At 71.9% G+C, this 42,407-nt stretch carries 42 protein-coding genes and 2 pseudogenes; 19 read left to right on the forward strand and 25 right to left on the reverse strand.

The genetic code is table 11. The features are described from left to right. From P3L51_RS14915 to P3L51_RS14925, 3 genes are all read left to right on the forward strand, one after another. The coding region (locus P3L51_RS14915; RefSeq protein ID WP_354605685.1) for a tripartite tricarboxylate transporter TctB family protein at positions 1-490 on the forward strand (490 nt) is incomplete at its 5' end. Between the two features lie 3 nt (positions 491-493). After that, positions 494-2,008, forward strand: a complete 1,515-nt coding sequence (locus P3L51_RS14920) for a tripartite tricarboxylate transporter permease (RefSeq protein WP_354605686.1) — start codon at positions 494-496, stop codon at positions 2,006-2,008. Between the two features lie 145 nt (positions 2,009-2,153). Further along, positions 2,154-3,290: a methyltransferase domain-containing protein gene (locus P3L51_RS14925; RefSeq protein ID WP_354605687.1), complete on the forward strand. Its 1,137-nt coding sequence runs from the start codon at positions 2,154-2,156 to the stop codon at positions 3,288-3,290. Here P3L51_RS14925 and P3L51_RS14930 read toward each other — a convergent pair. Together P3L51_RS14930 and P3L51_RS14935 are read right to left on the reverse strand one after the other, a co-directional pair. Beyond that, the gene (locus P3L51_RS14930) at positions 3,256-3,810 is read right to left on the reverse strand and encodes a ribonuclease FAU-1 family protein (protein WP_354605688.1); all 555 of its coding nucleotides are present in this window, start codon (positions 3,808-3,810) and stop codon (positions 3,256-3,258) included. The genes P3L51_RS14925 and P3L51_RS14930 overlap by 35 nt on opposite strands. After that, positions 3,791-4,714: a GNAT family N-acetyltransferase gene (locus P3L51_RS14935; RefSeq protein WP_354605689.1), complete on the reverse strand. Its 924-nt coding sequence runs from the start codon at positions 4,712-4,714 to the stop codon at positions 3,791-3,793. The genes P3L51_RS14930 and P3L51_RS14935 overlap by 20 nt, the downstream gene beginning before the upstream one ends. A 111-nt stretch (positions 4,715-4,825) precedes the next feature. Here P3L51_RS14935 and P3L51_RS14940 point away from each other — a divergent pair, with 111 nt between their 5' ends. Beyond that, positions 4,826-5,200, forward strand: coding sequence for a GntR family transcriptional regulator (locus tag P3L51_RS14940; RefSeq protein ID WP_354605690.1), 375 nt, complete (start codon positions 4,826-4,828; stop codon positions 5,198-5,200). 25 nt (positions 5,201-5,225) lie between these two features. On the opposite strand, the gene P3L51_RS14945 is transcribed toward P3L51_RS14940, so the two are convergent. From P3L51_RS14945 to P3L51_RS14975, 7 genes are all read right to left on the reverse strand, one after another. After that, on the reverse strand, positions 5,226-6,086 hold the full coding sequence (locus P3L51_RS14945; protein WP_354605691.1) for an ABC transporter permease: 861 nt from the start codon (positions 6,084-6,086) through the stop codon (positions 5,226-5,228). Further along, positions 6,046-6,993, reverse strand: coding sequence for an ABC transporter ATP-binding protein (locus P3L51_RS14950; RefSeq protein WP_354605692.1), 948 nt, complete (start codon positions 6,991-6,993; stop codon positions 6,046-6,048). Before P3L51_RS14950 ends, P3L51_RS14945 begins: the two co-directional genes overlap by 41 nt. Continuing rightward, positions 6,990-7,457 carry a MarR family winged helix-turn-helix transcriptional regulator gene (locus tag P3L51_RS14955; RefSeq protein WP_354605693.1) on the reverse strand — a complete coding sequence of 156 codons (468 nt, stop codon included), beginning with the start codon at positions 7,455-7,457 and terminating at the stop codon, positions 6,990-6,992. Before P3L51_RS14955 ends, P3L51_RS14950 begins: the two co-directional genes overlap by 4 nt. A 60-nt stretch (positions 7,458-7,517) precedes the next feature. Next, a complete protein-coding gene (locus P3L51_RS14960; protein WP_354605694.1) occupies positions 7,518-8,627 on the reverse strand; it encodes a DUF5925 domain-containing protein in 1,110 nt (369 codons plus the stop codon). A gap of 87 nt (positions 8,628-8,714) precedes the next feature. Beyond that, complete coding sequence (locus P3L51_RS14965) at positions 8,715-9,518, reverse strand: polysaccharide deacetylase family protein (RefSeq protein WP_354605695.1); 804 nt, start codon at positions 9,516-9,518, stop codon at positions 8,715-8,717. Next, entirely contained in the window at positions 9,515-10,534 is a 1,020-nt protein-coding gene (locus P3L51_RS14970) for a glycosyltransferase family 2 protein (RefSeq protein WP_354605696.1), read from the reverse strand. Before P3L51_RS14970 ends, P3L51_RS14965 begins: the two co-directional genes overlap by 4 nt. After that, positions 10,531-11,424: a glycosyltransferase family 2 protein gene (locus P3L51_RS14975; protein ID WP_435594449.1), complete on the reverse strand. Its 894-nt coding sequence runs from the start codon at positions 11,422-11,424 to the stop codon at positions 10,531-10,533. The genes P3L51_RS14970 and P3L51_RS14975 overlap by 4 nt, the downstream gene beginning before the upstream one ends. A gap of 652 nt (positions 11,425-12,076) precedes the next feature. Here P3L51_RS14975 and P3L51_RS14980 point away from each other — a divergent pair. Both P3L51_RS14980 and P3L51_RS14985 read left to right on the forward strand, forming a co-directional pair. Beyond that, positions 12,077-12,880 (forward strand): SGNH/GDSL hydrolase family protein, encoded by an 804-nt coding sequence (locus tag P3L51_RS14980; RefSeq protein ID WP_354605698.1) that lies wholly within the window; start codon positions 12,077-12,079, stop codon positions 12,878-12,880. A 267-nt stretch (positions 12,881-13,147) separates the two neighbouring features. Further along, positions 13,148-13,411 (forward strand): hypothetical protein, encoded by a 264-nt coding sequence (locus P3L51_RS14985; RefSeq protein WP_354605699.1) that lies wholly within the window; start codon positions 13,148-13,150, stop codon positions 13,409-13,411. A gap of 214 nt (positions 13,412-13,625) precedes the next feature. On the opposite strand, the pseudogene P3L51_RS14995 reads toward P3L51_RS14985, so the two are convergent. From P3L51_RS14995 to hmgA, 4 genes and pseudogenes are all read right to left on the reverse strand, one after another. Further along, positions 13,626-13,924, reverse strand: a pseudogene (locus P3L51_RS14995) (ABC transporter permease); the annotation flags it as partial. 3 nt (positions 13,925-13,927) lie between these two features. Continuing rightward, positions 13,928-15,133: a type ISP restriction/modification enzyme gene (locus P3L51_RS15000; protein ID WP_354605700.1), complete on the reverse strand. Its 1,206-nt coding sequence runs from the start codon at positions 15,131-15,133 to the stop codon at positions 13,928-13,930. Positions 15,134-15,220: 87 nt separating this feature from the next. After that, positions 15,221-15,970, reverse strand: a complete 750-nt coding sequence (locus tag P3L51_RS15005; protein WP_354605701.1) for a GntR family transcriptional regulator — start codon at positions 15,968-15,970, stop codon at positions 15,221-15,223. A gap of 13 nt (positions 15,971-15,983) precedes the next feature. Beyond that, on the reverse strand, positions 15,984-17,333 hold the full coding sequence (hmgA, locus tag P3L51_RS15010) for a homogentisate 1,2-dioxygenase (RefSeq protein WP_354605702.1): 1,350 nt from the start codon (positions 17,331-17,333) through the stop codon (positions 15,984-15,986). 260 nt (positions 17,334-17,593) lie between these two features. Here hmgA and P3L51_RS15015 point away from each other — a divergent pair, with 260 nt between their 5' ends. The 7 genes from P3L51_RS15015 (at position 17,594) to P3L51_RS15045 (ending at position 27,873) form a co-directional block, all read left to right on the forward strand. Beyond that, positions 17,594-18,253: a TetR/AcrR family transcriptional regulator gene (locus P3L51_RS15015; protein ID WP_354605703.1), complete on the forward strand. Its 660-nt coding sequence runs from the start codon at positions 17,594-17,596 to the stop codon at positions 18,251-18,253. 241 nt (positions 18,254-18,494) lie between these two features. Further along, a complete protein-coding gene (locus P3L51_RS15020) occupies positions 18,495-20,738 on the forward strand; it encodes a molybdopterin oxidoreductase family protein (RefSeq protein WP_354605704.1) in 2,244 nt (747 codons plus the stop codon). 137 nt (positions 20,739-20,875) lie between these two features. Beyond that, positions 20,876-22,303: a CitMHS family transporter gene (locus tag P3L51_RS15025; RefSeq protein WP_354605705.1), complete on the forward strand. Its 1,428-nt coding sequence runs from the start codon at positions 20,876-20,878 to the stop codon at positions 22,301-22,303. Then, complete coding sequence (locus P3L51_RS15030; RefSeq protein ID WP_354605706.1) at positions 22,303-23,682, forward strand: MFS transporter; 1,380 nt, start codon at positions 22,303-22,305, stop codon at positions 23,680-23,682. The genes P3L51_RS15025 and P3L51_RS15030 overlap by 1 nt, the downstream gene beginning before the upstream one ends. A 191-nt stretch (positions 23,683-23,873) precedes the next feature. Beyond that, the gene (locus tag P3L51_RS15035; RefSeq protein ID WP_354605707.1) at positions 23,874-25,238 is read left to right on the forward strand and encodes an ABC transporter ATP-binding protein; all 1,365 of its coding nucleotides are present in this window, start codon (positions 23,874-23,876) and stop codon (positions 25,236-25,238) included. A gap of 123 nt (positions 25,239-25,361) precedes the next feature. Next, positions 25,362-26,774, forward strand: a complete 1,413-nt coding sequence (locus tag P3L51_RS15040; protein ID WP_354605708.1) for an aldehyde dehydrogenase family protein — start codon at positions 25,362-25,364, stop codon at positions 26,772-26,774. A gap of 19 nt (positions 26,775-26,793) precedes the next feature. After that, entirely contained in the window at positions 26,794-27,873 is a 1,080-nt protein-coding gene (locus P3L51_RS15045; protein ID WP_354605709.1) for a Zn-dependent alcohol dehydrogenase, read from the forward strand. Positions 27,874-27,885: 12 nt separating this feature from the next. Here P3L51_RS15045 and P3L51_RS15050 read toward each other — a convergent pair whose 3' ends face one another. From P3L51_RS15050 to P3L51_RS15060, 3 genes are read right to left on the reverse strand one after another with little or no spacing between them, the layout of a single operon-like run. Beyond that, positions 27,886-28,863, reverse strand: a complete 978-nt coding sequence (locus P3L51_RS15050; protein ID WP_354605710.1) for a DMT family transporter — start codon at positions 28,861-28,863, stop codon at positions 27,886-27,888. A 33-nt stretch (positions 28,864-28,896) separates the two neighbouring features. Further along, positions 28,897-29,661 (reverse strand): ArsR/SmtB family transcription factor, encoded by a 765-nt coding sequence (locus P3L51_RS15055; RefSeq protein WP_354605711.1) that lies wholly within the window; start codon positions 29,659-29,661, stop codon positions 28,897-28,899. 14 nt (positions 29,662-29,675) lie between these two features. Next, positions 29,676-30,332 (reverse strand): TetR/AcrR family transcriptional regulator, encoded by a 657-nt coding sequence (locus P3L51_RS15060; RefSeq protein ID WP_354605712.1) that lies wholly within the window; start codon positions 30,330-30,332, stop codon positions 29,676-29,678. 152 nt (positions 30,333-30,484) lie between these two features. On the opposite strand from P3L51_RS15060, the gene P3L51_RS15065 reads away from it, so the two are divergent. Next, positions 30,485-31,108 (forward strand): TetR/AcrR family transcriptional regulator, encoded by a 624-nt coding sequence (locus tag P3L51_RS15065; protein WP_354605713.1) that lies wholly within the window; start codon positions 30,485-30,487, stop codon positions 31,106-31,108. 73 nt (positions 31,109-31,181) lie between these two features. Here the strand turns inward: P3L51_RS15065 and P3L51_RS15070 are convergent, their stop codons facing one another. Further along, a complete protein-coding gene (locus tag P3L51_RS15070) occupies positions 31,182-31,643 on the reverse strand; it encodes a MaoC family dehydratase (RefSeq protein WP_354605714.1) in 462 nt (153 codons plus the stop codon). 153 nt (positions 31,644-31,796) lie between these two features. On the opposite strand from P3L51_RS15070, the gene soxR reads away from it, so the two are divergent. Further along, entirely contained in the window at positions 31,797-32,267 is a 471-nt protein-coding gene (gene soxR, locus P3L51_RS15075; RefSeq protein WP_354605715.1) for a redox-sensitive transcriptional activator SoxR, read from the forward strand. A gap of 149 nt (positions 32,268-32,416) precedes the next feature. Here the strand turns inward: soxR and P3L51_RS15080 are convergent, their stop codons facing one another. Then, entirely contained in the window at positions 32,417-33,028 is a 612-nt protein-coding gene (locus tag P3L51_RS15080; protein ID WP_354605716.1) for a hypothetical protein, read from the reverse strand. Positions 33,029-33,159: 131 nt separating this feature from the next. After that, positions 33,160-34,437, reverse strand: coding sequence for an exo-beta-N-acetylmuramidase NamZ family protein (locus tag P3L51_RS15085; RefSeq protein WP_354605717.1), 1,278 nt, complete (start codon positions 34,435-34,437; stop codon positions 33,160-33,162). 189 nt (positions 34,438-34,626) lie between these two features. Here P3L51_RS15085 and P3L51_RS15090 point away from each other — a divergent pair, with 189 nt between their 5' ends. The 3 genes and pseudogenes from P3L51_RS15090 to P3L51_RS15100 all read left to right on the forward strand — a co-directional run bounded on the left by P3L51_RS15090 (position 34,627) and on the right by P3L51_RS15100 (position 36,581). Continuing rightward, on the forward strand, positions 34,627-35,394 hold the full coding sequence (locus P3L51_RS15090) for an SDR family oxidoreductase (RefSeq protein ID WP_354605718.1): 768 nt from the start codon (positions 34,627-34,629) through the stop codon (positions 35,392-35,394). Between the two features lie 59 nt (positions 35,395-35,453). Then, positions 35,454-35,967 (forward strand): annotated as a pseudogene (locus P3L51_RS15095) (AMP-binding enzyme); the annotation flags it as partial. Positions 35,968-35,987: 20 nt separating this feature from the next. Then, on the forward strand, positions 35,988-36,581 hold the full coding sequence (locus P3L51_RS15100; RefSeq protein WP_329032471.1) for a TetR/AcrR family transcriptional regulator: 594 nt from the start codon (positions 35,988-35,990) through the stop codon (positions 36,579-36,581). Between the two features lie 60 nt (positions 36,582-36,641). On the opposite strand, the gene P3L51_RS15105 is transcribed toward P3L51_RS15100, so the two are convergent. From P3L51_RS15105 to P3L51_RS15130, 6 genes are all read right to left on the reverse strand, one after another. Beyond that, complete coding sequence (locus P3L51_RS15105; protein ID WP_354605719.1) at positions 36,642-37,856, reverse strand: acyl-CoA dehydrogenase family protein; 1,215 nt, start codon at positions 37,854-37,856, stop codon at positions 36,642-36,644. A 9-nt stretch (positions 37,857-37,865) separates the two neighbouring features. Beyond that, the gene (locus tag P3L51_RS15110; RefSeq protein ID WP_354605720.1) at positions 37,866-38,888 is read right to left on the reverse strand and encodes a phosphotransferase family protein; all 1,023 of its coding nucleotides are present in this window, start codon (positions 38,886-38,888) and stop codon (positions 37,866-37,868) included. Between the two features lie 224 nt (positions 38,889-39,112). After that, entirely contained in the window at positions 39,113-39,409 is a 297-nt protein-coding gene (locus P3L51_RS15115) for a hypothetical protein (RefSeq protein WP_354605721.1), read from the reverse strand. 113 nt (positions 39,410-39,522) lie between these two features. After that, positions 39,523-39,846, reverse strand: a complete 324-nt coding sequence (locus P3L51_RS15120) for a DUF202 domain-containing protein (RefSeq protein ID WP_354605722.1) — start codon at positions 39,844-39,846, stop codon at positions 39,523-39,525. Next, complete coding sequence (locus P3L51_RS15125) at positions 39,846-40,238, reverse strand: YidH family protein (protein WP_354605723.1); 393 nt, start codon at positions 40,236-40,238, stop codon at positions 39,846-39,848. The genes P3L51_RS15120 and P3L51_RS15125 overlap by 1 nt, the downstream gene beginning before the upstream one ends. A gap of 10 nt (positions 40,239-40,248) precedes the next feature. After that, a complete protein-coding gene (locus P3L51_RS15130) occupies positions 40,249-40,788 on the reverse strand; it encodes an NUDIX domain-containing protein (RefSeq protein WP_354605724.1) in 540 nt (179 codons plus the stop codon). A gap of 92 nt (positions 40,789-40,880) precedes the next feature. Here P3L51_RS15130 and P3L51_RS15135 point away from each other — a divergent pair. Further along, the coding region (locus P3L51_RS15135) for an FAD-binding dehydrogenase (RefSeq protein WP_354605725.1) at positions 40,881-42,407 on the forward strand (1,527 nt) is incomplete at its 3' end.

The raw sequence follows: 42,407 nt of genomic DNA on the forward strand, positions 1-42,407 counted from the left end.
CTCCTGGCTGCGCGAGCACTCCGAACTCGGCGTCGGCCTCATGCTCCTCATCCTCGGGGTCCTCGTCCTCACCGACGCCCTGACCATGGACGTCGACATCACCCAGCGCGGCCCGGTCGGCCCCAAGACCGTGCCGATCGTCGTCGGCATCGGTCTGCTCGTCGTCGCCGTCCTGCTCAGCCTCGACGTCCTGCGCGGCGGCCGGGGCGAGGCGGAGGGCGGCGAGGACATCGACCTGACCGAACCGAGCGACTGGCGCACCGTGCTGCTGCTCGCCGGTGTCTTCCTCGGCAACGCCGTACTCATCGGCCCCCTCGGCTTCCCCATATCCGGGGCGCTGCTCTTCTGGGGCTCCGCGTACGCGCTCGGCAGCCGCCATCTCCACCGTGACCCGCTCATCGCCGCGGGCCTCTCCCTCTTCACCTACTTCATCTTCAACAACCTGCTCGGCGTCCCCCTCCCCGGTGGCCCGCTGATGGGAGTGATCTAGACCATGGACTCCCTCAACTCCCTGATCGACGGCTTCGGTACGGCGCTCACGCCGATCAATCTGCTCTGGGCCGCGATCGGCGTGCTGCTCGGCACCGCGATCGGCGTGCTGCCCGGCATCGGCCCGGCCATGGCCGTCGCCCTGCTGCTGCCCGTCACCTACGGCCTGGAGCCCACCGGCGCGTTCATCATGTTCGCCGGCATCTACTACGGCGCGATGTTCGGCGGCTCCACCACCTCGATCCTGCTCAACACCCCCGGTGAGAGCGCGGCGGTGGTCGCCGCCATCGAGGGCAACCCGATGGCCAAGGCCGGACGCGGCGCGCAAGCGCTCGCCGCGGCGGCGGGCGGTCACTTCGTCGGCGGCATGATCGGCACGATCCTGCTGGTCCTCCTCGCCCCGACCGTCGCCTCGCTCGCCGTCGACATCGGCGCGCCGGACTACTTCGCGATCATGGTGCTGGCGTTCATCGCCGTCACCTCGGTCCTCGGCTCGTCCCGCATCCGCGGACTCGCCTCGCTGCTCATCGGCCTCACCATCGGCCTCGTCGGCCTGGACCAGATGACCGGCCAGCAGCGCCTCACCTTCGGCACGCTCCAGCTCGCGGACGGCATCGACGTCGTGATCGTCGCCGTCGGTCTCTTCGCGATCGGCGAGGCCCTGTGGGTCGCCGCGCACCTGCGGCGCTCCTCGGGCGAGCCGGTCCCGGTCGGCCGCCCGTGGCTGGGCAAGGACGACGTACGGCGCACCTGGAAGCCGTGGCTGCGCGGCCCGCTCATCGGCTTCCCCTTCGGCGCGATCCCGGCCGGCGGCGCGGAGATCCCGACGTTCCTCAGTTACGTCACCGAGAAGCGACTGTCCAAGCACAAGAAGGAGTTCGGCAAGGGCGCCATCGAGGGCGTCGCCGGACCGGAGTCGGCCGCGTCCGCGTCGGCCGCCGGAACGCTCGTGTCGATGCTGACCCTCGGACTGCCGACCACCGCGGTCGCCGCCGTGATGCTGGCCGCGTTCCAGCAGTACGGCATCCAGCCCGGACCGCTGCTGTTCGAGCGGGAGTCGGAGCTGGTGTGGGGCCTGATCGCCTCGCTGTTCGTCGGCATGGTGCTGCTGCTGGCACTGAATCTGCCGCTCGCTCCCGTGTGGGTGAAGCTGCTGCGCATCCCGCGCCCCTACCTCTACGCGGGCATCCTCTTCTTCGCGGCCGTCGGCGCGTACGCGGTCGGCGGAGAGGCGCTCGACCTGGTGATCCTGCTGATCATCGGCCTGATCGGGTTCGGCATGCGGCGCTACGGACTGCCGGTGCTGCCGGCCGTCATCGGTGTCATCCTCGGCCCGGCCGCCGAACAGCAGATGCGCAGGGCGCTCCAGATCAGCGACGGAAGCGTCTCCGGCCTGGTCGACACGCCCTTCTCGGTGACCGTCTACGCCGTGATCGTGCTGATCGTCTGCTGGCCGCTGGTGCGCAAGCTGGTGCTGGGCCGCCGGAAGCAGGACGAGGAGCCCAAGGTCTCGGTGTAGTACGCCTGTCGGGCCGCGTCCGTCCCCTCCTCCCCCGGGGAACGGCCGCGGCCCTTCCGGCGATCGGGGACGAACCGGCACCTCCCCGCCCGTGACCGAGCGCCCGCCCCAGCCCACTGTCAGTGGTGGATGGGACGATCCTCGTATGACCTCGATCGACTGGGACGACGCCGCAGACTCCTTCGACGAGGAGCCCGACCACGGGCTGCTCGATCCGTCCGTGCGCAAGGCGTGGGCCGCCAGGCTCGCCGGCTGGCTGCCACCCGAGCCGTCCAGGGTGCTGGACCTCGGCTGCGGCACCGGCAGCCTCGCCCTGCTCGCCACCGAGCAGGGCCATCGCGTCACCGCCGTCGACCTCTCGCCGCGCATGGTCGGACTCGCCAGGGCCAAGCTGTCGGGCACGGACACGGAGGTGCTGGTCGGCGACGCGGCCAGACCGCCCGTGGGGGAGCGGACGTTCGACGTGATCATGGCCCGTCATGTGCTCTGGCTGCTGCCCGATCCGGACCGGGCCCTGACCCACTGGCTGTCGCTGCTGCGACCCGGCGGGCGCCTGCTGCTGATCGAGGGCGTCTGGGCCGGCGCCGGACTCCCGGCCACCCGCGTCACGATGTCCGTCGCCCCGCTCGTCGAGCGCGTCCGGCACGAACGCCTCTCGGCCGACGCCGCGCTCTGGGGCCGCGCCGTCGACGACGAGCGGTACGCGTTGATCGCCCACGCCGCCCGCAGCCGCCGCCACACCGAAGTGGTCGACGTCCATCTGATCCTGCGCAGGGGCGACGAGGTGCTGCTCGCCCGCCGGTCCGGCACGGGTTACGGGGACGACCTGCTGAACGCGCCGGCGGGCCATGTCGAGGACGGCGAGGACGTCCGCGCCGCGATGATCCGCGAGGCGGCCGAGGAGATCGGCGCCGCACTGGACCCCGAGGACCTGCGTACGGCTCTGGTCATGCACCACCGCGGCCCCGGCGGACGCCCGCGCACAGGCTGGTTCTTCGAGGTGCGCCACGACGTGGAGCAGGCGTCCTGGGAGCCGTACAACCGGGAGCCGGAGAAGTGCTCGGGCCTCTCCTGGCACCCGCTCTCCGCGCTGCCGGACGACATGGTCGCGTACTGCCGCGCGGGCCTGGAGGCGTACCGGGCGGGGGAGCGCTTCGTCGTCCACTGGCACGAGGACGCCGACCCGATCGCCCACGACCCGCACGGCGTATCGCGCGCGGTCCCGCTGGCCAGGACCGAGCGGGGCGCTACGACGGGCCGGGCCGACCCAGCAGGGTCGTGAACGCGCCGCCGCGCACGAGGAGTTCGAGCTCGTCCAGCGCGCGGCGCGCCGCGTCGGCCGCCACCGGGTCCCGGTCGGCGAGGCCGCTCTCCTCGAACTCGTCCTCGTCGAGCCGCAGGACCGTCCCGCCGTCGGCCGACGCCCAGAGGTCGAGGTCCAGGTCCTCGACCAGCAGCTCGTACCGGAGTTCGCCCGGCCCGCGGCCGTGCACGACCGCCGGCCGGGTCACGTCGCAGTACCAGCCCTTGAGCGTGCCGTCGCCCGTACGGACCTCCTTCACCGCGTACCACCGGTCGCGCCAGTAGTGCTCGGTGAAGACGTCGCCGGGCTCGAAGCGCACGAAGCCGAAGTCCCGTACGCCGGGGGCCGCCCAGGGCGCGCGCACCACCAGGTGTGAGCCGTCGTCGGCGACCAGGGTGGCGGGGTAACGGATCTTCGTACGGCCCGCCTTGACGAGACGCACCTCCACCTGGACCCCGCCGGCGGTGCCCGGCCCGGCGTCAGGTGAGCTCGCGGACATGGCGTACCTCCGAGGCGCAGATCTCGTAGCCGAACCAGGTGTTGACCGCCAGCATCGGCTCGTTGCGCGCGTCGTTGTTGGTGAACGCGTCCCGGTAGCCGGCGGCGCGGGCGCGGCGCAGGGAGTCGACCTTGGCGGCCTTGGCCAGACCCCGGCCGCGGTGCTCGCGCAGCGTGCCCGTCATGGCCGACAGATAGGTGGTGGCTCCGTCCGTGTGCGCCGCGGCGAAGGCCGCGATCCGGCCGTCGGGTGCCACCACGAGGGTGCTGAGGCCGTGGTCGAGGCAGGGATGGCGCCAGGTGTGATTCAGCCAGTCCTCGTAGTCGTCGAAGTCCGTGCCGATGTCGCTCGGTTCGTCCGACGTGGCCTCGGCGTCGGCCTCGAACACGGACCGGGGGTTGTCGGCGAAGTCCGCCGCGGTCGCCGCCGTGAAACCGGCGGGCAGCTCCGGGGGCTCGGGCAGCGCCGCACCCGTCAGATCGAGCCGCTGGAAGTGCGCGGTACGCAGCGGCGAGTAGCCCCGGCGCTCGGCGAAGGCGCGGCCCGCCGGGACATCGCTGACCCAGGTGAAGAGGGTGGTCGCGCCCTCGGCGGCCAGATGCTCCTCGGCGGTCCGCAGGATCGCCGATCCGACGCCCTTGCCCGTGTGGTCGGGGTGCACATGGGGGTTGACCCGGGCGACACCCGGTTCGGAGCTGTCGTGCACGAGCCCGACATGCGAGGTGCCGACGACCTCCCCGTCGTACTCGGCGACCAGCATCCGGTACTTCGACGCCGGGTTGGCGCTCCGCACGGCGAAGTGCAGGGCCGCCTCGGTCGTCACCGCGTACGGCTCGGTGGCACGCCGGATACGGACGACGGCGGCGGCGTCATCGGGGCGGAAGTCACGAACGATCACTGTCATGAGGCGGCACGCTACGCGGGCCCGCGGCCCGAACGCCTCTCATTTTCCCGTCCCGGGACGCGGGGTGCGCGCACGGGGGCCGAACGCGGGAGATGGGGGACAATCAGCGGTGTGACCTTGAGAATCGCCATCGACGACGACGCGGCCGCCGCCCCGTACGAGCAGCTGCGCACCCAGATCTCCGAACTGGCGCGCTCGGGCGCGCTGCCCGTGGGGCACAAGCTCCCGACGGTACGGGGCTTCGCCGAGGAACTCGGCCTGGCGGCGAACACCGTGGCCAAGGCCTATCGCGCGCTGGAGTCGGACGGGGTGATCGAGACGCGCGGCAGGAACGGCACGTTCGTCGCGGCGGCGGGTGACGCGGCCGACCGCAAGGCGGCGGCCGCGGCCCAGGAGTACGCGGAGCAGGCGAGGCGGCTCGGCCTGGCTCGCGCGCGGGCGCTGTCGCTGGCCGAGGACGCGGTGCGGGCGGCGTACTCGCGCTGAGGTGCCACCGACCCGGCGCGCGCGATCATCTCGCCAGCCGGCCCAGCAGCGACGACGCCGCGGTGATGCCCACGAGCGCCGCGAAGACCAGCACCCCGAAATCCAGCAGGAGATGGGACGGGGTGCCGAGCAGCAGTCCGCGCAACGCGTCCACCTGGTAGCTGAGTGGGTTGAGCTTGCTGACCACTTGGAGCCAGCCGGGCATGATCGCCACCGGATAGAGCGCGTTCGAGGCGAAGAAGAGCGGCATGGTGATGGCCTGGCCGATGCCCATCAGCCGGTCCCGGGTCAGGACGATGCCCGCGATCGTGATCGACAGGCACGAGAAGAAGGCCGAGCCGAGGATCACCACGACCGCGACTCCGAGCAGTTTCAGCGGATTCCAGGTCAGCCCCACCCCCAGGGCGGCGGCGATGACGATCACGACGACGGCCTGGATCAGCGCCTTCACCCCGGAGGCGAAGGCCTTGCCGCTGATCAGCGCGGATCTGGGGGTCGGGGTGACCAGGAGTTTGGTCAGAATGCCCGCGTCCCGCTCCCAGATGATCATGATGCCGTAGAAGATCGCGATGAACATCGCGGACTGGGCGATGATCCCGGGCGCGAGGAAGTCGATGTACGGGATGCCGCCGGTGGGGATGGCCTTGATGTGAGTGAAGGTCTCGCCGAAGATCAGCAGCCAGAGGGCGGGCTGGATGGCCCGGGTGTACAGCTCGGTGCGGTCGTGGCGCAGCTTCTGGAGTTCGACCACGCACATGGCGAGGACTCGGGCGGGCAGTACCCGCCGGCCCGTTCGCGGCGCCGGTGGTACGAGCAGCAGATCGAACCGGTCCGGAACGACGGCCTCAACCGAGTCGGGACGCCGTCCTGCGGGTGCTCCTGACATCGCTGTAGTCACCTCCTTCGTCGTCCAGGCCCGTGCCGACCACCTCGCGGAAGACGTCCTCCAGGGTCGGCGTGCCGTTCCCGATCGCCTCGCCGGACTCGGCGGCGGCGGTCCGGCGGCGGTCGCGCAGCTCCGTCCGCAGTTCGTCGGGGGTGCCGAGCGCGTGGATCCGGCCGCGGTGCATCAGCCCGACCCGGTCGCAGTACTGCTCGGCCTCGTCCATGTAGTGCGTGGTCACCAGCACGGTCATGCCCGTGGCCCGCCGCACGGCGTTGATGTGGTCCCAGACGCTGCTCCGGGCGATCGGGTCGAGACCGATCGTCGGCTCGTCCAGCATCAGCAGCCGGGGCGCGCTGACCAGTGCCTGCGCGAGTTCCAGGCGGCGGATCATGCCGCCGGAGTAGGTCTTGGCCATCCGGTCGGCGGCGCCGGTGAGATCGACGACGTCCAGGGCCTGGGCGACACGGGCGGCACGCTCGCGGCGCGGGACGTCGAAGACGCGGGCGAACAGGGTCACGTTCTCGCGGCCCGTCAGCGTGGCGTCGGCGGACAACTGCTGCGGTACGTACCCGAGCAGGCGCCGTACCGCCATCTTCTCCTTGGCGGCGTCGTGCCCGAACACCTTCACCATGTCCGCGGGGACCGGCAGCAGCGTCGTGACGCAGCGGATCGCGGTCGTCTTGCCGGCGCCGTTGGGACCCAGCAGTCCGAAGATCTCGCCGGTGCGGACGGACAGGTCGAGGCTGTCGACTGCCTTGGTGTCACCGAAGGAGTAGTCCAGCCCGCGGCAGCTGACGGCCTCGGCGGCGGGCTCGTCAGCGGGTGCGGCGGCGGCCTCGGTGGTCGGCTCGTCGGTGCCGTCGGTGCCGTCGGTGCCGTCGGTCGAGGGGGCGGGTCCGTCCGTCATGCGCCCTCCACCTCCTCGTGCAGATTCCGGGCGAGCCTGCGCAGCGCCGGAAGGGCCCCGGCCAGGGCCGAGCGTTCCTCGTCGGTCAGCCGGGCCACCTGTTCGCGCACCAGCGCGGAGCGCCGTGCCTCCCAGTCGGCCAGCCGCGAGATGGCCGCGGGGGTCGGCATCAACAGGACGGCCCTGCCGTCTGCGGGATCGGTGCCGCGACGCAGATATCCGGCGCGGCTGAGCTGATTGACGAGGGTGGAGACCGAGTTCCCGGCGAGATACAGCTCCCTCGCCGCCCCCGACACCCGGATTCCCGGGTGGGCCGCGACCAGCCGCAGCAGATCGACCTGCGCGCCCCGCAGCGGTGGGACCGTCAGACCGGCCCGCAGGCGCCGCCGGATCGTGCGCTGCACTCCTGCCAGCACATCGGCGAGGGAGTCGGGGAGTGAATCGGGGAACTCGACCGAAGTCATGCCCCCATTTTAGCTCTGACTGGGAGGAATCCACCAAAAGGGATGTTCGGGGCGGGTCGCCTACAGGTACAGCCCCGCGTCCGCGCCCTTCGACTGGCCCGGGACCGACGTCGGGCCGCTGCCCCGGCGCAGCGCGAACAGCTCGGCCAGCGTCGCGCCCTCACGGCCCACCGCGCCCTCCCAGTCGCCCTCCTCCCGGCTCAGCCAGCTCTCCGCCTCCGGGCGGGTCAGCGAGCCGACCTCGATACGGGCCAGACAGCGGCCGGGCCGGACGACCGCCGGGTGCAGCCGCTCCAGGTCCTCGTTGGTCGTCACGCCCACCAGGACGTTCCGGCCCTGGCCGAGCAGCCCGTCGGTCAGGTTCAGCAGCCGGGAGAGCGCCTGGCCGGCCGTGTGCTTGGCCTCGCCGCGGATCAGTTCGTCGCAGTCCTCCAGGAGCAGCAGCCGCCAGCGGCCCTTCGCCGAGCCCTCGTCCTCGCCGATCGCGATGTCCATCAGATAGCCGACGTCGTTGAACAGCCGCTCCGGGTCCAGGACGCAGTCGACCTGACACCAGTCACGCCAGGACCGGGCCAGCGTCCGCAGCGCCGACGTCTTCCCGGTGCCGGGCGGGCCGTGCAACAGGAGCAGCCGCCCCGCGATGTCGTCCGGTGTCACCTTCATCAGCCGGTCCATCGCGTCGGCCACCGGCGCCGTGTAGTTGGCCCTGACCTCGTCCCAGGTGCCGGCCGCGATCTGCCGGGTCGTCCGGTGCGGGCCGCGGCGCGGTGACACGTACCAGAACCCCATGGTGACGTTCTCCGGGACGGGCTCGGGCTCGTCCTGCGCGCCGTCGGTCGCCTGGGCGTGCACCTTCTCGGCGAGATCGGAGGTGGTCGCGGTCACCGTGACGTCCGCGCCCCGGTTCCAGCGGGAGATCAGCAGCGTCCAGCCGTCGCCCTCGGCCAGCGTGGCGCTGCGGTCGTCGTCCCGGGCCGAGCGCAGCACCGTGGCGCCCGGCGGCAGCAGGGAGACACCGGACTTGACGCGGTCGATGGACGAACTGTGCGAGTGCGGCTGCTCGCCCGTCGCGAAACGGCCGAGGAAAAGCGCGTCGACCACATCCGACGGCGAGTCGCTGTCGTCGACGTTGAGCCGAATCGGCAGGGCGTCCTGAGGGTTGGCAGACATGCGGCCCATGATCCGGCACGGGCGTCCCCGACGCACGGTGTTTTGCCCGGGGACGCCCCACTCGCGCGCCTCGGCGCCCGCCGTTCCTCACCCCTCGCCGATCCTCCGCGCGGCCCGGCGTGCGCCCCGCACCAGCGCGTACGCCTTCGTCAGCGCACGGTCGGCGGCGAAGACACGGCCGAGGGAACGGCCGTCGAGCAGGCGCTCGAACTCGTCGATGTCCGTGGAGCGCCGCACCGTGAGCCGTCTCAGTGCGTACGGGCCCTGGGCCCGGCGGGCCGGGGTGTTGCCCACGGCCAGTGACTGCGTGAAACCGGCCGCCCGGACCGCGCGGCGTACGCGGCGGGTGGAGTAGCCGTACGGGTACGCGAACGAGACCGGAGCCGCGCCCAGTTCGGCGGTGACGATCTCCCGGCAGCGTGCCGCCTCGTAGCGCAGCCGGCCGTCGTCCACCTGGTCCAGCTGCGGGTGCGTATGGCTGTGGCCGCCGATCTCCACGCCCGCGGCGGCCAGTTGGCGCACCTGGTCCCAGTCGAGCATCGTGTCGAGGGCGCCGCCCTCGTCGTACGGGCCGCGCAGCCACCCCGTGGAGACGAACAGGGTGGCCGCGAAGCCGTGTCGGGCCAACGCCGGCAGGGCGTACCGGTGCACGCCCTCGTAACCGTCGTCGAACGTGATCAGCACCGGCCGCGCCGGCAGCCGCCCCGCGCCCCGCCAGACGGCGGCCAGCGCCGCCGTCGTCAGCGGCGTGAACCCCCGCTCGCCCAGCAGCGCCAGCTGCTGGGCGAACGCGTCGGGCGACACGGACAGGGCGCGCACCGACGGGGCCGGCCGGTGCGCGAGCGCGTGGTACATCAGGATCGGTACGGGCTCCCGCGCGCCCGTACTCATGCCGACACCGACGTGGCGGGCGTGATCGGGCCGGACGAGAACGTCGGCGCGCCCCGGCGCGCGCGGGCGCTGCCCACCAGATAACCGGCCGTCGTCGTCAGCACCCCGGCCACGATCGCACCGGCCCGCCCGGCGCCGCCGCGCCCGCGCACCGCGTCGCGCAGCCCGCGCGCCACCCCCGCGGGCAGCACCCGCGTGGCGTAGCGCCGCTCGGACTCAAGTCCCTTGCCCGTGCCGACACTTCGCGCCACCAGGGCCTTCGAGAGCCCTTCGGCGTAGGCGCGGGTGCGGAAATACCCGAACCGCGTACGCGCCGGGGGCACCTTGTGGTGGATCACCGCGCGGTCGTCGATCAGCAGCACCGCGTGCGGCAGCGCGTTGCTGAGTCTGATGCACAGCTCCGTCTCCTCGCAGCCCAGCGGACGCTTGTCGCCGTCCCGGCCGATGCCGGTCGCGAAGCCCCCGGCGGAGTCGAACGCGGTACGGCGGAAGGAGGCGTTGCCGCCCAGGACGTTGCGGACCCGCACCTTGCCGGGCGGCAGCCCCCGGTACGTACAGCCGACGACCCAGTCGAACTCCTCCGGGAACCAGGCCGGCCGGCCCCCGGACGACCACGCGGGCAGCGTCCTGCCGCCGACGGCCATCACCCGGGGATCGCCGTAACCCGCCGCGAGGTACCGCAGCCAGTCGCGCTCGGCGACGGCGTCGTCGTCCAGGAAGGCCACGAACTCCCCGCGTGCGGCGGCGATTCCGGTGTTGCGGCCGGCCGAGAGCCCGCGGGGGCCCGCGTTGGCGAGCACCCGCACCTCCCCGCCGTCCGCCGGTGACAGGGAGGCGTACCGCGCGCGGAGCCGGTCCAGCAGCGCCTCGTTGTGGTCGACCACGAGCAGCGTCTCCGTGGCCGGCATCGACTGACCGCGTACGGAGTCGACGGCGGCGAGGATGTCCTCCCAGCGCTCCTCCGTGTAGGCGCAGACGACCACGGAGAACGAGCGGTGGAGGTGACGGTCGATCAAGACACCTCTCCCTGGCTCGCGACGGTCCCCGCGAGGCCCGTCCGGACGGTGAGCGGGAGCGGGAGCGGCCGGGGGAGCGCCGGCCGGACGCCGCGCGGCCGGCGCCGCGCCGCCCTCGGGACGCCCTTCTCCTTGAGGATGACCCTCAGGACCCGCAGTCCGTCGCGTACGGCCCGGAGATTGCTCACGCCATGGATCCGGTCGTACTCGTGGCTCGGGATCTCCTGCACCTTCAGACCGGCCTTGACGACCCTGATGTTCATCAGGGTCTCGACCTCGAACCCGGTGCAGTCGAGCGTGATCCGGTCCAGGCAGTGCCGCCAGAAGGCGTTGTAGCCGTAGCAGAGGTCGGTGTAGCGGGCGCCGAACTTGGCGTTCACGACCGAGCAGAGCACATGGTTGCCGAGCTTGCGGATCGGCGTCATGTCGTCCGTACCGCCGCCGTTGGCGAACCGCGACCCCTTGGCGAAGTCGGCGCCCGAGACGAGGGCCGACACGTAACTGACGATCTCGTGGCCGTCGGCCGAGCCGTCCGCGTCGATCATCACGATGATGTCGCCGGTGCAGGCGGCGAAGCCGCTGATCAGGGCGTCGCCCTTGCCCTTGCCGCGCTGTTCCACGACCTTGACGTCCGGCCACAGCTCCCGCGCGACACGGACCGTGCCGTCGGTGGAGTTCCCGTCCACCAGGACGACTTCATGGATCCAGTCGGGCAGTGTCTTGAAGACGTACGGCAGATTCTCCGCCTCGTTCATCGCCGGGATCACGACGCTCACCGGCGGCGCGATCGCGAGATGAGAGGAGACCGGCCGATAGCGGCCGGCGGTGTGCCGGTCGTCGAGCCTCTGGTCGTCGAGTGTTCGGTCATCGAGTAGGTGGTCTTCGAGCAGTCGGTCGCCGAGCTTCTGGCCGTCCAGCCCTTTGTCGTCGAGCAGTTGGCCGTCGAGCAGTTGGCCGTCGAGAACGTCGGCGGAAAACGACACGCCTAACGGATCTTCGCCCGGGGTCGCCGGGCGCAGGAATGAGCTCACGAGATCTTTCCCTCTCCACCGGTGGACCGCCCGCCCCCGGGCGGTCCGGATGATGTGCCGGTTCGAAAGGGGGGTTCTCACCCTGTACGTGACAGGTGGATCTCCTTGCCTGTCAGGTGAGTTGACGAGTTGCGAGCGCCGCGCGGCACCCCCCTACCGCGCCCCGCGCCGGGAGCCGTCGCGACGTCCGAGCCCTCCCCTGAAGTCGCTCTCCATGACGGACCGATGCGGGTGGATGTCCGAAGGTATTGATACTTACGACTGTATGGCAAGGGCTGAGACATGACCGTGCCTATTTGCTATTTGGCCTTACTTCGACGGTGGTTTCCGGAACCTCCGTGTTCGGATTTACTCGATCCGTTACACGACGCGTCCCCGTTCGGACCAGTTCGAGCGGTATACGCGCGTCCATCAGCAAGTTGTCACCGGATCTACTTGGCATGCGCACTTCCAGTGAAGTGCTGTGCCTGGTACGAACGTTGAGGCAGAGATCCTGCTCAATGGAGGTTCCATGAAGCTGTCCAGATTCGCCGCGTTCTCGTCCACGCTCCTGCTCGGCGCCGTCCTCGCGTTCACCGGCGCGGGCCAGGCCCAGGCGGCCGAGGCCGCGGCACTCGACTACGTCGCTCTCGGCGACTCCTACTCCTCCGGTCTGGGAGCCGGGCCGTACGACAGCGCCAGCGGCAACTGCAAGCGCAGCAGCAAGGCCTACCCGTCCCTCTGGGCCGCCGCCAACTCACCCTCGTCGTTCGCCTTCGCCGCCTGCTCGGGCGCTCGTACGGGTGATGTGACCGGAAGTCAGCTCGGCCCGGTGAACTCCGGGACCGACCTCGTCAGCCTCACCGTCGGCGGCAACGACGCCGGCTTCGCCGACGTCATGACCACCTGTGTCCTCCAGTCCGAGGCCAGCTGTGTGGCGCGCGTGAACACCGCGCGCGCCTACGTCGACAACACGCTGCCCGGTCAACTGGACACCGTCTACAACGCGATCAGCGCCAAGGCACCGGCGGCCGAGGTCGTCATCATCGGCTACCCCCGCTTCTACCAGCTCAACGGCACGTGCGTGGTGGGCCTGACCGAGGTCGAGCGCAGGGCCATCAACGGTGCCGCCGACCACCTCAACACCCTGCTCGCCAAGCGCGCCGCCGACCACGGCTACCGCTTCGCGGACGTCACCGGCCCCTTCACCGGTCACGAGATCTGCTCGCCGTCGACCTGGCTGCACAGCGTCACCTTCCCGATCGGTGAGTCCTACCACCCCACGGCCCAGGGCCAGTCGGGTGGTTATCTGCCGGCCTTCTCTTCGGCCGTCTGACCCAATCGCGGATCGTACGAACTGACCGCCTGACAGGCGCCCGTCCGTCCGTCCTCCGGGGCGGGCGGGCGGGAATCGACGTTCGACCCCAGTGAACTTGTCGGTGCTCGATTGTCCAACTCGCCCTGGAATGCCATGGATTCACCGGGCCGACTGCCATCCCCCGACGGGTGCTGTCAACCCCAGAGGCGGGATACACGTGTGTCCCATGGGGGCGATAGGGTTAACCTGCCCGAGCCGGGTGCCCTCGTACGGGTGGGGAGTGACATGGAACAGATAACGATGCACAGCAGGGCGCGAGTCCCTGCCATCACATGTGGGAGCAGCGCGACCAGTTCACGGCTGGACCGTCATCTGTCGGTGCTGGGCGGCCCCGCCGTCCCGCAGCGCGAGACGGCCGAGGCCACGATGCTGATGCGGGAGTTGACCTCGCGGGACGAGGTACGGACCCGCAAGAGCAAGAGCGCGCGTGTCTCCCTGTTCGCACCGCTGCGGCGGTTGCGACGGTCCCTCTTCGGCAGCCGCCGCTGACCTGAGCCGGTCGGCGGTTCGCCGGCCCCCGGACAGCGCTCGGACGATCACACCGTCCCGACGCAGCGCCGCTCTCCGCTCGCCCGTCACTCCCAGGGCTCGCGGCGGTGCGTCGGTGTGCTCGCCGAGTGCCGGGACTGTCCCCCAGCGGTGCCCCGTCTCACCACCCGGCAAGGTGAACCGGCGGCAAACGGCAACGGACAGTGGCGATCGGCGGCCCGTGGCCGCACAGCTCGCGTACGGCGGCGGCGACCGCGCCCGATCGGATTCCACTCGGTGACCGCCCGGAGCGGGCCCGGCAGTCCCTCCGTGGGGCTGTACGCGTTCGAGAGCAGCGGCCGGACGAAGGCGCCGAGCGCGCCCGGCGCAGCTCCCTCGATCCGCCGGCACCACCGCCGGACCCGCCGGCACCAGCGGCACCATGCCGACCGCCGTGGTGAGCAGGTCCGCCACTGTCCGGCCCAGCGGTACGGCGACCCGGCTCATCGGCATCGTGCGGAACCGGTCCGCCACGGCTCAGATCAGGGCGAACTGGCCGTCCGGGCCCTCCTCGTGGTGGTCGAGCACGGAGGCGGGCCGGCGGGCCCCGTGCGGTACCGGCAGCACACCGGCGGCCCGCAGCTCGTCGGCGCCGATCACCGGCCCGTCGTCCAGCGCCTCGCGCAACTCCCGCTGCCGGGGCCGCACTCCGGCGAGCAGCGCGAGCACGGTGATCAGCTCCAGCAGCTCCGAGGTCCACTCCTGCGGCCAGGCGCGCGGGCCGATCGCCTCCAGGGTGCCCGGCTCCGGGAGCGCGGCGCGCCGCTCGAACCAGAGCTCGATCATCCGGACGCCGCCGACCTGGAAGTCCCACGCCCCGGCCGGCACGGGTGAGATCCGGCCGTCACCTATGTGGAGCGTCTCGTCCGCGGAGTCGTAAACGATCGTCGTGGGCCGGGCGGGGACCGCGGCGCGTACGTACGGGCGCCGGCCACCCGGCAGCCGATGGCGCTCCCCGCCCCGCGCGCCGCGCAGTTGGACGCCGGTCAGCAGGGCGCCGAGGGCCAACCCGGTGGCCCACAGGTCCGGGTCGGCGGTCAGCGGCACCACGCAGCCGCGCGGCGAGGGCCGGGCCGCCGCGACCGCCCAGTCGAGCAACTGGCGCGGGGTGACCTCGCGTCCGAGGCGCGCGGTGAGCGATTCCATGAGGCCGGGCGTCACATTCGGTTCCGCGCCGCCCGGCCGCCGGAAGAGGGGCCGGATCCGGCCGGGCCGTCCGGCGGGGGAGCGGCCGTCCGGCAGCAGGGCGCTCACCAGCAGCGCCGGACCCTCGGCGCCGGGGACGAACCCCTGCTCCACGGCGAAGAGCTGACGCTCGTCGGCGACCCGCCACAGCTCCGGCCTGGCCGCGTCGATCAGCCGGTGGTCGGGGATCAGATACCGCTCGTCGAACGGGCCGTGCCCCACCCGCAGCGGCGTCGGGCACCGTCCGGACTCCCGCGCGAACCTTCCCGTGCCGGTGAGCTGCCCCGGCAGCGCGGCGACCGCGCTCAGCGGCGTACGGGAGCGGGTCGGCCGGAACAGCGACTCGCGCTCGGCTCCCGTGGCCCGTATCAGCGTGTCCCAGCGCGCGGTGAGCGAGGCGGCGTCGGGGGCCAGGATCCAGCCGCGTCCGAGCCGCAGCGGCGCCACCGACCAGGGCATGAGGTCGCTCAGCAGCGGGGCCGACATCGGGGCCGTCATACGGGCACACCCCTCCCGGTCCGTCGCGTGCCGTCGGCGAAAGCGTACCGACCGGGCCCGTCGGCCGGTCCCTCAGCCCGTGTCGCGTCAGTCCGTCTCCATCGTGACCGAGAAGGAGAAGCGGTCGCCCCGATAGCGGATCCTGGCCACGTCCACGACCTGGCCGTCCGCGTCGTAGGTGACACCCGTGTAGTGCAGGATCGGGCTGAGCAGCGGCACTTGGAGCAGGTCGGCCGTGGCCGGGTCGGCGAGCGTGGCCTCCACCGTGTCAGTGATCCGGCCGATCTTCACCCCCAGCACGTCGCGCAGCACCTTGGTCATCGGCCAGCGCTCCAGATCGCCCGGATCGAGACGGTCCGCGACCTCCGTGCGCAGGGCGTTCTCGGCCCAGTTGGTCGGCTCACCGCTCTCGCCGTCGCGGCGCAGCCGTCGGTAGAGGGCCACCTCGTCGACGGCCGGGAAGTACTCGGCCAGTTCGCCGGGCACCGGCGCCCGGCCGTGGCCGATCACCGTCGTCCGCTCGCCCGACTGCTGGGCCACCACGGCGTCGACGGAGCCGAGCAGCCGGCGGGGCGCCCCGCGCCGCGCGCCCGGTTCGATGAATGTGCCGCGCCGCCGGTGCCTGCTGATCAGGCCCTCCTGCTCCAGCTCCTTCAGAGCCTGACGCATCGTCAGAACGCTGACGCCGTAGTGCCCCGCCAACTGCTCCTCCGTAGGAAGGCGAAGCGGATCGTGCGGGCGCCGGCCGAGTATGGAGGCACGCAGCGACTGCGAGACCTGGTACCAGAGCGGCAGCTTGCGGTTGAGGACCAGCGAATCGGGTGCGAATGCGGTCACGGCGGGCTCCGGGTCAGGGTCTGTCGGTGGGGGCCGCTCCGGAACTGGGCCTGAAGTGGCGCTCCAGACCCTGCCACACGCCGTCGTAGCCCGTCTGGAGGTGCCCGGCCGTCGCCGCCTGGGTGGTGGCGGTCACCGGCCAGCGCGTCTCGAACATGAACGCCAGACCGTCGTCGATCCGCTGCGGCCTCAGCTCGGCGGCACTGGCCCGGTCGAATGTCTGCCGGTCGGGGCCGTGCGCCGACATCATGTTGTGCAGCGAACCGCCGCCGGGCACGAAGCCTTCCGCCTTCGCGTCGTACGCGCCCTCGATCAGACCCATGTACTCGCTCATCACGTTGCGGTGGAAGTACGGCGGCCGGAAGGTGTTCTCGCCGACCAGCCAGCGCGGCGCGAAGACGACGAAGTCGACCCCCGCCAGGCCCGGGGTGTCGGACGGCGAGGTCAGCACCGTGAAGATCGACGGATCGGGGTGGTCGTAGCTGATGGTGCCGATCACATTGAACCGGCGCAGGTCGTAGACGTACGGCAGATGATTGCCGTGCCAGGCGACGACATCGAGCGGGGAGTGGTCGTACGTCGCGGTCCACAGATTCCCGCAGAACTTGTTGACCACCTCGGTCGGGCGCTCGACGTCCTCGTACGCGGCGACGGGAGCGAGGAAGTCCCGCGCGTTCGCCAGCCCGTTGGCGCCGATCGGGCCGAGGTCGGGGAGGACGAAGGGGCGGCCGTAGTTCTCGCAGACGTATCCGCGCGCCGTCTCGTCCAGCGGCTCGACCCGGAAGCGCACGCCGCGCGGGATCAGCGCGATCTCGCCGGGACGCGCGGCGAGCAGGCCGAACTCCGTGACGAGCAGCAGCCCGCCCCGCTCGGGGACGATCAGCAGCTCACCGTCGGAGTCGCTGAACACCCGGTCGGTCATGGGGGAGTTGGCGTGGTAGAGGTGCACGGCCATGCCGGTGCGCTGCGCGGCGTCGCCGTTGCCCCCGAGCGTCCAGAGGCCGGCCAGGAAGTCCGTGCCGGGCGCGGGGGCCGGCAGCGGGTTCCAGCGCAACCGGTTGGGGTCGGGCACGGCCTCGGTGAACGGCGCGCCGCGCAGGGTGCCGTTGCCGGTCCGGGTGAACGGCGGGTGCGCCGCCGACGGGCGGATCCGGTAGAGCCAGGAACGGCGGTTGTGCGCGCGGGGCTCGGTGAAGGCGCTGCCGCTCAACTGCTCCGCGTACAGGCCGAGCGGGGCTCTCTGCGGCGAGTTGCGCCCCACGGGCAGGGCGCCGGGCACGGCCTCCGAGCTGTGCTCGTTGCCGAAGCCGGTGGCGTACGCCAGGCCCTCGGCGGTCTTCCTGGCCCGCTCGATACCGCTCATCGTCGCTCCCCGTGTCGCCGGACCTGTCGCCGGACATGCCGCAGGTCCTGTCGCTGTGCTGCCGATCGGTGAATCCTATGCTCCACCGTAGGATTCCAGCGGTGGCGCGTCAACGGGGACAGGCACGCGGGATCACGTTGTCCGAAAGAGACGCCTGTACGAACAGAAGTACGGTCGCGCGGTCTCGAAGAGCGGCCCGCCGCGAGGGAGACTCGAAGGGCCGCAACCACCGCACATCTCGCCGAAGGGTGGGTCAGCCCGTGTACGGAGTCAGCGCCGGCACCCACGACGGCCTCCGCAGGGTCCCCGTGCAGCGGCGCAGCGCGGCACGCCTCGCCCGGATCCTCGACGCGTGCGCCGAACTCCTCGACGAGACCGGCTACGAGGAGCTGTCCACCCGCGCCGTCGCCACCAGGGCGGGCGTGCCCATCGGCTCGGTCTACCGCTTCTTCGGCAACAAGCGCGCCATGGCCGACGCGCTCGCCCGGCGCAATCTGGACAGCTACGCCGGACGCGTCGAGCGCCGGCTCGCCGCGATCCCGGCCGCCGACTGGCGGGCGGCGATCGACGCGGTGCTGGACGAGTACCTCGCCATGAAGCGCACCGTGCCCGGCTTCGGTCCGGTCGACTTCGGCGCCAGGATCCCGGTGGGCCCGCCCGGTCCGGTCCTGGCCCCGACCGCCGACGGTGCGCCGGTGCCCGATGCCAACCACCGTGTCGCGGACCGCCTCACCGCGCTGCTCGCCGCGCATCTGCGCCGCGCCCCGGACCAGGTGCTGTGCCGGATGGTCCTGGTCGCGGTCGAGGCGGCGGACGCGCTGTTCCAGCTCGCCTTCCGTACGAATGCGTCGGGCGATCCGGACATCATCGCCGAGACGCGGGAACTGGTCCGCGCGTATCTGGCGCGGACCCTGGACTGACGGCCGGTCACGGGCGTACGGCCTCCGGACGTGAGACTTCCCGGCGTACGGCGTATGGCGTACGGCCTCCGGACGCGGGAACTCCGGCATGCGGCCCCCGGACGTGAGACCTCCGGCGTACGGCCTCCGGACGTACGGCCGCCCGGCGTACGGAATCGGCCGGCCCCTTCCCTCATCCGTACCGGTCGGTATGCTCGGCGTGAGCCCGTGCGTCATCGCCGCCGCAGTCCCTGGAGGACCCATGCCGCCCACCGGCCCCGCCCGCACCGCCCTGCGCGTCTGCCCCCTCTGCGAGGCCACCTGCGGACTGACCCTCACCATCGAGGGAACCACGGTCACCGGCGCGCGCGGCGACCGCGACGATGTGTTCAGCAAGGGCTTCATCTGCCCCAAGGGAGCCTCCTTCGGAGAGCTGGACGCCGACCCCGACCGGCTGCGCACTCCCCTGATCCGGGTGAACGGCGAGCTGAGGGAGGGGAGTTGGGACGAGGCGTTCGATCTGATCGCCGCCCGGCTGCGCCCGCTGATCGAGGAGCACGGACCGCGGTCCGTCGGCGTCGTCCTCGGCAACCCCAACGTCCACACCATGGCCGGCGCCCTCTACCCGCCCGTCCTGCTGGGCATCCTCCGCACCCGCAACCTCTTCACCGCCTCCACCCTCGACCAGATGCCCAAACACGTCTCGTCAGGTCTGCTCTTCGGCGACGCCCTCGCGATCCCCGTGCCCGACCTGGACCGCACCGACCATCTGCTGCTCCTGGGCGCCAACCCGCTGGACTCCAACGGCAGTCTCTGCACCGCGCCCGACTTCCCCGGCAAGCTCAAAGCCCTGCGCCGGCGCGGCGGCACCCTCACGGTCGTCGACCCGCGCCGTACCCGCACCGCGCGCCTCGCCGACCGGCACCTCGCCATCCGGCCGGGCACCGACGCCCTGCTGCTCGCCGCCCTCGTCCATGTCCTGTTCGAGGAGCGCCTCACCGACCCCGGCGCCCTCACCGGCCACCTCGAAGGAGTCGACGAACTTTCATCGGCGGTAAAGGAGTTCACGCCCGACGCCGTCGCGGCGGCCTGCGACCTGGACGCCGAGGAGATCCGTACCCTCGCGCGCGAACTCGCCGCGGCGCCCACCGCCGCCGTCTACGGACGCATCGGAAGCTGCACCGTCGAGTACGGCACGCTCGCCAGCTGGCTCATCGACGTCCTGAACGCCCTCACCGGGAATCTCGACCGGCCGGGCGGCGCCCTCTTCCCGCTCTCCGCCACCGACCGCGCGCCCCGTCCCGCGGCCCCCGGCAAGGGATTCACCCTCGGCCGCTGGGCCAGCAGGGTCGGCGGCCACCCGGAGGCCAAGGGCGAACTGCCCATCGCTGTCCTCGCCGAGGAGATCGAGACGCCCGGCGACGGGCGGATCCGCGCGGTGATCGCCCTCGCGGCCAACCCGGTGCTCTCCGCGCCCGACGGCAGCCGGCTCGACCGGGCGCTGGACGCCCTGGACTTCATGGTCAGCGTCGACCCGTACCTCAACGAGACGTCGCGGCACGCGGACGTCGTACTGCCCCCGCCGCCGCCCTCCCAAAGCGCCCACTTCGACTTCGCCTTCAACGGCTTCGCCGTACGCAACCAGGTCCGTTACAGCCCGCCCGCCGTCCCCCTGGCGGCGGGGCTGATGGACGAGTGCGAGATCCTGGCGCGGCTGGTGCTGGTGCTGGCGGTGGGCGGGACGCACGGGGCGGATCCGTCGGCCGTGGACGACCAGGTGATCGACCGCACGCTCGGCCAGGCGGTCGCCGACCCGCTGTCGCCCGTGCACGGACGCGACGTGAAAGAGCTGGCCGCCGCGCTCACCGGGGCCGGCGGCCCCGAGCGGCGGCTCGACCTGATGCTGCGCCTGGGCCCGTACGGCGACGGCTTCGGCGCCGACCCGGCGGGCCTCACCCTCGCCAGGCTCGCCGACCGGCCGCACGGTATCGACCTCGGACCGCTGACGCCCCGGATCCCCGGACTGCTCAAGACCCGCAGCGGGCGCGTCGAACTGCTCCCCGCGCCGATCGCCGCCGACCTGCCCCGGCTGCGCGCGGCGCTCACCGACGTCCCCGCGTCCCTGGTGCTCGTCGGGCGCCGCCATCTGCGCTCCAACAACAGCTGGATGCACAACGTGCCGACGCTCAACGGCGGTTCGAACCGCTGCACGGTCCAGGTCCATCCCACCGACGCCGCGCGGCTCGGCCTCGCGGACGGCGGCGCGGCGCGTATCACCACGGAGGCGGGCGAGATCACGATCCCCGTGGAGATCACCGACACCGTCCGGGCGGGGGTCGTGAGCGTGCCGCACGGCTGGGGGCACGACCGTCCCGGCACGCGGATGGCGGTGGCCCACGCGCGGCCGGGCGTCAACGTCAACCAACTGCTCGACGGAAGCCGGCGCGACCCGCTGTCGGGGACGTCCGTCCTCAACGGTTTTCCGGTCGAGCTGGCCCCCGCCTGATCAGCCCCCTTCGTGACCTGGGGTTTTGCGCGTATTGCTCGCGTGTCAACATCTTGTTAACGCGAGCGAACGGCACCTAACGTCATCCGCACCGCCGATCCGGGTGGGAGTTCAACGGTGAACGTGAGGTACCCCACATGCTGACAATCCTCGGATTCGTCATGATCGCCACATTCCTGGTGCTGATCATGACGAAGAAGATGTCCCCGATCGCGGCGCTCGTGCTGATCCCCGCGCTGTTCTGCGTCCTGGTCGGCCAGGGCGCGAACCTGGGGGACTACGTCATCGAGGGAGTCGGCGAACTGGCGCCGACCGCTGCGATGCTGATGTTCGCCATCGTCTACTTCGGCGTGATGATCGACGTCGGTCTCTTCGACCCGATCGTGCGGGGCATCCTGCGCTTCTGCCAGGCCGACCCGATGCGCATCGTGGTCGGTACGGCCCTGCTGGCGGCGATCGTCTCGCTGGACGGCGACGGCTCGACCACCTTCATGATCACCGTCTCGGCGATGTATCCGCTCTACAAGCGGCTGAAGATGAGCCTGGTCATACTGACCGGTGTCGCCGCCACGGCCAACGGCGTCATGAACACCCTTCCCTGGGGCGGGCCCACCGCGCGGGCGGCCACCGCGCTGAAGGTGGACGCCACCGACATCTTCGTCCCGATGATCCCCGCGCTCGCCGTCGGACTGCTCGCCGTCTTCGTACTGGCCTACGTCCTGGGGCTGCGCGAGCGCAAGCGTCTGGGCATGCTCACGCTGGACGAGGTGCTGGAGCCGGCGACCGAGACGGTGCTGGTCGAGGCCGGAGGCGGCAGCGGCGGCAAGGAAGCCGGGCGGACCCGCACCGGCGGCGGCGCCGACGGAGCCGGTACCTCGGGTGACAAGGGCCCCGACGCCCAAGAGGCCGCGGACGACGACGACTTCCAGGGCCTGGACCCCAACCGCTCGACCCTGCGCCCCCGTCTCTACTGGTTCAACGCCGGACTCACCCTCGTCCTGCTCACCGCGATGATCCTGCAGATCATGCCCATCCCGGTCCTCTTCCTGCTCGGCGCCGCACTCGCCCTCACCGTCAACTTCCCCTCCATGACCGACCAGCGGGCCCGGATCGCCGCCCACGCCGACAACGTGCTGAACGTCGCCGGCATGGTCTTCGCGGCAGCCGTCTTCACCGGCGTCCTGACCGGCACCGGTATGGTCGAGCACATGGCTGACTGGCTGGTGGGCGCCGTTCCCGAGGGCATGGGCCCCCACATGGGAATCGTCGCCGGCGTGCTGAGCCTGCCCCTCACGTACTTCATGTCGAACGACGGCTTCTACTTCGGTGTCCTGCCCGTCCTCGCCGAGGCCGGCGCCGCGCACGGCGTCTCCCCGCTGGAGGTGGCCCGCGCCTCGATCGTCGGCCAGCCGCTGCACATGTCGAGCCCGCTCGTCCCCGCCGTGTACGTCCTCGTCGGCATGGCCAAGGTCGAATTCGGCGACCACACCAGGTTCACCGTCAAGTGGGCCGTGCTCACCTCGCTCGTCGTCCTCGCCGCCGCGATCCTCTTCGGCACCATCTGATGCCGGCGGGGGACCGACGCTGGCTGCTCCGCCTCGTCATCGCCTTCGCCTTCTCCCAGGCCGCCGTGTCGATGGCACGGCCCGCCGTCTCCTACCGGGCCCTCGCGCTCGGCGCCGACGAGCGGGCGGTCGGCGTCATCGCCGGTGTGTACGCGCTGCTGCCGCTGTTCGCCGCCGTACCGCTGGGGCGCAGGACCGACCGGGGGCGCTGCGTTCCGCTCCTCGCCGTCGGCGCCGTGCTCATCGGCGTGGGCTGCGGCCTCAGCGGTACGGCCGGGTCCCTGGCCGCGCTCGCCGCCTGGAGCGGAGTGATGGGCCTCGGCCATCTCTGCTTCGTCATCGGCGCGCAGTCCATCGTCGCCCGCCGCAGCCCACCGGCCGAACAGGACCGTAACTTCGGGCACTTCACCATCGGCGCGTCGCTCGGCCAGCTCGTCGGACCGGTCGCCGCCGGACTGCTGGTCTCCGGCCACGACGGGGCCATGGGGCGTACAAGCGCGCTGGCCCTGGTCGTCTCGGCCGGGGTCGCGGCCGTCTCCCTCACCTGCCTGCGGCGGATCGAGGCGCCGACCGCGCCGGTCGCCGGGCCGGACGGGAAGGCCGGGCCGGACGGGAAGGCCGGGCCGGACGGGAAGGGCGGGCCGAGCGGGAAGGCCAAGCGGAGCGGGAAGGCCGCGCGGAGCGCGAGAGTCGGGCCGGCCAGGCCCGGCAAGGTGTCCGTGTGGCGCATCCTGCGCACCCGTGGCGTCCCCAGCGGCATCGTCGTCAGCCTCGCCGTGCTCTCGACGACGGACATCCTCATCGCCTACCTGCCGGTCATCGGCGAGGACCGCGGCATCTCCCCGACGACGATCGGTGTGCTGCTGAGCCTGCGGGCCGCCGCCGCCATCGCCTGCCGCCTGGTGATGACGCCGATGATCCAGCGGGTGGGGCGTACGGTCCTGCTCACCGTCTCCTGTCTGCTCGGCGGGCTGCTGTGCGCGGGGATCGCGCTGCCCGTGCCGGTGTGGGGGCTGGCCCTGATGCTCGTCGCGCTCGGTTTCTGCCTCGGCGTCGGCCAGCCGCTGTCGATGACGACCGTCGTCCGGGCGGCGCCCGAGGAAGCCCGCTCCACCGCCCTCGCGCTCAGGCTCACCGGCAACCGCCTCGGACAGGTCGCCGCTCCCGCGTCCGCCGGGCTCGTCGCCGGAGTCGCGGGCACGGGCGCGCCGTTCATGATGCTCGGGGTGCTGCTGCTGGGCGCGGCGGGCCTCGGTGCCCGGAGCACTCCGCGCGATCCGGCACCGGCCCCACCGGCTTCCGTGACCCCGGCTCCCGCTGTGGCGAGGGTCGCTGAGGAACCGCCCGTATCCGCCCAGGAGCGCCGCGACCACCGCTGAGCCCGAATCGGCCCCCGAACGACAGGTCCTACGACTCCTGTCCGGACCCCGCCCCCCGCATCTGCCGTACGCCTCCGCCGTGTATCGCCCCAGGTGCCACCTCTGACGCCGCAAGTCATTCCCTGACCCCGCTCAGTCGGCTAACTTCAGGCTCCGCAGGTGCTCAACCTCACCTTCCGGGCGGAATCCTCATGACTCGCGCCATCTCTCTGCACAGTGTCAGCAAGGTGTACGGACGGACCACACGCGCCGTCGACCGGCTGTCCCTGGACATCGACCCCGGTGAATTCGTCGTGCTGCTCGGTCCCTCGGGCTGCGGCAAGTCCACCGTGCTGCGCATGATCGCCGGTCTGGAGGACGTCACCGAGGGGGAGTTGCTGCTCGACAGCGTGCGCTCCAACCTGATGCCGCCCCGCGAGCGCGGCATGGCGATGGTCTTCCAGAACTTCGCGCTCTACCCGAGCATGACCAACCGCGACAACATCGGTTTCCCCCTGCGCCTGGAGAAGCCCCGGCAGGACAGCTCCGAACGCATCGAGGCCACCGCCCGGATGCTCGGCATCGAGAACGTCCTGGACCGCTACCCCAGCCAGCTCTCCGGCGGCGAGCGGCAGCGTGTCGCGATGGGCCGCGCCATCTCGCGGCGCCCCTCGGCGTTCCTCATGGACGAGCCGCTGTCGAACCTGGACGCCAAGCTCCGCAACCATCTGCGGGCCGAAATAGCCCAGCTGACGGCCGAGTTGGGCGTCACGACCGTCTATGTGACCCACGATCAGGCGGAGGCGATGTCACTCGGCGACCGCGTCGCCGTGATGCGCGGCGGCGTGCTCCAGCAGGTCAGTTCGCCACGCGAGGTGTACGGGCTGCCGCGGAACGTCTTCGTCGCCGCCTTCATCGGCACCCCGCGCATCAATCTGCTCCAGGCCGTCGTCTACGCGCCCCTCGAAGGCCGGATGTCGATCGACCTCGGCCGCCAGCGCCTGCCGCTGCCCGAACCGCTCAGCCCCGACCACCAGTTGCTGCGGATCCAGCAGGGCCGGCAGATCATCGTCGGACTGCGCTCCGAGGCGGCGCGCATCGCCCCGCCGAGCCAGGCACGCCCCGGCGAGGTGCCGCTGAGCGGCATCGTCGAGCACATGGAGTACCAGGGCCACGAGGCGCTGGTCCATCTCAACACCGGTTCGCGGCCCGCCGTGGTGCCCGACCTGGAGTCGGCCCGCCCGAGGACGGCCCCGCGCCGCCGCCGCGCCGGACCGGGCGTCCTGGAGCGGCTGCGGGAGCGGGCCGCCGCGCATGTCCCCGGCCGGATCCCCGCCCATGTCTCGGGTCCCGTCGTGGTGCTGGACGACCCCGAGCCGGAGCCCGCCGCCACGTACACCGCGGACCGCCCCGCGATCACGGCGAGCGATCTCGTCGTACGGACCGGGCCCGACACGCGGCTGCGTACGGGGGCGCAGGTGCCGCTCCTGGTCGACCTGGCGCACCTCTACGTCTTCGACGACTACGGGCGGCGGATCTGTCCCGCGCCCATGGACATGCCCGGCCTCGACAGGTGACACAGGGGATGTGACATTCGGGACTCCCGGGGTCCCTGGCGCCGGAAAACTAACACCGCTAGTTTGAGGTGTGGCGACGCCGAACCGCGGCCGCACGCGGCAGTCCCCCGGGAGGAACAAGCGATGAAGGCACACGACAGCATGTACATCGGCGGCGAGTGGCGGCCCGCCGCGGGCCCCGACACCATCGCCGTCGTCAACCCGGCGACCGAGCAGGTCATCGCGGAGGTCCCGGCGGGCACCGCCGAGGACGTCGACGCCGCCGTACGGGCCGCGCGGGCCGCCTTCCCCGGCTGGGCGGCCACCCCGCCCGCCGAACGCGCGGCCCGTCTCACGGCCCTGCGCGACGCGCTGGCCGCCCGCAAGGACGAGATCGCCGAGACCGTCACCGCCGAACTCGGCTCGCCGCTGCGGCTGTCGAAGGCGGTGCACGCGTCGCTGCCGGTGATCGTCGCCGGGTCGTACGCCGAACTCGCCGCCTCCTACGCCTTCGAGGAGCGGATCGGCAACTCGACGGTGCTGATGGAGCCGGTGGGCGTCGTCGCCGCGATCACCCCCTGGAACTACCCGCTGCACCAGATCGTCGCCAAGGTCGCCCCCGCGCTCGCCGCCGGCTGCACGATCGTTGTCAAGCCCGCCGAGGACACCCCGCTGACCGCGCAACTCTTCGCCGAGGCCGTCCACGAGGCGGGACTGCCCGCGGGTGTCGTCAACGTGGTCACCGGGATCGGCGCCGTGGCCGGGCAGGCGCTCGCCGCGCACGAGGACGTCGACCTGGTCTCCTTCACCGGCTCCACCGCCGTGGGCCGGCGGATCGGCGCCACGGCCGGGGCGGCCGTCAAGCGCGTCGCGCTGGAGCTGGGCGGCAAGTCCGCCAACGTCATCCTGCCGAGCGCCGATCACGCCAGGGCCGTCAAGGCCGGTGTCGCCAACGTGATGACCAACTCCGGCCAGACGTGCAGCGCGTGGACCCGGATGCTGGTCCACACCGACCGGTACGACGAGGTCGTGGAGGCCGCCCGGGCCGCCGTCGCCTCGTACCGCGCGGGCGACCCGCACGACGAACTGTGCCGTCTGGGCCCCGTCGTCAACGCGACGCAGCAGGCCCGGGTGCGCGGCTACATAGAGCAGGGCATCGCCGAGGGCGCCCGGCTGGTCGCCGGCGGGGCCCAACCGCCGCACGACACCGGCTACTTCATCGCCCCGACGGTCTTCGCCGACGTCACCCCGGAGATGAGCATCGCCCAGGAGGAGATCTTCGGCCCCGTCCTGTCCATCCTCCGGTACGAGGACGAGGACGACGCCCTGCGGATCGCCAACGGCACCGTCTACGGCCTCGCCGGCGCCGTCTGGGCGGGCGACGAGAGCGAGGCGGTGGCCTTCGCGCGGCGGATGGACACCGGCCAGGTCGACATCAACGGCGGCCGGTTCAACCCCCTCGCCCCGTTCGGGGGTTACAAGCAGTCGGGCGTCGGCCGGGAACTCGGCCCGCACGGCCTCGCCGAGTACCTTCAGACCAAGTCCCTCCAGTTCTGAGCCGGGAGAGAAACCGATCGTGGTCCGCGCCGCCGTCCTGCCCGCCGTCGGAGCTCCGTTGGAGATCACCGACATCGAACTGCCCGATCCCGGCCCCGGCCGGGTGAGGATCCGCCTGGCCGCCGCCGGGGTCTGCCACTCCGACCTGTCCCTCACCAATGGCACCATGCGCCTGCCGGTCCCCGCCGTCCTCGGCCACGAGGGCGCGGGCACGGTCCTGTCCGTCGGCGAGGGCGTCACCCACGTCGCGCCGGGCGACGGCGCCGTACTCAACTGGGCGCCGTCCTGCGGAGAGTGCCACCACTGCCGGCTCGGCGAAGTCTGGCTCTGCGCCTCGGCGTTGACCGGCGCGAGCGGGATCCACGCCCGTACGGCCGGCGGAACGACGCTCCATCCCGGCCTGAACGTCGCCGCGTTCGCCGAGGAGACGGTCGTCGCCGCCAACTGCGTCCTGCCGGCCCCCGACGGCATCCCGCTCACCGACGCGGCGCTGCTCGGCTGCGCCGTCCTCACCGGATACGGCGCCGTCCACCACTCCGCCCGGGTGCGCGCGGGCGAGACCGTCGTGGTCTTCGGCGTGGGCGGGGTCGGTCTGGCGGTGCTCCAGTCCGCGCGCATCGCCGGGGCGTCGACCGTCGTGGCCGTCGATGTCTCCCCGGAGAAGGAGGAGTTGGCGCGGGCGGCCGGAGCCACGGACTATCTCGTCGCCTCCGCCACCACGGCCAAGGACGTCCGGAAGCTCACCGGTGGGCAGGGCGCGGACGTCGCCGTCGAGTGCGCGGGCCGCGCCGTCACCATCCGCACCGCCTGGGAATCCACCCGCCGGGGCGGCCGGACCACGGTCGTCGGTATCGGCGGCAAGGACCAGCAGGTCACGTTCAACGCGCTGGAGTTGTTCCACTGGGGCCGCACGCTGTCGGGGTGTGTGTACGGCAACTGCGACCCGGTCCGCGATCTGCCGGTCATCGCCGAACATGTCCGGGCCGGCCGCTTCGACCTCGGCTCGCTGGTGACGGAACGGATCACGCTGGACGGGATCCCGGCCGCGTTCGACAACATGGTCGCCGGACGCGGCGGCCGGGCGTTGATCGTCTTCTGAGCGTGCCGGAGCTCAAGGCGCCTCGGGCAGCCGGCCCTTCGGCCGGCGCGGCCGGGAGCGCGCGACCGCCACGCCCGCCAGGCAGAGCACGCCACCGGCGAGCGTGAGCGGGCCGGGGATCTCGTCCAGCAGCAGCCAGGCCATCAGGACGACGATCGCCGGTACCGCGTAGGTCGTGGCTCCCATCCGCGACGCGGTCGTACGGGCCAGGGCGTACGCCCAGGTCGTGAACGCCAGCGCGGTCGGGAAGACGCCCAGATAGACCATGTTGAGCGTCGCGGACAGCGGCGCGTGCGCGGCGTCCTGGACGAGCTGCCCGCCGAAGGGCAGGCAGCCGACCGCCCCGATGAGCGCGCCGTACGTCGTGACCTGCAACGGCGTCGCGTACGCCAGCGTGGGCTTCTGCGCGACGACGCCGCCCGCGTACGCCACCGCCGCCACCAGGCAGAGCACCACGCCGAGTACCGAGGTGGTGCCGCCGCCGGCCATCGACAGGCCGACCACCACGGCGCCGGCGAAGGACACCGCCATGCCGGTGAGCAGCCGGGGCGCCAGTCGCTCGCCCAGCAGGCGGAAGGCGAGCAGCGCCATCAGCAGCGGCGCGATGTTCACGACGAGGGACGCCGTGCCCGCGTCGACCAGCTGCTCGCCCCAGTTGAGGACCACCGAGTAGCCGCCGAACCAGAGCAGTCCCGACACCACGATGCCGGGCCACGCGGCCCGAGGCGGCAGCCCCTCGCGGCGTATCAGCAGGATCGCGACCAGCACCAGCGATCCGGTCAGCAGCCGCCCGAGCGCCAGCGCGCCCGGCGCGTACGCCTCGCCCGCGCTGCGGATGGAGACGAAGGCCGACGCCCAGAGGACGACGGTGACCCCCGCGGCGGCCAGGGCCAGCGGCTGCGCGCGGCCGGTCGCCGGGGTGGACGTGCCTGGAGCGGTCGTCGGTGCGGCCGGGCGCCCCTGGGCGCGCGGACCGGAAGGGTTCGCCATGAGAGCGATGTTAAGCCCTTAACAGTTCGGCTGTCACCGAAGTGTCGAAGGCTCGATCCCGAGGAGCTCGGCCAACGCGCGCTCCCCGGTCGGCGTCACCCGTACCGCCCGCTCCGTACCGATACGCACGCACCACTTCGCCTCCAGGGCGAGCCGGCACAGCCCGGCCCCCGCCACCCCCGCCAGATGGCGCCGGCGCTCGGTCCAGTCCAGACAGGAGCTGACCACCGGGCGCCGGCCGCCGCCGTCCAGCGCGATTCCCCGCTCGCGGAACCACTGCGTGCCCCGCTCGGTGAGGGCGAAGCCCGCGTCGGTGAGCAGCAGTCCACGCCGTGCCATGGAGTCGGTGAGCGCCACCCCGAGCCGGCCGGCGAAATGGTCGTAGCAGGTACGGCCGCGTGCCATGGCGCCGCTCGCCCGCGACGCGAGCACGATGTGCGGACTGTCGCGGCCCGGCATGACATGGGCGGCCAGCGACTCGACCAGTTCGGCGGTGGTGGCGTCGGCCAGCCGCACGTACCGGTGGCGGCCCTGCCGCTCCTCGGTGACCACCCGGGCGGCGATCAGCTTCCCGATGTGCTCGCTGGCGGTGGACGCGGCGACCCCGGCCTCGCGTGCCAGCTCACCCGCCGTCCAGGCGCGCCCGTCGAGCAGCGACAGGCAGAAGACGGCGCGGGTCTCGTCGGCGAGCAGCGCGGCGAAGCCCGCGAGGAGCGCGCCGGGGGACGCCGACGGGGCGGGGAGTGCGAAGGGGTCGGCGCTGGCGTCGGTCGCGCCCGGGGCGGAGGTCTGCGGCATGCCTCCAGGGTGCCTCAAGAACTCTTCGGTGTGGCCCGAACTGTCTGGTACTGCGTGGCCAGCCCGTCGATCAGCGCCCTGAGCCCCGTCTCGAAGGCCCCCTCGTCCACCCGCTGCTGCCGCTCGGCGAGCAGATGGGCCTGGCCGAGGTGCGGATAGTCGGCGGGGTCGTACGCCGTCTCGTCGTCCACGAAACCCCGCGCGAACGAGCCGAGGGCGGAGCCCGTGATGAAGTACCGCATCAACGCGCCGATATGGGTGGCCTGGGTCGGCGGCCACCCCGCCCGTACCATCGCGCCGAAGACCGTGTCGGCCACCCGCAGGCCCGCCGGGCGGCGGCCCGGGCCCTGGGCGAGCACGGGCACGATGTGCGGGTGCGCGGTGAGCGCGGCACGGTAGGAGACGGCGTAGTCGTGCAGCGCGGTGCGCCAGTCCCGTCCGTCGTCCTCGTCGAACATCGACAGGTCGACCTGCGCGCTGACGGAGTCCGCGACGGCGTCCAGGATCTCGTCCTTGTTGCGGAAGTGGTTGTACAGCGACGGTCCGCTGACCCCCAGCTCCGCCGCCAGCCGGCGGGTGGAGACGGCGCCGAGCCCCTCGGCGTCCACGAGCGCGCCCGCGGTCGCGACGATGCGGTCTCTGCTGAGCAGCGGCTTGCGGGGTCGGGCCATGGCGCACATCGTATGGCTGTGGCCCGGCGCCGGGTCGCCGCACGGTGCTGCCACGGTGGGACGGGAGTTCCACCGGAGACCTAAGCGCTTGCTCAGCTTCGGGGTAGGGTGTGCGTTCTGTTGACCGGAAGTGACCGGAAGGGGCGAGAGCGATGCGTGCGGCGGAACGGACGGCCGACGGCGAGGACGTGCCGTGGGGTGAGGTCACCCCCGAGGCGGCCAGAAGGCTGCTCGTCGCCGCCGTGGAGGCGTTCGCCGAACGCGGGTACCACGCCACCACCACCCGCGACATCGCGAGCCGCGCCGGTATGAGCCCGGCGGCGCTCTACATCCACTACAAGACCAAGGAAGAACTGCTCCACCGGATCAGCCGGATCGGCCACGACAAGGCCCTGAAGATCCTCGACGCCGCCGCCGACCGCGACGGCACGGCGGCCGAGCGGCTCACCGACGCGGTCCGCTCGTTCGTCGGCTGGCACGCGGCACGCCACACCACGGCGCGCGTGGTCCAGTACGAACTCGACGCCCTCGCCGACGAACACCGCGCCGAGATCGTCGAACTGCGCAGGCGCAGCGACGCGGCGGTGCGCCGGATCCTCCAGGACGGCGTACGGGACGGGGAGTTCGACGTCCCGGACGTGCCGGGCACCACCGTGGCCGTGATGTCGCTCTGCATCGACGTGGCGCGCTGGTTCAACACGCAGGGCCGCCGGACGCCCGACGAGGTCGGCGCGCTCTACGCCGACCTCGTGCTGCGCATGGTGGTCGCCGGATAGGCCCGTCCGGCGAGCGGGGACGTACTGTCCGGCGGATGGACACCGGTGAGTATTTCCGGCCACCGCACCCCGGTCAGAAGTAGTAGCGGGAGACCGACTCCGCGACGCACACCGGCTTTTCGGCACCTTCGCGCTCCACCGTGACGACGGCGGTGACCTGCACGCCGCCGCCCGTCTCGGCGACCTCCTTCAGCACGGCCGTCGCGCGCACCCGTGAGCCCGAGGGCACGGGGGAGGGGAAACGCACCTTGTTGGCACCGTAGTTGACGCCCATCGTCACGTTCCGGACGGCCAGGATCTGCGGGACGAGCACCGGCAGGAGCGACAGCGTCAGATAGCCGTGCGCGATGGTGGTGCCGAACGGCCCCTTCGCCGCCTGCTCCGGGTCCACATGGATCCACTGGTGGTCGCCGGTGGCCTCGGCGAAGAGATCGATCCGCTTCTGGTCGATCTCCAGCCAGTCGCTGTGCCCCAACCGCTCGCCGACAGCGGCGCGCAGTTCCTCCGCGGATGTGAAGACCCTCGGCTCAGCCATGTCTGTCGATACCTGCCTCTCAAGCGCCGTTCCACGTGCTGTCCCACGTGGTAGCTCACGTACCGTCCGCGCGGTGTCCAAGCGCTTGCTCAGCATGGTGGGGGTCGTCTGTCCTGTCAACGCGTGACACGACGCCCACGTAGGGTCGGTGGCGTGCCGCAGATTCCGGAGAAGATCCATGAACTCACCGTCGGGCAACTGTCGGCGCGCAGCGGCGCCGCGACGTCGGCCCTGCACTTCTACGAGACGAAAGGGCTGATCAGCAGCCGTCGGACCAGCGGCAATCAGCGCCGCTACAGCCGGGACACGCTTCGCCGGGTCGCCTTCGTGCGCGCGGCTCAGCGCGTCGGCATTCCGCTCGCCACCATCAGGGACGCCCTCGCGGAGCTTCCCGAGGGACGTACGCCGAACCATGACGACTGGGCGCGGCTGTCGGAGGCGTGGCGCTCGGAACTCGACGAGCGCATCAAGCAGCTCGGCCGGCTGCGCGACCACCTGACCGACTGCATCGGCTGCGGGTGTCTCTCACTGGAGACGTGCGTACTGTCCAACCCCGGCGACGTGTTCGGCGACCGGATGTCCGGCTCCCGGCTGCTGGCGGAGCGCAGGCGCGCGCCCCGGTAGCCGGTCCCCGCGCCGCGGTCCCGTACGTCGCGGTCGCGGTCCCGTACGTCGCGGTCCCGTCCTTGACCCGTACGTCCTGACGGATCGGCGCGCCCCTGACCGATCCGTGAGCCGTCCGCCGTCATCGGCCCGTCCCGCCCGGTGGCGGGTCAGGCCACCGAGGCCAACTCCCGCTGCCGTACGCGCTTCGCCCGCTCCATGGCCTCGGAGGTGAGAACGGGCCGCGGCACGACAATGCCACAGCCCTTGCACACCGGTCCCGACCACGGAGCCTGCGACAGATCAGGCCGCCAGACGATTCCCTTCTCCGCGCAGACCGGGCACGCGCCGCCCGGTCCCGACTCCAGCCCGGCGATCAGCCGGCGCAACACCTCGGCCAGGGGCTCCGACGGATGGACGGCCGGGTCGTCGCACCGCGCCACCCCGTTGCCGCCCCAGGTCCTGCGGTGCCAGTCGTCGAACGTGCCCGGTCTTCTCAGCCCGTCGTGCTTCTCGCGCTTACGGCGCTTGGCGAACTGTGTCTCGTACGCCAGCCAGACGGCCCGCGCCTCTTCCAACTCGTCGAGCGCGGCCATCAGCCGCGCCGGATCGGGGGCTCTGTCCTCCGGCTCGATGTCGTGCCGTTCACAGAGATGGTCCCAGGTTGCTCGATGCCCATAAGGGGCAAACCGCTCAAGGCACTTACGCAGTGAGTACCGGCGTAGTGCCAGGTCACATCGGGGATCGCGCACCTGTCTCGCGAGGCTCCGGAATCCGGCCATCGCCTGCCACCTCCGTGGTTGCTGCATCGGCGTCATCCAATAGACGTACGCGTGCCCGATCCGGCTCCATCGAAAATGCGATGGCGGCCATCAGGCGGGTTTTCACCCCTGAGGGCCCCCATCGGCCCCGCTCAGCGGTACTGGAGGTACCGCTCACGCGTCGTTCGGAACGCCGCGAGTTCGCCGCGCCAGGCGCCGACCACCTCGTCCGTGTCCGCGCCCGCGTCAATCAATGTGCGTACGGAGGTGGATCCGGTCAGCTTGTCGATCCAGTTGTCCTCACGCCAGGCGAAGCCGCTCCACGTCCTCTTCGCCGTCACCAGCAGCGCGATGCCGGTGCGCACCGGGTCGAACGACTCCCGGTCGTGGACGTGCAGTTGGACCCCGCCGACCGTCCTGCCCTGGAACTTGGAGAACGTCGGCGCGAAGTACGCCTCACGGAAGCGCACCCCGCTCAGCCCCTCGGCGTCGGCGGCCTCGGCCCACGCCCGGTCGATGCCCTCGGCGCCCAGCAGTTCGAACGGGCGGGTCGTCCCGCGGCCCTCGGAGAGGTTGGTGCCCTCGAAGAGACAGGTGCCCGAGTAGACCAACGCGGTCTCCGGCGTCGGCATGTTGGGGCTCGGCGGGACCCAGGGCAGGCCGGTCCCGTCGAAGAAGTCGGAGCGGCGCCAGCCGGACATCCTGACGATGTCCAGCCCCTCCACCGGCTTGGCGAGGAACTCGCCGTTGAACAGCAGTGCCAGTTCGGCGACGGTCATCCCGTGCGCCTGCGCGATCGGCTTGCGGCCGACGAACGTCGCGAACTCCGGACGCAGGACCGGTCCGAGTGCCGCCCGCCCGGTGACGGGGTTGGGGCGGTCGAGCACGACGAAGCGCTTGCCCGCGAGGGCCGCCGCCTCCATGCAGTCGTACAGCGTCCAGATGTAGGTGTAGAAGCGGGCGCCCGCGTCCTGGATGTCGAAGACGACCGTGTCGACGCCGGACTCGGTGAAGATGTCGGCGAGCCGCTGCCCGCTGGTCTGGTACGTGTCGTACACCGGCAGCCCGGTGGCCGGGTCGTCGTACCTGCCCTCGGAGCCGCCGGCCTGGGCCGTGCCCCGGAAGCCGTGCTCGGGGCCGAAGACGGCCGTCAGCTCGACGCGTTCGTCCGGGTGCATGACGTCGACGATGTGCCGTACGTCCCGCGTGACGCCGGTCGGGTTGGTGACGACACCGACCCGCCGGCCGGCGAGCAGCCGGTAGCCGTCGGCCGCGAGCCGGTCGAAGCCGGTACGGACCCGCCCGCCGTCACCGCCCCGGTCCCGGCCCGCCGCGACGGCCGGAGCCCCGGCCGCGCCCACCACGCTCGCCGCCCCCGCGGCTCCCACCGCGCCGCTCGCCGCGAGCAAACCCCGCCTGGACAGGCTCATTCGGCCACCTCCGTGATCACACGCTCCGTCATGGCCACGGACTCTAGTGCGGCGACCGCCGGGGTTCACGGGCCCGGACGCGGCGAAGACGTGCCCGTTCCGGCCGCGCCCTTCCGCCGCGACATACCGACTGGTTAGTCTGCCGGGGTCGAGCGGTGTGTGCCGCGGTGAACCGGAGAGGCAGGTCCGATGAGTACGGTGCGGGGCGCGCGAGTGGTGGTCACGGGAGCCGGTGGCGGTATCGGTGCCGCGCTCGCCCGCAGATTCGTCGCCGGGGGCGCCCGCGTGGTCGTCAACGACCTCGACGCCGTCAAGGCCCATGCCGTCGCCGGGGAGATCGGCGCCTTCGCCGCCGTACCGGGCGACGCCTCCGCCGTGGTCAACCAGGCGCGCGACGCGCTCGGCGGGGCCGTCGACATCTACTGCGCCAACGCGGGCGTCGGCTCGGCCGGGGACGCCTTCGCCGACGAGGACGTCTGGGCGTCGGCCTGGGACGTCAACGTGATGGCGCACGTACGCGCCTCCCGGATCCTGCTGCCCGACTGGCTGGAGCGCGGCACGGGCCGGTTCGTCTCCACCGTCTCCGCCGCCGGACTGCTCACGATGATCGGCGCGGCGCCGTACAGCGTCACCAAGCACGGCGCCCTCGCCTACGCCGAATGGCTCTCGCTGACCTACCGCCACCGCGGCCTCAAGGTCCACGCGATCTGCCCGCAGGGAGTGCGTACGGAGATGCTGACGGCCTCCGGATCGGCGGGCGACCTCGTACTGGCCCCGACGGCGATCGAGCCCGACGACGTCGCCGACGCGCTGTTCGACGCGATGGACGAGGACCGGTTCCTGGTGCTGCCGCACGCCGAGGTGGCGGACTACTACCGGGCACGGTCGAGCGCCCCCGACCGGTGGCTGACCAGCATGAACCAGATCCAGCAGAAATGGGAAGGAGCCGGGCGATGACGGCGCTCACCTACGCGGACAAACCCTGGGTCGCCCAGCTCACCGAGGCCCAGGCGTCCGTCTCCGTCGGCGAGCAGGGCGAGATCGCCGTACGCGGCCCCCAGGTCGTCTCCGGCTACCGGCGGCAGCCCGCCGCCACCGCCGAGACCTTCCCCGACGGGTGAACTGCGCACCGGCGACATCGGCTTCATGGACACCGACGGCCGGCTCCATGTCGTGGACCGCGAGAAGGACATGATCAACGCCGCCGGCTTCAAGGTCTGGCCGCGCGAGGTCGAGGACGTCCTCCACACACACCCCGCGGTGCGCGAGGCGGCGGTGGCCGGCATCCCCGACGCCTACCGCGGGGAGAGCGTGAAGGCCTACGTCAGCCTCCGGCCGGGGACGGCGGCCGACCCCGCCGAGCTGGCCGCGTACTGCGAGGAACGACTCGCCGCGTACAAATATCCACGCCGGGTGGAGGTCCTGCCGGAGCTGCCCAAGACCGCGAGTGGGAAGATCCTGAGGCGGGAACTGCGTTCACGCCGGGAGACGGCGGCGGACACCACGGTGGCGGACCCCGCGGGGAGCTGAGAGAGAGGCAGGCGGCGACAGTGGCCAGAACGACGGACGGGAACGGCACGCCCGTACCCCAGCGACTACTGGCCGCCGCCACCCGGCTCTTCGCCGAGCAGGGCTACGGCAGCACATCGGTCCAGGAGATCGTGGAGGCGGCGGGCGTCACCAAGGGTGCGCTCTACCACTACTTCGGCTCCAAGGAGGACCTCCTCCAGGAGGTGTACGCGCGGGTGCTCCGCCTCCAGCAGGAGCGGCTGGACGCCTTCGCCGACGCCGACGAGCCCGTGGAGCGGCGGCTGCGCGCGGCGGCGGCCGACGTGGTCGTGACCACCATCGACAACCTGGACGACGCGGCGATCTTCTTCCGCTCGATGCACCATCTGAGCCCGGAGAAGAACAAGCAGGTACGGGCCGAGCGGCGGCGCTACCACGAGCGGTTCCGCGCCCTGGTCGAAGAGGGCCAGCGCAGCGGGGTGTTCACCTCCGCCACACCCTCCGACCTGGTGGTGGACTACCACTTCGGCTCGGTCCACCACCTCTCCACCTGGTACCGCCCGGACGGCCCGCTCACCCCGCAGCAGGTCGCCGACCACCTCGCGGACCTGCTGCTGCGCGCGCTGCGCCCGTAGGGGGAGGGGCCCGGACGAAGGGTCCACCGGGCGCGACCCGGTGGACCCGTCCGCGCGGCGCTACAGGTACTTCTTCAACTCCCGCCGCGCCAGCGACCGTTGGTGCACCTCGTCCGGCCCGTCCGCCAGCCGCAGCGTCCGCGCCGCCGCCCACAGCTCCGCCAGCGGGTAGTCCTGGCTCACCCCGCCGGCGCCGTGCAGCTGCACCGCGCTGTCGATGATGTCGACCACCGCGCGCGGGGTCGCGATCTTGATGGCCTGGATCTCCGTGTGCGCGCCCCGGTTGCCGACCGTGTCCATCAGCCAGGCCGTCTTGAGCACCAGCAGCCGCAGCTGCTCGACCGTCACCCGCGCGTCGGCGATCCAGTTCTGGACCACGCCCTGCTGGGCGATGGTCTTGCCGAAGGCCGTACGGGACACCGCCCGCCGGCACATCAGCTCGATGGCGCGCTCGGCCATGCCGATCAGCCGCATGCAGTGGTGGATCCGGCCGGGGCCCAGCCGGGCCTGGGCGATGGCGAAGCCGCCGCCCTCCTCGCCGATCAGATTCGCCGCCGGGACACGGACGTCCGAGAAGGACACCTCGGCGTGGCCGCCGTGGGAGTGGTCCTCGTAGCCGTACACGCTCATCGCGCGCTCGACGGTGAGGCCGGGGGTGTCGCGCGGGACGAGGATCATCGACTGCTGGCGGCGGGTGTCGGCGCCGTCCGGGTCGGTCTTGCCCATCACGATGAAGATCCGGCACTCCGGGTTCATCGCCCCGGAGATGTACCACTTGCGACCGTTGAGCACGTAGTCGTCACCGGCGCGCTCGATCCGGGTCCGGATGTTCGTCGCGTCGGACGAGGCGACCTCCGGCTCGGTCATCGCGAACGCCGAGCGGATCTCCCCCGCGAGCAGCGGCTCCAGCCAGCGCTTCTTCTGGTCGTCGCTGCCGAACTGGGCCAGGACTTCCATGTTTCCGGTGTCGGGCGCGGCGCAGTTGAGCGCCGTCGGGGCCAACTGCGGGCTGTGACCGGTGATTTCGGCGAGCGGCGCGTACTGGAGGTTGGTCAGCCCGGCGCCGTGTTCCGCGTCCGGGAGGAACAGGTTCCACAGCCCCCGTTCGCGGGCCTCGGCCTTCAGCTCCCCGACGATCGCCGGGGTGTCCCAGGGGTCGGCCAGCCGGGCCCGCTGCTCATGGGCGACGGCCTCGGCGGGGCGGATGCGCTCGTCCATGAACTCCAGCAGCCTGGTGCGGAGTTCCTCGGTACGGGCGTCGAATGCGAAGTCCATGGGTGCGGGTCAGCCTTCCTGCAGAGTGGTGAGGCCGTGCTCGATGAAGACGGGGACGAGATCCCCGATGCGCTCGAATCCGCCGCCGACCGTCTGGCCCAGCGTGTAGCGGTAGTGGATGCCTTCGAGGATGACCGCGAGCTTGAACCAGGCGAAGGCGGTGTACCAGGCGATCGCCGAGGTGTCACGGCCCGATCCGGCGGCGTAGCGCGCGATCAGCTCGGCCGGGGAGGGGTGTCCGGCCGCGCCGGCGGTCGTACTGATCGGGGAGCCGGGAATCTCCAGCGGCGCGCTGTACATCACCAGCAGGCCGAGGTCGGTCAGCGGATCGCCGAGCGTGGACATCTCCCAGTCCAGCACGGCCGTGATGCGGTCGTCGTCGCCGATCAGGACGTTGTCGAGCCGGTAGTCGCCGTGAATGACCGTCGGCGGGGGGGAGTCGGGGAGCGAGCGGCCGAGAGCCGCGTGCAACTCGTCGACGCCGGGCAGGTCCCGGTCGCGTGAGGCGTCCAACTGTTTGCCCCAGCGGCGCAGTTGGCGGTCGAGGAAGCCCTCGGGCCGGCCGAAGTCGGCGAGGCCCACCGCCGAGGGGTCGACCGCGTGCAGTTCGACGAGGGTGTCGACGAGGCCGAGGAGCGCGGTGCGGGTCCGCCCGGGACCGAGGGGCACGAGCTGTTCGGCCGTACGGTACGGCGTCCCCGTCACGTACTCCATCACGTAGAAGGGCGCCCCGAGCACGTCGGGGTCCTCGCACAGCAGCAGGGGCTCGGGCACCGGTACGGCGGTCGGGTGCAGCGCGCTGATCACCCGGAACTCGCGCTTCATGTCGTGCGCCGTGGCGAGGACATGGCCGAGCGGGGGCCTGCGGACGACCCAGTCGTGGGCGCCGTCGGTGACGAGATACGTCAGGTTCGACCGGCCGCCCTCGATCAGCCGGGCGCTCAGCGGTCCGCTCACCAGACCGGGGCGCTCGCGGTCGAGGTGGCCGCGCAGCCGCTCCGGGTCGAGTCCTGGCGGGGGACTGGCGCTCATCGGTCGTACCTCCATGGGCGGGCGGGGGCGGTGGAAAGCCTTCGCCGTTCATGATGCCGACCAGTCGGTATGCCGTCCAGTGCGTGACGGGAAACCGCCCGGGGGTGTGGCGGGATCGTTGGGTGGGACCGGATCGTCGGGTGTGGCGGGATCGGTGCGCCGGGTCCGGGGAGCCGGACCCGGCCGGGTGCGTCCTCGGTGCGCGTCTGCCGGGTACGTCCGGATCAGTGGTCGTCCCAGTGGCCCTCGTGGGCGGCGTGCCGGTGGCCGTCGTGGACGTAGTCCTTGTGGTCGCCGTGGGCGACGGCGGGGTGCCCGCAGCCCTCGCCGTGCTGGTGGGGGTGGCCCTCGTGGACCACATGGGCGACGGGCTCGCACTCGTCCCAGTGCTCGACGTGCTTGCGGTGCAGATGACCGTCGTGCGCGTAGTCGACATGGTCGCCGTGCCGCACCTCGGTGTGGCCGCAGGTCGGTCCGTGGGCGTGCTCGTGCGTGGGGTGTTCCTGGTGAAGAGGCTTCATGATGTGCACCTTTGTCAGTTTCGGTGGCGATTTGCGAGGCCGGTCGGGACGCTACCAGTCCTGTCCGTGATGGCCGGTAGGTCCGGTTCGCGTCCCGTGAATCGCCGACCCCCTCAGAGCACGGTCACGCCGAACGCCGCCAGGCAGACCACGCACACCGCCGCCGCGACCCCCGCGCGCACCGGCAGCGCGCGCGGCTCCGCCGTGTTCAGCGCCACCATCCGCCGGTGCGCCACCCACAGGAACGCCAGCCATACGAGCGCGCTCAGCGCCGCCGCGACCACCCCCGCGACCGTCACGTCGTCCCGGACGACCTGCCGGCCCGCGAGCACCGCCACGACCGTGTACGTCAGCGTCGTACGCCGCCAGGCCAGCCGGGTCCGCTCCGGCTGGAGGCCCGGGTCCCGCGTGGCGCCAACCGGCGGCGGGCTCCCCATCAGCGACTCCCGTCCGCCAGCACCACGACCAGCATGATCACGGCGACGGCCGCCACCGACAGACCCAGCAGCGTCGGGAACGGCGTCACCGGCAGATCCTCACCCCGGCGCATCGCCCGCTCGCTGCGCACCCACTGGCTGATCGCCCGCAGCGCGCTGAGCGCGCCGATGGCGAAGAGCACCACCGCCAGCCCCACCCGGACACCCCAGCGCAGATCCGGCAGGAACTGGTCGACCGCGAATCCGCCGCCCACCAGGGCGAGCGAGGTACGGATCCAGGCGAGGAACGTGCGCTCGTTGGCGAGCGAGAAACGGTAGTCGGGGGTCGTGCCCTCGTCACTGATCCGCCGGGGCGCGAACCACAGGCGCAGGCTCCGCACAAAGTCGATCACCCGTCGCACCCTACGCATCCGACGCGCGGGCCGCCTTCAGCCGCTCGTACGCCGCCAGGCCGTCCGGTGTCCACAGACGCCCACCGCCGGCGGCGCTCTCCGTCAGCCACCGCTCCAGCTCCTCCTCCGTAAGGAAGGCGTGCCAGTCGATCTCCTCCACCTGCGGGGCGACCGGCAGCACGCAGCGGACCTCGTAGACCCGCGACCACCACGACATCGGGCCGTCCTCGGGCTGGTACAGGAACGTGAACACCGGTACGGGGCGCGGCAGGCCCCTCACTCCCAGCTCCTCCTCGGCCTCGCGCAGCGCCGCCTCGTCGTACGTCTCGCCGGCACCGACCACACCGCCCACGAACATGTCGTAGCGGGACGGGAAGACGGTCTTGGTCGCCGTTCTGCGGTGGACGAAGACCCGGTCGTCGGCGTCGCGCGCGAGGATGAACACGCAACGGTGCCGCAAGCCCTTCGCGTACGCCTCGCCGCGCGGGGCCTGCCCTACGACGTGGTCGTGCTCGTCCACGATGTCGATGATCTCGTCGTAGCTGCTCATGCGGGACAGCCTGGCACGCACGGCCGGTTGACTCGTTACCGGCCCGTACGGAAGATCGGACCACCTCAGTCGCCCCGAGAAGGTGGGAACCCATGGCGTACGACGCTGATGTGATCGTGATCGGCGCGGGACTGGCCGGTCTGGTCGCCACCGCCGAACTCGTCGACGCCGGGCGGTCGGTCATCCTGGTCGACCAGGAGCCCGAGGGGTCCATCGGCGGGCAGGCGCACTGGTCCTTCGGCGGGCTGTTCCTCGTGGACTCGCCCGAGCAGCGGCGGCTGCGCGTCAAGGACAGCCGCGACCTCGCGCTCCAGGACTGGCTCGGCACGGCCGGCTTCGACCGTGAGGAGGACCACTGGCCGCGCAAGTGGGCGGAGGCGTACGTCGACTTCGCCGCCGGGGAGAAGCGGTCCTGGCTGCGGGAGCGGGGCGTGCGGTTCTTCCCGGTCGTCGGCTGGGCCGAGCGCGGCGGCTACGGCGCGCGCGGGCACGGCAACTCGGTGCCGCGCTTCCACATCACCTGGGGGACCGGCCCCGGTGTCGTCGAGCCGTTCGAGCGGAAGGTGCGCGAAGGCGTCGCCAAGGGGCTCGTGACGTTCCGCTTCCGCCACCGGGTCACCGGGCTCGGCGCCACGGCCGGCGCCGTCGACACCGTGACCGGCGAGGTGCTGGAGCCGAGCGACGCCGAACGCGGCACGGCCAGCAGCCGCGTGACGGCGGGCGCGTTCGCACTCAGGGCGCAGGCCGTGATCGTGACGTCCGGCGGTATCGGCGGCAATCACGACCTCGTACGCGCCCAGTGGCCGCAGCGCCTCGGCACCCCGCCCGAGAAGATGCTCTCCGGCGTGCCCGCCCATGTCGACGGTCTGATGCTCGGTATCACCGAGCGGGCCGGCGCCCACCACATCAACCAGGACCGGATGTGGCACTACACGGAGGGCATCGGGAACTGGAACCCGATCTGGGCGAAGCACGGCATCCGGATCCTGCCGGGGCCCTCGTCGCTCTGGCTCGACGCGCGCGGGAGGCGGCTGCCGGTGCCGCTGTTCCCCGGCTTCGACACGCTCGGGACGCTGGACCACATCATGCACTCGGGCCACGACTACACCTGGTTCGTCCTCAACCAGCGCATCATCGGCAAGGAGTTCGCCCTCTCGGGCTCCGAGCAGAACCCGGACCTGACCGGCAGGTCCGTCCGTGACGTGATCAACCGGGCGCGGCTGGACGTGCCGGGACCGGTGAAGGCGTTCATGGACAACGGCGAGGACTTCGTCGTGGAGAAGGACCTGGCCTCGCTCGTCCGGGGCATGAACGCGCTCACCGAGAAGCCGCTGATCGACGAGGCCGAGCTGCGCCGGGAGATCACCGCCCGCGACCGGGAGGTCGCGAACCCGTTCACCAAGGACCTCCAGATGACGGCCGTGCGAGGGGCGCGCGCGTATCTGGGCGACAAGCTGATCCGTACGGTGGCGCCGCACCGGATCCTCGACCCCAAGGCCGGCCCGCTGATCGCCGTACGGCTGCGCATCCTGACCCGCAAGTCGCTCGGCGGGCTGGAGACCGACCTGTCGTCGCGCGTGCTGACGGGGGACGGCACGCCGCTGGCGGGGGTGTACGCG

The organism is Streptomyces panacea (genome assembly GCF_040560175.1).
Taxonomy (GTDB): domain Bacteria; phylum Actinomycetota; class Actinomycetes; order Streptomycetales; family Streptomycetaceae; genus Streptomyces; species Streptomyces panacea.

Excerpts from the sequence above, each read along its gene's own strand:
- P3L51_RS14920 (WP_354605686.1), top strand. The coding sequence starts at position 494 with ATGGACTCCCTCAACTCCCTGATCGACGGCTTCGGTACGGCGCTCACG.
- P3L51_RS14925 (WP_354605687.1), top strand. The coding sequence starts at position 2,154 with ATGACCTCGATCGACTGGGACGACGCCGCAGACTCCTTCGACGAGGAG.
- P3L51_RS14930 (WP_354605688.1), bottom strand. The coding sequence starts at position 3,810 with ATGTCCGCGAGCTCACCTGACGCCGGGCCGGGCACCGCCGGCGGGGTC.
- P3L51_RS14935 (WP_354605689.1), bottom strand. The coding sequence starts at position 4,714 with ATGACAGTGATCGTTCGTGACTTCCGCCCCGATGACGCCGCCGCCGTC.
- P3L51_RS14945 (WP_354605691.1), bottom strand. The coding sequence starts at position 6,086 with ATGTCAGGAGCACCCGCAGGACGGCGTCCCGACTCGGTTGAGGCCGTC.
- P3L51_RS14950 (WP_354605692.1), bottom strand. The coding sequence starts at position 6,993 with ATGACGGACGGACCCGCCCCCTCGACCGACGGCACCGACGGCACCGAC.
- P3L51_RS14955 (WP_354605693.1), bottom strand. The coding sequence starts at position 7,457 with ATGACTTCGGTCGAGTTCCCCGATTCACTCCCCGACTCCCTCGCCGAT.
- P3L51_RS14960 (WP_354605694.1), bottom strand. The coding sequence starts at position 8,627 with ATGTCTGCCAACCCTCAGGACGCCCTGCCGATTCGGCTCAACGTCGAC.
- P3L51_RS14965 (WP_354605695.1), bottom strand. The coding sequence starts at position 9,518 with ATGAGTACGGGCGCGCGGGAGCCCGTACCGATCCTGATGTACCACGCG.
- P3L51_RS14980 (WP_354605698.1), top strand. The coding sequence starts at position 12,077 with ATGAAGCTGTCCAGATTCGCCGCGTTCTCGTCCACGCTCCTGCTCGGC.
- P3L51_RS14985 (WP_354605699.1), top strand. The coding sequence starts at position 13,148 with ATGGAACAGATAACGATGCACAGCAGGGCGCGAGTCCCTGCCATCACA.
- P3L51_RS15000 (WP_354605700.1), bottom strand. The coding sequence starts at position 15,133 with ATGACGGCCCCGATGTCGGCCCCGCTGCTGAGCGACCTCATGCCCTGG.
- hmgA (WP_354605702.1), bottom strand. The coding sequence starts at position 17,333 with ATGAGCGGTATCGAGCGGGCCAGGAAGACCGCCGAGGGCCTGGCGTAC.
- P3L51_RS15020 (WP_354605704.1), top strand. The coding sequence starts at position 18,495 with ATGCCGCCCACCGGCCCCGCCCGCACCGCCCTGCGCGTCTGCCCCCTC.
- P3L51_RS15025 (WP_354605705.1), top strand. The coding sequence starts at position 20,876 with ATGCTGACAATCCTCGGATTCGTCATGATCGCCACATTCCTGGTGCTG.
- P3L51_RS15030 (WP_354605706.1), top strand. The coding sequence starts at position 22,303 with ATGCCGGCGGGGGACCGACGCTGGCTGCTCCGCCTCGTCATCGCCTTC.
- P3L51_RS15035 (WP_354605707.1), top strand. The coding sequence starts at position 23,874 with ATGACTCGCGCCATCTCTCTGCACAGTGTCAGCAAGGTGTACGGACGG.
- P3L51_RS15040 (WP_354605708.1), top strand. The coding sequence starts at position 25,362 with ATGAAGGCACACGACAGCATGTACATCGGCGGCGAGTGGCGGCCCGCC.
- P3L51_RS15050 (WP_354605710.1), bottom strand. The coding sequence starts at position 28,863 with ATGGCGAACCCTTCCGGTCCGCGCGCCCAGGGGCGCCCGGCCGCACCG.
- P3L51_RS15055 (WP_354605711.1), bottom strand. The coding sequence starts at position 29,661 with ATGCCGCAGACCTCCGCCCCGGGCGCGACCGACGCCAGCGCCGACCCC.
- P3L51_RS15060 (WP_354605712.1), bottom strand. The coding sequence starts at position 30,332 with ATGGCCCGACCCCGCAAGCCGCTGCTCAGCAGAGACCGCATCGTCGCG.
- P3L51_RS15065 (WP_354605713.1), top strand. The coding sequence starts at position 30,485 with ATGCGTGCGGCGGAACGGACGGCCGACGGCGAGGACGTGCCGTGGGGT.
- P3L51_RS15070 (WP_354605714.1), bottom strand. The coding sequence starts at position 31,643 with ATGGCTGAGCCGAGGGTCTTCACATCCGCGGAGGAACTGCGCGCCGCT.
- P3L51_RS15080 (WP_354605716.1), bottom strand. The coding sequence starts at position 33,028 with ATGGCCGGATTCCGGAGCCTCGCGAGACAGGTGCGCGATCCCCGATGT.
- P3L51_RS15085 (WP_354605717.1), bottom strand. The coding sequence starts at position 34,437 with ATGAGCCTGTCCAGGCGGGGTTTGCTCGCGGCGAGCGGCGCGGTGGGA.
- P3L51_RS15090 (WP_354605718.1), top strand. The coding sequence starts at position 34,627 with ATGAGTACGGTGCGGGGCGCGCGAGTGGTGGTCACGGGAGCCGGTGGC.
- P3L51_RS15105 (WP_354605719.1), bottom strand. The coding sequence starts at position 37,856 with ATGGACTTCGCATTCGACGCCCGTACCGAGGAACTCCGCACCAGGCTG.
- P3L51_RS15110 (WP_354605720.1), bottom strand. The coding sequence starts at position 38,888 with ATGAGCGCCAGTCCCCCGCCAGGACTCGACCCGGAGCGGCTGCGCGGC.
- P3L51_RS15115 (WP_354605721.1), bottom strand. The coding sequence starts at position 39,409 with ATGAAGCCTCTTCACCAGGAACACCCCACGCACGAGCACGCCCACGGA.
- P3L51_RS15120 (WP_354605722.1), bottom strand. The coding sequence starts at position 39,846 with ATGGGGAGCCCGCCGCCGGTTGGCGCCACGCGGGACCCGGGCCTCCAG.
- P3L51_RS15130 (WP_354605724.1), bottom strand. The coding sequence starts at position 40,788 with ATGAGCAGCTACGACGAGATCATCGACATCGTGGACGAGCACGACCAC.